General features: G+C 59.0%; 47 protein-coding genes and 1 tRNA gene. 28 read left to right on the top strand and 20 right to left on the bottom strand.

The window, feature by feature from the left end; translation table 11 throughout:
- The 5 genes from ybgF to nadA all read left to right on the top strand — a co-directional run.
- Positions 1-419 (top strand): tol-pal system protein YbgF (ybgF, locus tag PMI22_RS00620; RefSeq protein WP_007949413.1); only part of this gene is annotated, 419 nt, incomplete at its 5' end.
- 167 nt (positions 420-586) lie between these two features.
- Entirely contained in the window at positions 587-1,234 is a 648-nt protein-coding gene (gene queE / locus PMI22_RS00615; protein WP_007949414.1) for a 7-carboxy-7-deazaguanine synthase QueE, read from the top strand.
- Between the two features lies 1 nt (position 1,235).
- Positions 1,236-1,928, top strand: coding sequence for a 7-cyano-7-deazaguanine synthase QueC (gene queC / locus PMI22_RS00610; RefSeq protein ID WP_007949415.1), 693 nt, complete (start codon positions 1,236-1,238; stop codon positions 1,926-1,928).
- A gap of 63 nt (positions 1,929-1,991) precedes the next feature.
- Positions 1,992-2,067: transfer RNA gene (locus PMI22_RS00605), tRNA-Lys, on the top strand.
- A 277-nt stretch (positions 2,068-2,344) separates the two neighbouring features.
- Positions 2,345-3,403: a quinolinate synthase NadA gene (nadA, locus tag PMI22_RS00600; protein ID WP_007949416.1), complete on the top strand. Its 1,059-nt coding sequence runs from the start codon at positions 2,345-2,347 to the stop codon at positions 3,401-3,403.
- A 135-nt stretch (positions 3,404-3,538) separates the two neighbouring features.
- Here the strand turns inward: nadA and PMI22_RS00595 are convergent, their stop codons facing one another.
- The 12 genes from PMI22_RS00595 to arcD (PMI22_RS00540) form a co-directional block, all read right to left on the bottom strand.
- The gene (locus PMI22_RS00595) at positions 3,539-4,027 is read right to left on the bottom strand and encodes an RDD family protein (protein ID WP_007949417.1); all 489 of its coding nucleotides are present in this window, start codon (positions 4,025-4,027) and stop codon (positions 3,539-3,541) included.
- Between the two features lie 95 nt (positions 4,028-4,122).
- The gene (locus PMI22_RS00590) at positions 4,123-4,335 is read right to left on the bottom strand and encodes a cold-shock protein (protein ID WP_003175786.1); all 213 of its coding nucleotides are present in this window, start codon (positions 4,333-4,335) and stop codon (positions 4,123-4,125) included.
- A gap of 392 nt (positions 4,336-4,727) precedes the next feature.
- Positions 4,728-5,852 carry a glycine cleavage system aminomethyltransferase GcvT gene (gcvT, locus tag PMI22_RS00585; protein WP_007949420.1) on the bottom strand — a complete coding sequence of 375 codons (1,125 nt, stop codon included), beginning with the start codon at positions 5,850-5,852 and terminating at the stop codon, positions 4,728-4,730.
- A 38-nt stretch (positions 5,853-5,890) separates the two neighbouring features.
- Positions 5,891-7,267, bottom strand: coding sequence for an L-serine ammonia-lyase (locus PMI22_RS00580; protein ID WP_007949421.1), 1,377 nt, complete (start codon positions 7,265-7,267; stop codon positions 5,891-5,893).
- Between the two features lie 103 nt (positions 7,268-7,370).
- Positions 7,371-10,238: an aminomethyl-transferring glycine dehydrogenase gene (gene gcvP, locus PMI22_RS00575; protein WP_007949422.1), complete on the bottom strand. Its 2,868-nt coding sequence runs from the start codon at positions 10,236-10,238 to the stop codon at positions 7,371-7,373.
- Between the two features lie 11 nt (positions 10,239-10,249).
- Positions 10,250-10,633, bottom strand: a complete 384-nt coding sequence (gcvH, locus tag PMI22_RS00570; protein ID WP_007949423.1) for a glycine cleavage system protein GcvH — start codon at positions 10,631-10,633, stop codon at positions 10,250-10,252.
- 440 nt (positions 10,634-11,073) lie between these two features.
- A complete protein-coding gene (locus PMI22_RS00565) occupies positions 11,074-12,582 on the bottom strand; it encodes a sigma-54-dependent transcriptional regulator (RefSeq protein WP_007949424.1) in 1,509 nt (502 codons plus the stop codon).
- 201 nt (positions 12,583-12,783) lie between these two features.
- Entirely contained in the window at positions 12,784-13,146 is a 363-nt protein-coding gene (locus tag PMI22_RS00560; protein WP_007949426.1) for a DUF5064 family protein, read from the bottom strand.
- A 12-nt stretch (positions 13,147-13,158) separates the two neighbouring features.
- A complete protein-coding gene (gene arcC, locus PMI22_RS00555) occupies positions 13,159-14,088 on the bottom strand; it encodes a carbamate kinase (RefSeq protein WP_007949427.1) in 930 nt (309 codons plus the stop codon).
- A gap of 142 nt (positions 14,089-14,230) precedes the next feature.
- Entirely contained in the window at positions 14,231-15,241 is a 1,011-nt protein-coding gene (locus tag PMI22_RS00550) for an ornithine carbamoyltransferase (RefSeq protein ID WP_007949429.1), read from the bottom strand.
- Between the two features lie 81 nt (positions 15,242-15,322).
- Positions 15,323-16,579, bottom strand: a complete 1,257-nt coding sequence (arcA, locus tag PMI22_RS00545; protein ID WP_007949430.1) for an arginine deiminase — start codon at positions 16,577-16,579, stop codon at positions 15,323-15,325.
- A 35-nt stretch (positions 16,580-16,614) separates the two neighbouring features.
- A complete protein-coding gene (gene arcD, locus PMI22_RS00540) occupies positions 16,615-18,042 on the bottom strand; it encodes an arginine-ornithine antiporter (RefSeq protein WP_007949431.1) in 1,428 nt (475 codons plus the stop codon).
- A 462-nt stretch (positions 18,043-18,504) separates the two neighbouring features.
- Between arcD (PMI22_RS00540) and arcD (PMI22_RS00535) the strand changes: the two genes are divergently transcribed.
- Both arcD (PMI22_RS00535) and PMI22_RS00530 read left to right on the top strand, forming a co-directional pair.
- Positions 18,505-19,932: an arginine-ornithine antiporter gene (gene arcD, locus PMI22_RS00535; RefSeq protein WP_007949432.1), complete on the top strand. Its 1,428-nt coding sequence runs from the start codon at positions 18,505-18,507 to the stop codon at positions 19,930-19,932.
- On the top strand, positions 19,929-20,792 hold the full coding sequence (locus PMI22_RS00530; RefSeq protein WP_007949433.1) for a DNA-3-methyladenine glycosylase family protein: 864 nt from the start codon (positions 19,929-19,931) through the stop codon (positions 20,790-20,792). The genes arcD (PMI22_RS00535) and PMI22_RS00530 overlap by 4 nt, the downstream gene beginning before the upstream one ends.
- A gap of 76 nt (positions 20,793-20,868) precedes the next feature.
- Here the strand turns inward: PMI22_RS00530 and PMI22_RS00525 are convergent, their stop codons facing one another.
- A complete protein-coding gene (locus PMI22_RS00525) occupies positions 20,869-21,333 on the bottom strand; it encodes a methylglyoxal synthase (protein ID WP_007949434.1) in 465 nt (154 codons plus the stop codon).
- Positions 21,334-21,362: 29 nt separating this feature from the next.
- Positions 21,363-22,364, bottom strand: coding sequence for a type I glyceraldehyde-3-phosphate dehydrogenase (gene gap, locus PMI22_RS00520; protein ID WP_007949435.1), 1,002 nt, complete (start codon positions 22,362-22,364; stop codon positions 21,363-21,365).
- A gap of 218 nt (positions 22,365-22,582) precedes the next feature.
- On the opposite strand from gap, the gene edd reads away from it, so the two are divergent.
- The 11 genes from edd to PMI22_RS00465 all read left to right on the top strand — a co-directional run bounded on the left by edd (position 22,583) and on the right by PMI22_RS00465 (position 36,103).
- Positions 22,583-24,409, top strand: a complete 1,827-nt coding sequence (edd, locus tag PMI22_RS00515) for a phosphogluconate dehydratase (protein ID WP_007949436.1) — start codon at positions 22,583-22,585, stop codon at positions 24,407-24,409.
- Complete coding sequence (locus tag PMI22_RS00510) at positions 24,406-25,359, top strand: glucokinase (protein WP_007949437.1); 954 nt, start codon at positions 24,406-24,408, stop codon at positions 25,357-25,359. The genes edd and PMI22_RS00510 overlap by 4 nt, the downstream gene beginning before the upstream one ends.
- A 155-nt stretch (positions 25,360-25,514) precedes the next feature.
- Positions 25,515-26,246: a response regulator gene (locus tag PMI22_RS00505; protein WP_007949438.1), complete on the top strand. Its 732-nt coding sequence runs from the start codon at positions 25,515-25,517 to the stop codon at positions 26,244-26,246.
- On the top strand, positions 26,236-27,705 hold the full coding sequence (locus PMI22_RS00500) for an ATP-binding protein (RefSeq protein ID WP_007949439.1): 1,470 nt from the start codon (positions 26,236-26,238) through the stop codon (positions 27,703-27,705). The genes PMI22_RS00505 and PMI22_RS00500 overlap by 11 nt, the downstream gene beginning before the upstream one ends.
- Positions 27,706-27,916: 211 nt before the next feature.
- Positions 27,917-29,176: a D-mannose isomerase gene (locus PMI22_RS00495; RefSeq protein ID WP_007949440.1), complete on the top strand. Its 1,260-nt coding sequence runs from the start codon at positions 27,917-27,919 to the stop codon at positions 29,174-29,176.
- 117 nt (positions 29,177-29,293) lie between these two features.
- Positions 29,294-30,586, top strand: coding sequence for an ABC transporter substrate-binding protein (locus PMI22_RS00490; protein ID WP_007949441.1), 1,293 nt, complete (start codon positions 29,294-29,296; stop codon positions 30,584-30,586).
- Between the two features lie 163 nt (positions 30,587-30,749).
- Positions 30,750-31,658: a carbohydrate ABC transporter permease gene (locus PMI22_RS00485; protein ID WP_007949442.1), complete on the top strand. Its 909-nt coding sequence runs from the start codon at positions 30,750-30,752 to the stop codon at positions 31,656-31,658.
- A complete protein-coding gene (locus tag PMI22_RS00480) occupies positions 31,651-32,496 on the top strand; it encodes a carbohydrate ABC transporter permease (RefSeq protein WP_007949443.1) in 846 nt (281 codons plus the stop codon). Before PMI22_RS00485 ends, PMI22_RS00480 begins: the two co-directional genes overlap by 8 nt.
- A gap of 3 nt (positions 32,497-32,499) precedes the next feature.
- Complete coding sequence (locus PMI22_RS00475; protein WP_007949444.1) at positions 32,500-33,660, top strand: ABC transporter ATP-binding protein; 1,161 nt, start codon at positions 32,500-32,502, stop codon at positions 33,658-33,660.
- 127 nt (positions 33,661-33,787) lie between these two features.
- The gene (locus PMI22_RS00470; RefSeq protein ID WP_007949445.1) at positions 33,788-35,134 is read left to right on the top strand and encodes a carbohydrate porin; all 1,347 of its coding nucleotides are present in this window, start codon (positions 33,788-33,790) and stop codon (positions 35,132-35,134) included.
- Between the two features lie 114 nt (positions 35,135-35,248).
- Positions 35,249-36,103 carry a D-hexose-6-phosphate mutarotase gene (locus PMI22_RS00465; RefSeq protein WP_007949447.1) on the top strand — a complete coding sequence of 285 codons (855 nt, stop codon included), beginning with the start codon at positions 35,249-35,251 and terminating at the stop codon, positions 36,101-36,103.
- A 102-nt stretch (positions 36,104-36,205) separates the two neighbouring features.
- Here PMI22_RS00465 and PMI22_RS00460 read toward each other — a convergent pair whose 3' ends face one another.
- A complete protein-coding gene (locus PMI22_RS00460; protein WP_177318169.1) occupies positions 36,206-37,066 on the bottom strand; it encodes a MurR/RpiR family transcriptional regulator in 861 nt (286 codons plus the stop codon).
- Positions 37,067-37,292: 226 nt separating this feature from the next.
- On the opposite strand from PMI22_RS00460, the gene zwf reads away from it, so the two are divergent.
- The 4 genes from zwf (at position 37,293) to PMI22_RS00440 (ending at position 41,194) form a co-directional block, all read left to right on the top strand.
- A complete protein-coding gene (zwf, locus tag PMI22_RS00455) occupies positions 37,293-38,762 on the top strand; it encodes a glucose-6-phosphate dehydrogenase (protein ID WP_007949449.1) in 1,470 nt (489 codons plus the stop codon).
- Complete coding sequence (gene pgl / locus PMI22_RS00450) at positions 38,749-39,462, top strand: 6-phosphogluconolactonase (RefSeq protein WP_007949452.1); 714 nt, start codon at positions 38,749-38,751, stop codon at positions 39,460-39,462. Before zwf ends, pgl begins: the two co-directional genes overlap by 14 nt.
- 17 nt (positions 39,463-39,479) lie before the next feature.
- Positions 39,480-40,145 (top strand): bifunctional 4-hydroxy-2-oxoglutarate aldolase/2-dehydro-3-deoxy-phosphogluconate aldolase, encoded by a 666-nt coding sequence (locus PMI22_RS00445; RefSeq protein WP_007949453.1) that lies wholly within the window; start codon positions 39,480-39,482, stop codon positions 40,143-40,145.
- A gap of 323 nt (positions 40,146-40,468) precedes the next feature.
- The gene (locus PMI22_RS00440; protein WP_007949454.1) at positions 40,469-41,194 is read left to right on the top strand and encodes an intradiol ring-cleavage dioxygenase; all 726 of its coding nucleotides are present in this window, start codon (positions 40,469-40,471) and stop codon (positions 41,192-41,194) included.
- Positions 41,195-41,196: 2 nt separating this feature from the next.
- On the opposite strand, the gene PMI22_RS00435 is transcribed toward PMI22_RS00440, so the two are convergent.
- A complete protein-coding gene (locus tag PMI22_RS00435) occupies positions 41,197-42,378 on the bottom strand; it encodes an aminotransferase class V-fold PLP-dependent enzyme (RefSeq protein ID WP_007949455.1) in 1,182 nt (393 codons plus the stop codon).
- Positions 42,379-42,395: 17 nt separating this feature from the next.
- Entirely contained in the window at positions 42,396-42,632 is a 237-nt protein-coding gene (locus PMI22_RS00430) for a DUF3820 family protein (protein ID WP_007949456.1), read from the bottom strand.
- Positions 42,633-42,835: 203 nt separating this feature from the next.
- Between PMI22_RS00430 and PMI22_RS00425 the strand changes: the two genes are divergently transcribed.
- Positions 42,836-43,303 carry a ferritin-like domain-containing protein gene (locus tag PMI22_RS00425; protein ID WP_007949457.1) on the top strand — a complete coding sequence of 156 codons (468 nt, stop codon included), beginning with the start codon at positions 42,836-42,838 and terminating at the stop codon, positions 43,301-43,303.
- A gap of 58 nt (positions 43,304-43,361) precedes the next feature.
- Here the strand turns inward: PMI22_RS00425 and PMI22_RS00420 are convergent, their stop codons facing one another.
- The gene (locus PMI22_RS00420; protein ID WP_007949458.1) at positions 43,362-43,832 is read right to left on the bottom strand and encodes a MaoC family dehydratase; all 471 of its coding nucleotides are present in this window, start codon (positions 43,830-43,832) and stop codon (positions 43,362-43,364) included.
- 41 nt (positions 43,833-43,873) lie between these two features.
- Positions 43,874-44,818: an alpha/beta hydrolase gene (locus PMI22_RS00415; protein ID WP_007949459.1), complete on the bottom strand. Its 945-nt coding sequence runs from the start codon at positions 44,816-44,818 to the stop codon at positions 43,874-43,876.
- Between the two features lie 231 nt (positions 44,819-45,049).
- Here PMI22_RS00415 and fadD2 point away from each other — a divergent pair, with 231 nt between their 5' ends.
- The gene (fadD2, locus tag PMI22_RS00410) at positions 45,050-46,738 is read left to right on the top strand and encodes a long-chain-fatty-acid--CoA ligase FadD2 (protein WP_007949461.1); all 1,689 of its coding nucleotides are present in this window, start codon (positions 45,050-45,052) and stop codon (positions 46,736-46,738) included.
- A 378-nt stretch (positions 46,739-47,116) separates the two neighbouring features.
- Positions 47,117-48,817, top strand: a complete 1,701-nt coding sequence (fadD1, locus tag PMI22_RS00405; RefSeq protein ID WP_007949462.1) for a long-chain-fatty-acid--CoA ligase FadD1 — start codon at positions 47,117-47,119, stop codon at positions 48,815-48,817.
- 160 nt (positions 48,818-48,977) lie between these two features.
- On the opposite strand, the gene PMI22_RS00400 is transcribed toward fadD1, so the two are convergent.
- The gene (locus PMI22_RS00400; RefSeq protein ID WP_007949463.1) at positions 48,978-49,355 is read right to left on the bottom strand and encodes a hypothetical protein; all 378 of its coding nucleotides are present in this window, start codon (positions 49,353-49,355) and stop codon (positions 48,978-48,980) included.
- 200 nt (positions 49,356-49,555) lie between these two features.
- On the opposite strand from PMI22_RS00400, the gene PMI22_RS00395 reads away from it, so the two are divergent.
- From PMI22_RS00395 to def, 3 genes are all read left to right on the top strand, one after another.
- The gene (locus PMI22_RS00395) at positions 49,556-49,747 is read left to right on the top strand and encodes a CsbD family protein (protein ID WP_007949464.1); all 192 of its coding nucleotides are present in this window, start codon (positions 49,556-49,558) and stop codon (positions 49,745-49,747) included.
- A 168-nt stretch (positions 49,748-49,915) separates the two neighbouring features.
- Positions 49,916-50,875 (top strand): YihY/virulence factor BrkB family protein, encoded by a 960-nt coding sequence (locus PMI22_RS00390; RefSeq protein WP_007949465.1) that lies wholly within the window; start codon positions 49,916-49,918, stop codon positions 50,873-50,875.
- Positions 50,872-51,411, top strand: coding sequence for a peptide deformylase (gene def / locus PMI22_RS00385; RefSeq protein WP_007949466.1), 540 nt, complete (start codon positions 50,872-50,874; stop codon positions 51,409-51,411). The genes PMI22_RS00390 and def overlap by 4 nt, the downstream gene beginning before the upstream one ends.
- Positions 51,412-51,505 lie beyond the last annotated feature (94 nt).

Genomic DNA, 51,505 nt, shown 5'->3' on the forward strand with positions numbered 1-51,505 from the left:
CGGCTGCCGCTCATGCGCCTGCCGCAGGTAGCGAACCGGCTGATCCGGCGAAGGAAAAGCTGTATTACGACGCAGCCTTCGACCTGATCAAAGCCAAGGATTTCGACAAGGCCAGCCAGGCTTTTGCTGCCTTCCTGCGCAAATACCCGAACAGCCAATACTCGGGCAATGCCCAGTACTGGTTGGGTGAAGTGAACCTGGCCAAAGGCGATCTGCAAGGTGCAGGTCAGGCGTTCGCCAAGGTTTCACAGCTGTACCCGAAGCACGCCAAAGTGCCTGATTCGTTGTACAAGCTGGCTGATGTGGAACGCCGCCTCGGTCACACAGACAAGGTAAAAGGCATTCTGCAGCAGGTTGTGTCGCAATACCCGGGCACTTCCGCCGCTCAGTTGGCCCAGCGAGACTTGCAGCGCATGTAAGGCTGTCAGATCCCGTTTTGAAGAAACCCGCGCTTGTCGCGGGTTTTTTCGTTAGAATTCACCCCCTTTTTATGAAACACGCTTTTTGGGATCTGCGCGGTGGCGGGGTTCCTTTAAGTGCCTGACGGAGGCGGACAGCCTGTTTAGCTGTTATGCCCGTGGCGACTATGCAAGACACATTGAGAATTACCGAAGTTTTTTACTCGTTGCAGGGTGAAACGCGGACTGCCGGGCTGCCCACAGTATTTGTGCGCCTGACCGGTTGCCCGCTGCGTTGCCAATACTGCGACAGCGCCTACGCGTTCACTGGCGGCACCATTCGCCCGCTCGACGACATCCTCGAGCAAGTGGCCGGTTTCCGCCCACGTTATGTGTGTGTCACCGGTGGCGAACCGCTGGCCCAACCTAACGCCATCCCATTGCTCAAGCAGTTGTGCGACGCCGGTTACGAAGTGTCACTGGAAACCAGTGGTTCGATCGATATCTCGGCAGTAGATGCTCGGGTCAGTCGCGTTGTCGACCTGAAAACCCCGGGTTCGAAGGAGGCACACCGCAACCGCTACGAAAATATCGAGCTGCTCACACCTAACGACCAGGTTAAGTTTGTCATCTGCTCGCGGGAAGACTACGACTGGGCCGTGTCCAAGTTGATCCAGTACGGTCTTGATCGTCGCGCCGGCGAAGTCCTGTTCTCGCCTAGTCACCATGACCTGAATGCTCGGGACCTGGCGGATTGGGTGGTGGCGGACAACCTGCCAGTGCGTTTGCAATTGCAGCTGCATAAATATCTTTGGAATGACGAGCCGGGGCGCTGAAATGACGGAACAACTGAACACAGCTGAAAAACGTGCGGTCATCCTGCTCTCCGGCGGTCTGGATTCGGCGACCGTCGTGGCCATGGCTCGTGCCGAGGGTTACAGCTGCTACACCATGAGCTTCGATTACGGTCAGCGCTCTCATGCCGAGTTGTACGCTGCCGAACGCGTCGCGCGAGACCTTGGTGTAATCGAGCACAAAGTCATCGGCCTGAATCTGAATGGTATGGGCGGTTCGGCGCTGACTGACCGCAACATCGACATTCCGGAGGCGCTGGGGGAGGGCATTCCAGTCACTTACGTGCCAGCGCGCAACACGGTGTTCCTGTCGCTGGCATTGGGCTGGGCCGAAGTGCTGGGTGCGCGCGACATCTTTATTGGTGTCAACGCGGTGGATTACTCCGGCTACCCGGACTGCCGGCCCGAGTTCATCGAGTCCTTCGAGCGCATGGCCAATCTGGCCACCAAGGCTGGTGTAGAGGGCAATGGATTCCGTATCCAGGCGCCTCTGCAGAACCTGAGCAAAGCGCAGATCGTCGAGGCGGGCGTGAAGCTTGGGGTCAATTACGGGCTGACCGTTTCCTGCTATCAGGCGGACGATAATGGCCATGCGTGCGGCAAATGCGACAGCTGCCGACTGCGTGCAGAAGGCTTCGCGGCGGCCGGAATCAGTGACCCAACACCTTATTTTTGATTTATTTCAAATTAGGTGTTGAATAGTCCTTAAAAATCAGTATTATACGCGCCACCACACAGCGGGTCGTTAGCTCAGTTGGTAGAGCAGTTGGCTTTTAACCAATTGGTCGTAGGTTCGAATCCCACACGACCCACCATTTTTGTAGCAGTTTTAAAAGTCTGGAAGGCCCACGCAAGTGAGGATTTCCGGATTTTTTTTTGCCTGCGATTTAAGGTCGGCCAGGTTCCGGGCTGCACCGTATGGCGCAGGCAGGTCAGAATCATCTTTTGCATCCACGGGATATTCTGTAGCCTTGCGCAGCTTCAACGCTGTCCGTGCCTGATGAATACTCACTCTCCCGGCGGTACCCTGATGGGTCCGGAGCCGGGTGTATACTCGACTTTCGCGCAAATGCGCCTGCAGGTCTTGCGAACATGACGCAGATTTCCGAACGCCTTCTGGTTCAGGCTCACCTCGACGCCAAGCAGCCCAAGCCGCTGACCGCCGAGGAAGAAGCCTATTACCGTGCCGCCATCGCCGCCGAGCTCAAGGCTCAGGACGCGGTGCTGGTTGCCCACTTCTATTGCGATCCGGTGATTCAGGCCCTGGCCGAAGAAACCGGTGGTTGCGTCTCCGACTCGCTGGAGATGGCCCGCTTCGGCAATGCACACCCGGCCAAGACCGTAGTGGTCGCCGGGGTGAAATTCATGGGCGAAACCGCAAAAATCCTCAACCCTGAAAAACGTGTGCTGATGCCAACCCTCGAAGCGACCTGCTCGCTGGACCTGGGTTGCCCGGTGGATGAGTTTTCGGCGTTTTGCGATCAGCACCCGGAACGTACCGTCGTGGTCTATGCCAATACCTCGGCGGCGGTCAAAGCGCGAGCGGATTGGGTGGTGACGTCCAGTTGTGCGCTGGAGATTGTCGAAAGCCTGATGGATAACGGCGAGACCATTATCTGGGGCCCGGACAAACACCTGGGCACCTACATTCAGCGCCAGACCGGTGCGGACATGTTGTTGTGGGACGGTGCCTGCATCGTCCACGAAGAGTTCAAGTCCAAGCAGCTGGAAGACATGAAGGCGCTGTACCCGGATGCGGCGATTCTGGTGCACCCAGAGTCGCCAACCGCGGTGATCGAACTGGCGGATGCCGTCGGCTCCACCAGTCAGCTGATCGCAGCGGCCCAGAGCCTGCCGAACAAAACGCTGATCGTCGCCACTGATCGCGGCATTTTCTACAAAATGCAGCAGCTGTGCCCGGACAAGGTCTTCATCGAAGCGCCAACGGCCGGTAACGGCGCTGCGTGCCGCAGTTGCGCGCACTGCCCGTGGATGGCGATGAACACCCTTGAGCGCACGCTCAAGAGCTTGAAAGAGGGGACGAACGAGATCTTTGTTGATCCGGCGTTGATCCCTCAAGCGATTCGGCCGTTGAAGCGCATGCTCGACTTCACGCAGGCTGCGCGGATGAAACTGGCCGGCAACGCCTGAGTTCTTTCAGGTAAGTCGCCAAACCCTGTGGGAGCGAGCTTGCTCGCGAAAGCGGCCTGTCAGTCATATCAATGTTGACTGATGCACCGCCATCGCGAGCAGGCTCGCTCCCACAGTGGTTTTCGTACGGCTGAATTACTTGGTTTTCTTCGGAATCCGCACCAGCTGCGTATTGGAGTAGATGTCATGCCAGCTGCGCTTCTGCTTGTCGAACAGCGACCAGAAGAATCCCAGCCCACCGCATAGCCAGGACGCTATCGACACCACAAACCGCAACAGAGCCTGCCACAGGCTGATGGACGAGCCATCGGCATTCTGTACGCGGATGCACCACACTTGCATGCCGAGGGTCTGGCCTGACCAGGTCCAGAACTTGGCGAAGAAGCCGAACAATACAAACAGCAGCACGGTCGAGAGCAATGGATCACCGTCCAGTGCGCCTGCTTCGGTCAGGGTGCGCATTTTCTCTTCGCCGAGGATCGCCATCTGGATCATCTTGTAAATGCCGCTGGTGACGATCAGCAGGGCGGTACACAACAGGAAGTCATAGAACATCGCTGCCAGGCGACGACCCAGGGTGACGGCGGGAAACTCGCCCTGGGGGTTGAGCAGGTGTTTCGACATGGCAGCCTCTGGACAGAAAAAAAAGCCATTTTACGGATTTACGCGCACAAAAAAGCCCCTGATGTCAGCATCAGGGGCTTTTTCGTTACAGGAGATTAAGCTTCTGCTTGTACTTCGTCAGCCTGCATGCCTTTCTGGCCTTGCACAGCAACGAAAGTCACTTTCTGGCCTTCTTTCAGGCTCTTGAAGCCATTGCCCTGGATGGCGCGGAAATGCACGAACAGATCCGGACCGCTTTCAGGAGTGATAAAACCAAAACCTTTCTCGTCGTTAAACCACTTGACGGTACCGCTCTGACGTTGGGACATTTCTTATTTCCTTTGACGCTAAAATTAATGACAGTCGCTTTCTCATGAAAGAGTACTGGGGCTGGTTGCAGGAGAGTAAGAAGACGTCGAACGGGATGTAGCTAACTTGTAGGCTACTGCCCAGGTCACGATTCCAAGCGACCCATGCAAACACAGTGGACAAACTCTACGCCAACTACGGGAGAAAAAACAAGCCCCGTCAGAGGCCCGGTTTTCCTCAGGTTGAGCACACTAGTCGATCCACTAGTGCGGTCTTATTCTTTGTTGTCGTTCACTTGTTTTCGAACGTTATAAGCAGCGTTCAAAAACGAATGATGCGCACTGTTTTATGGCGGTTGCGTTACACATTAGTGCACTGTTAACGCAACCGCGTTACTTATAGAAACAGTCAATCAACCGCGATAGTAGCGTTGAGCAACAAATGGCATTTTGCTTACAAGCAAAGGCACCTTTTTCCCACGGACAATTGCCCATACGGGTGTGTCGATGGCGATATAGGCGCTGTCGACGTAACCCATGGCCAACGGACCGCCCAGGGTTGGACCGAAGCCCCCACTGCACACAGTACCGATGATATCGCCGGCTTCGTTGACGATTTCCGCGCCTTCACGCACTGGCGTGCGTTCCTGGGGCAGCAGACCGACGCGCTTGCGGCTGACACCGCCTTGTTGTTGTGCGAACACGGTTTCAGCGCCAGGGAAGCCGCCAGCCCGCGCGCCATCGGCACGACGAGGCTTGGAGATGGCCCACAGCAGGCTGGCTTCGATGGGGGTGGTGTCGGTGTTCATGTCATGGCCATAGAGGCACAGGCCGGCTTCCAGGCGCAGCGAGTCGCGAGCACCGAGGCCGATGGCCTCTACTTCAACTTCAGCCAGCAGCGAGCGGGCAAGGGCTTCGGCGTTGGCGGCCGGTACCGAGATTTCGAAACCGTCTTCACCGGTGTACCCCGAACGGCTGACAAAGCAGTCAACGCCCAGCAGTTTCACGCGGGCGAACTGCATGAAGGTCATTTTCGTCACTTCGGGTGCCAGGCGCGCGAGCACGGTGACCGCGGCCGGACCTTGCAGGGCCAGCAGGGCGCGTTCTTCGAACAAAGGCTCGATGGTGCACTGCTCGCCAATGTGCTTGCGCAGGTGCGCCAGGTCCTGATCCTTGCAGGCCGCGTTGACCACCAGGAACAGTTCGTCGTTACCGAGGTTGGCGACCATCAGGTCGTCGAGGATGCCACCGGTTTCGTTGGTGAACATCGCGTAACGCTGCATGCCCACTGGCAGGTCGATGATGTCCACCGGCACCAGGGTTTCCAGAGCCTTGGCGGCATTGGCGCCGGTCAGGCGGATCTGGCCCATGTGCGAAACATCGAACAACCCGGCCTGATCACGGGTGTGCTGGTGTTCTTTCATCACGCCGAGCGGGTATTGCACCGGCATGTCATAGCCGGCGAAGGGCACCATGCGCGCACCGAGTTCGATGTGCAGGGCGTGCAATGGGGTTTTCAGCAATTGTTCGGTGGACATATTCAGCTCCTGAAAAAGTGTGCGAATGCGCGTGAGCATCAGCACTCGATAATGTTGACCGCCAAACCGCCACGGGCGGTTTCCTTGTATTTGCTTTTCATGTCGGCGCCGGTCTGGCGCATGGTGCGGATGACCTTGTCGAGGGAGACGAAGTGCTGACCGTCGCCGCGCAGGGCCATGCGTACCGCGTTGATCGCTTTCACCGAGCCCATGGCGTTGCGCTCGATGCAAGGCACTTGCACCAGCCCGCCAATCGGGTCGCAGGTCAGGCCGAGGTTGTGTTCCATGCCGATTTCGGCGGCGTTTTCCACTTGCTGTACGGTGCCGCCAAGAACCTCGCACAGGGCGCCGGCGGCCATCGAACAAGCCACGCCGACCTCGCCCTGGCAACCGACTTCGGCGCCAGAGATCGAGGCGTTTTCTTTATAGAGAATGCCAATGGCCGCCGCAGTCAGCAGAAAGCGCACGACGCCATCTTCGGTAGCCCCAGGAATAAAGCGCATGTAGTAATGCAACACTGCCGGGACAATGCCTGCCGCACCGTTTGTGGGTGCGGTCACGACGCGTCCGCCGTTGGCGTTTTCTTCGTTGACCGCCAGTGCGTACAAGTTGACCCAATCCAGCACCGACAGCGGATCGCGCAACGACGATTCCGGGTTTTTGCAAAGTTGTCGATGCAGGGCTGCGGCGCGACGTTTGACCTTCAACCCTCCGGGCAGAATGCCTTCGTTGCGGCAACCGGCATCGACGCAGTCTTGCATCACTTGCCAGATCTTCAGCAGGCCGGAGCGGGTCTCCGCTTCCGGGCGCCAGGCGCTTTCGTTGGTCAGCATCACCTGGCTGATGGACAGGCCGTAGGTGGTGCAATGACCGAGCAGATCCTTGGCGCTTTTGAACGGGAAGGTCAGGGGTGTGGCGTCTTCGACGATGCGGTCGGCACCGGCGGCGTCTTCATCGACCACAAAACCGCCGCCGACCGAGTAGTACTCGCGGCTGCGGATCTGCAGGCCGGCAGCATCGAAGGCACGAAAGATCATGCCGTTGGGGTGATAGGCCAACGGTTTGCGAATCATCGCCAGGTGTTCTTTCTCGTTGAACGCAATACTGTGTTCGCCGAGCAGGTTCAAGCGACCGTTGTCACGGATGTTTTGCAGACGAGCGGCGACGGTTTCGGTATTCACGGTGTCCGGGTGTTCACCTTCCAGGCCGAGCAACACAGCCTTGTCGCTGCCGTGCCCCTTGCCGGTAGCGCCGAGCGAGCCGTAGAGCTCGACTTTGACACAGTTGGTGGCTGCCAACAGCCCTTCACGGCGCAAACCTTCGGCGAACCGCGCGGCTGCGCGCATCGGACCGACGGTGTGGGAGCTGGAGGGGCCGATGCCAATCTTGAACAGGTCGAACACGCTTAACGACATGGTTGGGCTCCGGAGTCGCAGATGTCAGCAGCAAGCTACAAGCTGCAAGTAAGAGCCCGCAGGCTTTTAACTTGTAGCTTGAAGCTTAGAGCTTGCAGCTGCTTTAGGCGTAAAGCTCGATCGATGGGCAGGCGCAGATCAGGTTGCGATCGCCAAACACGTTGTCGACGCGACCGACCGGTGGCCAGTATTTGCCTTCGATCAACGATGCAACCGGGTAAACCGCTTGCTCACGGCTGTAAGGATGCGTCCACTCGCCGACGATTTCCGCCGCGGTGTGCGGAGCGTTCTTCAGCGGGTTGTCGTCCTTGTCCAGCGTGCCGTTTTCCACGGCGCGGATCTCTTCGCGGATGCGGATCATGGCGTCGCAGAAGCGATCCAGTTCTTCCTTGGATTCGCTTTCGGTCGGCTCGATCATCAGCGTGCCGGCAACCGGGAACGACATGGTCGGTGCGTGGAAGCCGAAATCGATCAGGCGCTTGGCGACGTCATCGACACTGATGCCGCTGCTGTCTTTCAGTGGACGCAGGTCGAGGATGCATTCGTGCGCCACCAAGCCGTTGCTGCCGGTGTACAGCACTGGGTAATGCTCTTCAAGGCGACGGGAAATGTAGTTGGCATTGAGGATCGCCAACTGCGAAGCGCGTTTGAGACCTGCGCCGCCCATCATTCGAATGTACATCCAGGTGATCGGCAGAATGCTCGCGCTGCCGAACGGTGCTGCGCAAACGGCGCCTTCCTTGCGTTCCATCTGGGCGTGGCCCGGCAGGAACGGCGTCAGGTGCGATTTCACGCCAATCGGGCCGACGCCCGGGCCGCCACCGCCGTGTGGAATGCAGAAGGTTTTGTGCAGGTTCAGGTGCGACACGTCGCCGCCGAACTTGCCCGGTGCGCAGAGGCCTACCATCGCGTTCATGTTGGCGCCGTCGATGTACACCTGGCCGCCGTTGTCATGAATGATGCCGCAGATTTCGCGGATGCCTTCTTCGAACACACCATGGGTCGACGGGTAGGTGATCATCAACGCGGCGAGGTGCTCGCGGTGCTCGATGGCTTTGGCGCGCAGGTCTTCGATGTCGACGTTGCCGCGTGCATCGCAAGCGGTCACGACCACACGCATGCCAGCCATGTTGGCGGTGGCCGGGTTGGTGCCGTGGGCCGACGACGGGATCAGGCAGATGTCGCGGCGGTCTTCGCCACGGCTCTGGTGATAGGCGCGAATCGCCAGCAGACCGGCGTATTCACCTTGCGAACCGGCGTTCGGTTGCAGCGAGATCGAGTCGTAGCCAGTCGCGGCGCACAGCATCGCTTCCAGTTCGTCGGTCAGCTGCTGGTAGCCGGCGCTTTGCTCGGCCGGGGCGAATGGGTGCAGGGCACCGAATTCAGCCCAGGTCACCGGGATCATTTCGCTGGCGGCGTTGAGTTTCATGGTGCACGAACCCAGCGGGATCATGGTGCGGTCCAGTGCCAGGTCCTTGTCGGCCAGCTTGCGCAGGTAGCGCATCAGCTCGGTTTCCGAGTGATAACGGTTGAACACCGGGTGGCTGAGGATCGGCGATTGACGAACCAGTGCGGCCGGAATGGCGCTGACCACCGAAGCGGCAAGGGCAGCGAAATCTGGCAGGGCTTTGCCGTCAGCCAGCACGCTCCACAGGGTTTCGACGTCGGCCTGGGTGGTGGTTTCGTCGAGGGACAGACCCAGGCGTTCAGCGTCGACTACACGCAGGTTGATGCGCTGTGCGCGCGCCTGATCGTGCAGCTTGGCGGTGTTGGCGCCGGTGTTCAGGGTCAGGGTGTCGAAGAAAGCGGCTTGTTCGACGGTCAGGCCCAGTGCGCTCAAGCCTTTGGCCAGAATGGCGGTCAGGTGATGTACGCGGTTGGCGATCTGGGTCAGGCCTTTCGGACCGTGGTACACGGCGAACATGCTGGCGATGTTGGCCAGCAATACTTGGGCAGTGCAGATGTTGCTGGTGGCCTTCTCGCGACGGATGTGTTGCTCACGGGTCTGCATGGCCAGGCGCAGGGCCGGCTTGCCGAAACGGTCCACCGAGACACCGACCAGACGGCCCGGCATGTCGCGCTTGAACGCATCTTTGGTGGAGAAGTACGCCGCGTGCGGACCACCGAAGCCCAGCGGCACACCGAAACGTTGGGCGCTGCCGATGGCCACGTCGGCACCGAATTCACCCGGCGGCGTCAGCACGGTCAGGGACAGCAGGTCAGCGGCCACGGCGACCAGAGCGTTGGCGGCGTGGAAGCGTTCGGTCAGTTCGCGGTAATCGAACACGTCACCGTTGCTGGCCGGGTATTGCAGCAGGGCGCCGAAGAACGGCGTCACGTCAGTCAGTTCGAGCTCGTCGCCGACCACAACGTCGATGCCCAACGGCTCGGCACGGGTGCGCAGCACGTCGAGGGTTTGCGGGTGGCAATGCACGGAGGCGAAGAAGGCGTGGCTGCCCTTGTTCTTGCTCAGGCGTTTGCAGAAGGTCATGGCTTCGGCAGCGGCGGTGGCTTCGTCGAGCAAGGAAGCGTTGGCAATCGGCAGGCCGGTCAGGTCGCTGATCAGGGTCTGGAAGTTCAGCAGCGCTTCGAGACGGCCCTGGGAGATTTCCGGCTGGTACGGGGTGTACGCGGTGTACCAGGCCGGGTTTTCCAGCAGGTTACGCAGGATCGGCGACGGCGTGTGGGTGCCGTAGTAGCCCTGGCCAATGAAGGTCTTGAACAGCTGGTTTTTACCGGCGATGGCTTTGATCGAGGCCAGGGCCTCGGCTTCGCTCAAACCGTCTTCCAGGCCCAGGACGCTGGTGCCTTTGATGCTGTCCGGGATGACGCTGGCGCTCAGGGCTTCCAGCGAGTCGAAGCCGAGGCTGTTGAGCATCGCTTGCTCGTCGCCGGCACGCGGGCCGATGTGACGGGCGATGAATTCGTTGGCGGTAGTCAGGCTTACAGAAACAGAAGGTACTTGGGTCATGTCAGCGCTCCTCAGGCTTCGGCGTTGGCTTTGATCAGACGGTCGTAGGCGTCTTGATCCAGCAGTTTGGCGACAGCCGATGCATCGGTTGGCTGGAAGCGGAAGAACCAGCCTTCGCCCAGTGGATCTTCATTGACCAGCTCCGGGCTGCTGTCGAGTGCCGGGTTGACTTCCAGCACTTCACCGTCCAGTGGCATGTAGACGCCGCTGGCGGCTTTTACCGATTCCACGGTGGCGGCTTCAGCGCCTTTGTCGTAGGACTGCAGCTCAGGCAGTTGTACGAAAACCACGTCGCCCAAGGCGTTCTGTGCGAAAGCGGTGATGCCGACGGTAACGGTGCCGTCAGCTTCGGTGCGCAGCCATTCGTGATCTTCAGTAAAACGCAACTCGCTCATGGGAACTCCTAAGGGGGCCAGACTCGTCTGGTGGACGCTATTGAATGCGTGGGCAACAAGCCCTGTTATGACGGACTACATAGCAAGAACGCGGCCAATGTTGGTTTTGTCCTTATTAATCAATGTTTTATTGATTTTTTTGGGCGGGTGAAACGTGTGCGCTGTAGCGAAATCGATACGGGCAGGGGCAGGGAAGAAAGCCGAGGTGGATCAAAGCCTTGTACAGCCGTGATTGAAGAGGGGTGTAGCGATATCGTTCCGCTGTAGCGCTTTCAGTACGGGTGGGGGTCGTTTTTGAGCAGGATTTCCCGGCACAACACAAAACCTGTGGGAGCCAGCCTGCTGGCGATTGCGGTATTACAGGCGATAAAGATGTCGACTGACATGGCCCCATCGCCAGCAGGCTGGCTCCCACAGGGGTACTGTGGTGTCTGGGGATTTCAGGGCTTGTTAGGTATGCCGTACTTGCGCAACCGATGGGCAATCGCCGTGTGGGACGTTTGCAGGCGGCTGGCCAGTTGGCGGGTCGAGGGGTAGCTGACGTAGAGTTTTTCCAGCAGGGTTTTCTCGAACTCCTCCATCGCCTGCTCCAGGCTGTCGACGTCTGCGTCACTCTGGCGCGCCACGGAGGTGCCGGCGATGTCGAGGTCGCCAATATCAACCAGTGTGCTTTCGCAAATCGCTGCCGCGCGGAAGATCACGTTCTGCAATTGCCGCACATTGCCCGGCCAGCGATTGCCCAGCAGCGCCGGGTAGGTGCCCGGTGCCAGGCGACAGACCGGACGCTGGATTTGCGCGCAGGCCTGCTGCATGAAGTAGCGGGCGAGCAACAGAATGTCCTGGCCACGTTCGCGCAGCGGCGGGACTTCAACGTTGAGCACATTGAGGCGATAAAACAGGTCCTCGCGGAAGCTGCCTTCGCTGACCATTTTTTCCAGATCGCGGTGGGTGGCGCTGAGAATCCGCACATTGACCTTCACTTCACGATCGCCGCCGACTCGCCGGAAGCTGCCGTCATTGAGAAACCGTAGCAGTTTCGCCTGCAAATACGGCGACATCTCACCGATCTCATCGAGAAACACGGTGCCTTGGTTGGCCAGTTCCATCAGCCCCGGTTTGCCGCCGCGTTGCGCCCCGGTGAAGGCGCCGGGGGCGTAGCCGAACAGTTCGCTTTCGGCGAGGTTCTCTGGCAATGCCGCGCAGTTCAAGGCAAGAAATGGCGAACTGTGCCGAGCGCTGATGGCATGGCAGGCCCGCGCCACCAGTTCTTTCCCGGTGCCGGTTTCGCCCTGAATCAGCAGCGGCGCATCAAGGGCTGCGACCCGTTGGGCGCGAGCCTTGAGGGTGCGGATGACCGGTGACTCGCCGAGCAGCGCATCGAATCCTTCGGCGTGGTCATGGTGCAGCGCCGAGAGGCGTTCACCGATGCGGTTGGGTTGGTACAAGGTCAGCAGGGCGCCCGCATCGGTGATCGGCGTGGCGTCCAGCAGCAACGTCTGACCGTTGACCGTGATTTCCCGCAGCGGCAAGCGAAAGCCGTGTTCAAGCAGGGCGTCGAGTAGCGCCGGGTCGGCAAACAGCTCGGCGATGCTTTCACCGGCCGGTTCACGGCCGTACAACGCAATCAGTGCCGGGTTGGCCAGCAACACTTTGCCGGCACTGTCCAGCGCGAGTACCGGGTCGGTCATGGCCGCGAGCAATGCGTCGAGTTGCAGGTGTCGGCGCTGGCCGGGAAGGATGTCGACCACCGTCACCGCTTGCACGCCACGCACGCTGAACAGCGCATCGCGCAGCTCTTCGAGGACTTGCGGGCTCAGGGTCGGGGCGTCGATGTAAACGTTGGGCGGGACCATTTCCACCGCATCCAGATTGAGATTGCGCCCACCGAGCAAGGCCAGGACTTCCTGGGTAATGCCGACGCGGTCGATGAAGCTGACGTGGATACGCATGGGGCGGTTTTTGATTCTGAGGTGCGGAGGGGCGCAAGTATGCCTTGGGGCGGGCGAATGTTGAAATCCTGCACAGGAATACAGGACTACACCGAACCCCTGTAGGAGCTGGCTTGCCTGCGAAGGCGGCGTGTCAGTCGCTAGCGATGTCGACTGTCAGACCGCTTTCGCGAGCAAGCCCGCTCCCACAGGGTCCGTGGGTTATTCGAAGTGTTCGATATTCACCGGGTCACCGGACTTCATATCCAGTTTCTCCCGGATATCTTTAAACATCAGATCGTAATGCTTGTGGACCGAGCCGATCTGGCTGTGTGTCTTTGGAATGCCGTACTTCTCGGCGATTTTTGTCACGTTGTTGGCAAAGTTGTAGGCCTCTTCCTTGGGCAGGAAGAAGGTCTCTTTCACGTCCTTTCCCTGCATGCTGCCATGCAGGGTGAACTCGATCCCTTTGCCTTTCTTGGGATCCTGCGCGACCTTGTAGTCGAGGTGCACGTTGTAGCTAACATCATCCTTGGTCAACGCATGACGCTCGATGTGCAAGTGACCAGGCTCAAACTGTGCCATAGACGTCTTTCCTTATAAGTAAGTAATGCCAGGTGCTGCCGTGCTGATGCGCGTACCGGCCGTGCCCTGGACGATCGCTTCGATGTCTGAGAGTGAACCGATTACCGCGACTTTTCCAGTGTGGCGAGCGAACTCGCAGGCGGCCTGAACCTTCGGTCCCATGGAGCCTGCGGCGAAGCCGAGTTTTTCCATTTCATCCGGGTGAGCCTGGCCGATGGCTTTCTGAGTCGGCTTGCCGTAATCGATGAAGGCGGCACTGACGTCGGTGGCGATCACCAGCAGATCGGCTTCAAGTTGTTCGGCCAGCAGCGCCGAGCACAGGTCTTTATCGATGACCGCTTCGACACCTTCCAGTACGCCTGGAGACGTGTACATGGTCGGGATGCCGCCACCGCCGGCGCAGATCACGATGCTGCTTTTTTCCAGCAACCATTTGATTGGGCGGATTTCGAAAATGCGTTTCGGTTTGGGGCTGGCTACCACGCGACGATATTTGTCCCCGTCCGGTGCAATCGCCCAGCCTTTCTCGGCGGCAAGTTTTTCCGCTTCGTCCTTGGTGTACACCGGGCCGATCGGTTTGGTGGGGTTCTGGAACGCCGGGTCGTTGGGGTCGACTTCAACTTGGGTGAGCAGGGTGGCGAAGGGTACTTCGAAGTCCAGCAGGTTACCCAGTTCCTGTTCGATGATGTAGCCGATCATGCCTTCGGTTTCGGCACCAAGCACGTCCAGCGGGTAAGGGGAAACCGAGGTGTAGGCCGCGGCTTGCAGCGACAACAGGCCGACCTGCGGACCATTGCCGTGGGCGATCACCAGTTGGTTACCGGCATGGACCTTGGCAATTTGTTCGGTGGCGATCCGGATGTTGGCGCGCTGATTGTCCGCAGTCATGGGTTCACCACGGCGGAGCAGGGCGTTACCGCCCAAAGCGACGACGATACGCATAATGCAGTCCTTTCAAAATGATCGTTCCCACGGTCCCCGTGGGAATGCATCCCGTGACGTTTTTGCGTCACATCGGACGCGGAGCGTCCGTGGCGGCATTCCCACGCAGAGCGTGGGAACGATCGGGTGGAGAGGGGAGCCGTTAAAGGTCAGCCAGGGTCGACACCAGGATCGCCTTGATGGTGTGCATGCGGTTTTCCGCTTGCTCGAAGGCGATGCAGGCCGGCGACTCGAACACGTCATCAGTCACTTCGATGCCGTTCTTCAGGTTCGGGTACTGCTCGGCAATCTGCTTGCCGATCTTGGTGTCACTGTTGTGGAAGGCCGGCAGGCAGTGCATGAACTTGGTGCGCGGGTTGCCGGTGGCTTTCATCAATTCGGCGTTGACCTGATAAGGCAGCAGTTGCTGGATACGTTCGGCCCAGGCTTCGACCGGTTCGCCCATCGAGACCCAGACGTCGGTGTGGATGAAGTCCACGCCTTTGACTGCGGCTTTCGGGTCTTCAGTCAGGGTGATGCGCGCACCGCTTTCTTCTGCGTATTGCTTGCAGCGTGCGACCAGATCGTCAAGCGGCCACAGGGCTTTCGGCGCGCAGATGCGTACGTCCATGCCCAGCTTGGCGCCGATCAGCAGCAGCGAGTTGCCCATGTTGTTACGGGCATCGCCCAGGTAGACGTAGCTGATTTCGTGGATTGGCTTGTCGGCGTTCTCACGCATGGTCAGCACGTCAGCGATCATTTGGGTCGGGTGATATTCATCGGTCAGGCCGTTGAACACGGGCACACCGGCAAACTTGGCCAGTTCCTCGACGATTTCCTGCTTGAAACCACGGTATTCGATAGCGTCGTACATGCGCCCCAGTACGCGGGCGGTGTCCTTCATGCTTTCCTTGTGACCGATTTGCGAGGAATTCGGGTCGATGTAGGTGACGTTGGCACCTTGGTCATAGGCGGCGACTTCGAAGGCGCAACGGGTGCGGGTCGAGGTTTTTTCGAAGATCAGCGCGATGTTGTTGCCTTTGAGGTGTTGCTGCTCGGTACCGGTGTACTTGGCGCGCTTGAGGTCGCGGGACAGATCGAGCAGATAGCGCAATTCGCGAGGAGTGTGGTGTTCCAGGCTCAGCAAATTACGGTTGTGAATGTTAAAAGCCATGATGGATCTCCTTAGGTGTCGGTTATCCCCCTGGCCGTGCATACCGTCGGTGAGACGGCAGCGGCGGCCAGGGCTCAAAGGTTAGTAGTCGATAGGGTCGCGAATGATCGGGCAGGTCATGCAGTGGCCGCCCCCGCGTCCACGCCCCAGTTCGCCGGCGCTGATGGTGATGACCTCGATACCCGCCTTGCGCAGCAAGGTGTTGGTGTAGGTGTTGCGGTCATAACCGATGACCACGCCTGGCTCCACGGCCACCACGTTGTTGCCGTCGTCCCATTGCTCGCGCTCGGCGGCGAAGCTGTTGCCGCCGGTTTCCACCACCCGCAACGCTTTCAGGTTGAGGGCCTTGGCCACCGTGTCGAGGAAGCTGGTTTCTTCGCGTCGGATGTCGATGCCTCCCGGTTTCTTCTCGTCCGGACGCAGGGTGAAGGCGACGATCTGGTTGACGACTTCAGGGAAAACGGTGACCAGATCGCGGTCACAGAAGCTGAAGACGGTATCCAGGTGCATCGCCGCTCGGGATTTCGGCAGGCCGGCGACGATGACTTTTTCCACCGCTTTGTTTTTGAACAGGTTTTGCGCCAGCAGGCCAATGGCCTGACGGGACGAGCGCTCGCCCATGCCGATCAGCACGACGCCGTTACCGATTGGCATCACGTCGCCACCTTCGAGGGTGGAGCTGCCGTGATCCTGGTCCGGGTCGCCGTACCAGATCTCGAATTCGGCGTTGGTGAATTGCGGATGGAATTTGTAAATGGCGGTGGTCAGCAGGGTTTCCTGACGGCGTGCCGGCCAGTACATCGGGTTCAGGGTCACGCCACCGTAGATCCAGCAAGTGGTGTCACGGGTGAACTGGGTGTTGGGCAGTGGCGGCAGAATGAAGCTGGAGTGGCCGAGGAAGTCGCGGAACATCTCGATGGTTTTGCCGCCGAAACTGTCCGGCAGGTCATCGGCGGAGACACCGCCGATCAGGAACTCGGCGATTTGGCGCGGCTCCAGGCTGCGCAGCCACGAGCCGGTTTCATTGATCAGCCCCAGGCCCACAGAGTTGGGGGTGATCTTGCGCTCCAGAATCCAGTCGAGCGCTTCCGGGATGGCGACGATGTCGGTCAGCAGGTTGTGCATTTCCAGCACGTCGATGTTGCGTTCGCGCATCTTGGTGACGAAGTCGAAGTGGTCGCGCTTGGCTTGGGCGACCCACAGCACATCATCAAACAGCAGTTCGTCACAGTTGTTCGGGGTCAGCCGCTGGTGGGCCAGGCCGGGGGAGCAAACCATGACTTTGCGCAGTTTGCCGGCTTCGGAATGTACACCGAGCTTAACTTTTTCCGTGGTCATTACAGTGATCCTCCAGATGACAAATTATTCAGGTGTTACAGGGTCAGGAAACCGTCATATAGGCCGTAGGCCGCCACCACGGCGCCCACGATTACGGCTGCAAAAATCAGTTTCTCGACGTTGGTGAAAACAGGTTTGCCGAGTTCTCGCTTGGCCTTGGCGAACAGGATCACGCCAGGCGCATAGAGCAAGGCAGACAGCAGCAGGTATTTGGTACCCCCCGCGTAGACCAGCCAGACCGCGTAGATCACCGCGATGGCGCCGATGAGCAGGTCTTTGGTGCGGTCGCGGCCATCGTTCTCGTAAGTTTCACCGCGCACCGCCAGCAGCAGGGCGTAAGCCGCCGACCACAGGTAGGGCACCAGAATCATCGAGGTGGCGAGGTAGATCAGCGACAGGTAAGTACTGGCCGAAAACAGGGTGATGATCAGGAACAGCTGCACCATCGCGTTGGTCAGCCACAGTGCGTTGACCGGCACATGGTTGGCGTTTTCCTTGCGCAGGAACTCCGGCATGGTGTGGTCCTTGGCGGCGGCGAACATGATTTCCGCACACAGCAGCACCCACGACAGCAAGGCCCCCAGCAGCGAGATGATCAAGCCGACGCTGATCAGCACCGCGCCCCACTCACCGACTACATGCTTGAGCACCGCCGCCATCGACGGGTTCTGCAACTTGGCCAGTTCCGGTTGGGTCATGATCCCCAGGGACAGCACGTTCACCAGCACCAGGAACAGCAGCACGGTGATGAAACCGATGACGGTCGCTTTACCCACGTCGCTGCGTTTTTCGGCGCGGGCCGAGAAAATGCTCGCACCCTCGATGCCGATGAACACCCAGACGGTGACCAGCATCATTTTGCGCACCTGGTTCATCACGCTGCCCAGATCCGGGTTTTTCAAACCCCAGATGTCGGCGGTGAAGATGTCCAGTTTGAAGGCGAATATCGCGATCAACACGAACAGCAACAGCGGCACGATCTTGGCGACCGTGGTCACCATGTTGATGAACGCCGCTTCCTTGATCCCGCGCAACACGAGGAAATGCACACCCCAGAGCAGTACCGATGCGCCGATGATGGCTGCCACCGTATTCCCCTCGCCAAAAATGGGGAAGAAGTAGCCGAGGGTGCTGAACAAGAGCACGAAGTAGCCGACGTTGCCCAGCCAGGCACTGATCCAGTACCCCCAGGCGGAAGAGAAACCCATGTAGTCGCCGAATCCGGCCTTGGCGTAGGCGTAAACCCCGCCATCCAGATCAGGCTTGCGGTTGGCGAGGGTCTGGAAGACGAACGCCAGGGTCAGCATGCCGACGGCAGTGATGGCCCAACCGATCAGTACAGCGCCAACATCGGCACTGGCGGCCATGTTTTGTGGCAACGAGAAGATCCCGCCACCAATCATTGAGCCGACTACCAACGCAACCAATGCGCCAAGTTTCAGTTTTCCGGGGGATTCAGACATCGCATGACTCCAGTGCAGGAGAAGAGAGACAACAGAGTAGTTCTGCCAACTGTTCGAACATCTGACTTAGATCATTGGATGGGCACATTCCATTGTTTATTAAAGGGTTACAAATCTTTTCCGTCCATGGCGATGCTGCCGGAAAAGCCCTATCCAGAGGCCTCGGTCAGAACAAACAGGAATAAGGAACCCCCTGCTTCGATTTTTAAGCTAGTTGGTTTTTTCGTTTCCGCAACTATTTGGCGCCGGTTTCATGAACGGAGTGAATTTGCCAGGATTGGTTCACATAAATGCTCTTGACCATGACGCTCATAGAATGATCGGTTATAAATAGCGAGGCTGGGCATGGCGTCATCTAATAAACGTTATTACGCTGTATCTATTTAGTTAAAACCAAGCGTGTGACGGTTTTATTAACAAGGGTCACCCCGGCCGCATCAGGAAAACAGTGGAGACGCAGGAATGTCACAACCGACGCAAAAGCTACGCCTGAGCGCGCTGATCGCCCTGGTGGTGGGATCGATGATTGGTGGCGGGATTTTCTCGTTGCCGCAGAACATGGCGGCACGGGCCGATGCGGGGGCAGTGCTGATCGGCTGGGCCATCACCGCCGTGGGGATGTTGACGCTGGCGTTCGTCTTCCAGACCCTGGCCAATCGCAAACCCGAACTGGATTCCGGGGTGTACGCCTACGCCAAGGCCGGCTTCGGTGATTACATGGGATTCTCGTCAGCCTGGGGATACTGGATCAGCGCCTGGCTGGGCAACGTCGGTTATTTCGTGTTGCTGTTCAGCACCCTCGGTTACTTCTTTCCGGTCTTTGGCCAGGGCAACACGCCCATTGCTATCGGATGCGCCTCGGTGTTGCTGTGGGCCGTGCATTTTCTGGTGATGCGCGGGATCAAGGAGGCGGCGTTCATCAACCAGGTGACTACCGTGGCCAAGATCGTGCCGCTGATCATGTTCATCGTCATCGCCGCCGTCGCCTTCAAGGCCGACATTTTTACCCGGGATATCTGGGGGCACAGCAACCCGGAATTCGGCGGGGTGATGGACCAGGTGCGCAACATGATGCTGGTGACGGTGTTCGTCTTCATCGGCATCGAGGGCGCCAGCGTGTATTCGGCGAGAGCGGAGAAACGCTCGGATGTAGGGCGGGCGACGGTCATCGGTTTCATCGGGGTGCTGGCGCTGTTGGTGCTGGTCAACGTGCTGTCGCTGGGAATCATGAGTCAGCCGGAACTGGCCAACTTGCAAAACCCGTCGCTGGCGGCGGTGCTCGAACATATTGTCGGGCCTTGGGGCGCGTTGCTGATCAGCGTTGGACTGGCGATTTCGCTGTTGGGGGCATTGCTGTCCTGGGCGCTGCTGTGTGCCGAGATTTTGTTCGCCACGGCCAAAGACAAGACCATGCCCGCCTTCCTGAAAAAGGAAAATGCCAACCATGTACCGGTAAACGCGTTGTGGCTGACCAACGTGATGATCCAGATTTTTCTGCTGATCACGCTGTTTTCCGCCGGCACTTACACCAGCCTGATCTACCTCGCCTCGTCGATGATTCTGGTGCCGTACCTGTGGTCGGCGGCGTATGCGGTGTTGTTGAGCGGGCGTGGCGAAACCTACGAACACGCCAGCGCCGAGCGTACCAAAGACCTGATGATCGGTGGTATCGCGCTGGGATATGCGGTGTGGTTGCTGTACGCCGGCGGCGTCAAATATCTGCTGTTGTCGGCGTTGCTGTATGCGCCGGGGGTAATTCTGTTTGCCAAGGCCAAGCATGAGCAGGGCGAGCCACTATTCACCACTATTGAGAAGGGCATTTTTATCGTTGTCCTGGTGGGTGCCGGGGTCGCCGCGTATGGGTTGTACAGCGGCTTGTTGTCGTTGTGAGAGCGTTGCTGGCGTATCAACCGCCCTATGACTGGTCGGCGATGTTGCAGTTTTTATCGACGCGGGCGGTGGCCGGTATGGAAGTCGTGGCCGATGGGGTGTATTCGCGCAGCATCGGGCTGAACGGCGTTCACGGTACGTTTTCGATAGGGTCGGCGCAGGGTGATGCGCTTGAGCTGGTGCTGGATTTTCCGGATGTGTCGGCGGTGCCTGAGATCCTGGTGCGACTGCGGCGGATGTTTGACCTGGATGCGGATCTGCCGTCGATTCACCGACAGTTGGTGTTGGACCCCTTGATGAAACGCTTGATTGCCCAGCGTCCTGGCTTGCGGGTGCCGGGGGCATGGGACGGGCTGGAATTGGCGATTCGCGCCGTGCTGGGGCAGCAGATTACCGTGAGCGCGGCGATCCGGCTGGCGAGCAAACTGGTGGCGCAATATGGCGCGCCGGTGCAGTCGCCGCTGGCGGGGTTGATCCATGTGTTTCCTGAGGCGTCCGTGTTAGCGAAGGCGGATCTGGCGACGTTGGGCATGCCGAAAAGCCGGGGGCGAACCTTGTCTGGCGTGGCGCAGGCATTGCTGGAGGATCCGCTGTTGTTTGAGCCCGGTAGGGAGGATGGCGTGACGCGCTTACTCGCCTTGCACGGGATTGGTGAGTGGACGGCGCAGTACATTGCCTTGCGCCAGTTGCGCGAGCCGGATGCGTTTCCGTCAGGGGATGTGGGGTTGATCAACGCGCTAGCCGCGCTTGAAAGCGGGCCGATGACGGCGCGGGAGTTGCTGCTGCGAGCCGAGGCGTGGCGACCTCATCGAGGGTATGCGGCGCAGTTGCTTTGGACTTCGCTGAGCCGGCCGGACTGAGTGTCTGTTAGGACCTCATCGCCAGCAGGCTGGCTCCCACAGGGGACAGCGGCAACCTTACACCCGAAATGTGGCCTCAGGCGCGGCCGAGCAGATAGGTCGCGTAATCAGGGATTCGATGTGGGTGCGCTTGATCCATCAAGGGGCTGCTCAGCAGGTAGTCGGCACTGCATTCGTTGCAGGCCACCGGAATGTTCCAGACCGCCGCAACCCGTAATAAGGCCTTGATATCCGGGTCGTGAGGCTGTGGTTCGAACGGGTCCCAGAAGAACACCAGCATGTCGACCCGCTGCTCGGCGATTTGCGCACCCAGTTGCTGGTCACCGCCCAACGGACCGCTGATCATGGTCTTCACTGGCACGTCCAGGCGTTGTTGCAACAACAACCCGGTGGTGCCGGTGGCGACCAGTTCATGCTGTGCGAGCCTGTCTTTCTGCCGCTCGGCCCAGTCCAGCAAAAACACCTTGCAGTGGTCATGGGCGACCAAGGCAATACGCTTGCGCGCTGCCATGGTCTTTTGCGTAAAGCTGATACCGATCATCGGTGCTGCTCCTGCTTTTTCACGGCGGGTTATTCAGCGTTACAAAGCGCCAGGCAGTTATCGAGCATGCGGTTGGAGAAACCCCATTCGTTGTCGTACCAGGCCAGCACCTTGAGCAGCTTGCCGCTGGATTTGGTGTGGTTGGCATCGAAAATCGACGACAGCGGGTTGTGGTTGAAGTCGCTGGAAACCAGCGGCAGGGTGTTGTAACCGAGAATTTTCGAGTGCTGGCTGGCTTCCTTGAGCAGCGCATTCACTTCATCGGCTGACGCTTCACGCTTAAGTTGCACGGTCAGGTCCACCAGCGACACATTGATCACGGGGACGCGCACCGCCATGCCGGTCAGTTTGCCCGCCAGTTCCGGCAGCACCAGGCCGACGGCTTCAGCCGCACCGGTCTTGCTCGGGATCATGTTCTGGGTGGCGGAACGGGCGCGGTACGGGTCGGTGTGGTAGACATCGGTGAGGTTTTGATCGTTGGTGTAGGCGTGGATCGTGGTCATCAGACCGCTCTCGATCCCCAGTTCGCGGTGCAGCACCTGCGCGACCGGGGCCAGGCAGTTGGTGGTGCACGACGCGTTGGAAATGATTTGATGGTGCTGGCGCAAAATGTCGTGGTTAACCCCATACACCACCGTGGCGTCGGCGCCTTGGGCCGGGGCCGAGATGATCACTTTACGTGCGCCGGCCGTAATATGCGCGGCGGCCTTGGCGCGGTCGGTGAACAGGCCGGTGCATTCGAATACCACATCAATTTTTTCCGCAGCCCAGGGCAAGTCGGCCGGGTTGCGAATGGCGCTGACGGCAATGCGGTCGCCGTTGACGGTCAGGCTTTCGCGGTCATGCTGAACATCGGCATCGAACGTGCCGTGAACAGTGTCAAACTTGAGCAGATGAGCGTTGATTGCGCTGTCACCCAGATCATTGATGGCAACGATCTGAAGATCCTGACGATAGCCTTGGGTATACAGTGCGCGAAGGACGTTGCGGCCAATCCGGCCAAAACCATTGATTGCGATTCGAAGAGTCATTTACAGCGCCGCCGTCGTTTTGTTGTTGGAATTACAAGATTATTCGCATAAAAATAGAAAACAAGCGTTTTTAATGGCAATATTTTGTTCAATCTACAACGAGTGACCTGATCAACTGGTCCGACCGATCAAGAAAACCGTCTGTCATCCCAATCACAACGGTCCTTGCTCAGCATAGACAATCAGGTCGCCACATCCGTTAGCCTGGAGTTCTACACATGCATCCCCGCGTCCTAGAGGTCACCGAACGGCTTATCGCCCGTAGCCGCGCCACGCGTGAGGCCTACCTTGCACTGATTCGCGGTGCCGCCAGCGACGGTCCGATGCGCGGCAAGCTGCAATGCGCCAACTTCGCCCATGGCGTGGCAGGTTGCGGCACCGAAGACAAGAACAGCCTGCGGATGATGAACTCCGCCAACATCGCAATTGTTTCGTCATATAACGACATGCTCTCGGCGCATCAGCCGTACGAAGTCTTCCCGGAGCAGATCAAACGAGCGCTGCGCGAGATCGGTTCGGTCGGCCAGTTCGCTGGCGGTACGCCGGCCATGTGCGATGGCGTGACCCAGGGCGAGCCGGGCATGGAACTGAGCTTGCCGAGTCGCGAAGTGATCGCGATGTCGACCGCCGTGGCGTTGTCCCACAACATGTTCGACGGCGCGCTGATGCTCGGCATTTGCGACAAGATCGTGCCGGGCCTGATGATGGGCGCATTGCGTTTCGGTCATCTGCCGACGATCTTTGTGCCGGGCGGGCCGATGGTCTCGGGCATTTCCAACAAGCAGAAAGCCGACGTGCGTCAGCGCTACGCCGAAGGCAAGGCCAGTCGCGAAGAGCTGCTGGAATCGGAAATGAAGTCCTACCACAGCCCTGGCACCTGCACGTTCTATGGCACCGCCAACACCAACCAGTTGCTGATGGAAGTCATGGGCCTGCACTTGCCGGGTGCTTCTTTCGTCAACCCGAACACACCTTTGCGCGATGCCCTGACCCGCGAAGCGGCGCACCAGGTCACACGTCTGACCAAGCAGAGCGGCGACTTCATGCCCATCGGCGAAATCGTCGACGAGCGCTCGCTGGTCAATTCCATCGTGGCGCTGCACGCCACCGGCGGTTCGACCAACCACACCTTGCACATGCCGGCCATCGCCATGGCGGCGGGCATTCAATTGACCTGGCAGGACATGGCCGATCTCTCCGAAGTCGTGCCGACCCTGAGCCACGTCTACCCGAACGGCAAAGCCGACATCAACCACTTCCAGGCGGCGGGCGGCATGTCGTTCCTGATTCGTGAACTGCTGGACGCCGGGCTGCTCCACGAGAACGTCAACACCGTGCTGGGTCACGGCCTGCGCCGTTACACCATGGAGCCGTTCCTCGATAACGGCGAACTGGTCTGGCGCGAAGGCGTGACCGACAGCCTCGACGAAAGCATCCTGCGCCCGGTCGCTCGTGCGTTCTCACCAGAAGGCGGCTTGCGTGTGATGGAAGGCAATCTCGGTCGCGGCGTGATGAAAGTCTCGGCCGTAGCGCTGGAAAACCAGATCGTCGAAGCACCAGCCATGGTGTTCCAGGATCAGCAGGACCTGGCAGACGCCTTCAAGGCCGGTCTGCTGGAGAAGGATTTTGTCGCGGTGATGCGCTTCCAGGGCCCGCGTTCCAACGGTATGCCGGAACTGCACAAGATGACGCCGTTCCTTGGTGTGCTGCAGGATCGCGGCTTCAAAGTGGCACTGGTGACGGACGGGCGCATGTCCGGGGCTTCGGGGAAAATCCCGGCGGCGATTCACGTCAGTCCCGAAGCTTATGTCGGTGGCGCTTTGGCGCGGGTGCAAGAGGGCGATATCATCCGCGTCGATGGCGTCAAAGGCACCCTGGAGCTTAAGGTGGACGTCGAAGAATTTGCAGCGCGTGAACCTGCCAAGGGCCTGTTGGGCAATAACATTGGCAGCGGACGCGAACTGTTTGGTTTCATGCGCTTGGCCTTCAGCTCCGCAGAGCAGGGCGCCAGCGCCTTTACTTCTGCCCTGGAGACGCTTAATTGAAACTGGCTTTGGTCGGTGACATCGGTGGGACCAACGCACGTTTCGCGTTGTGGAAAAACCAGCAATTGGAAAGCGTCCAGGTGCTGGCGACGGCCGACCACGCCAGCCCGGAAGAGGCGATCAGCCTCTACCTGAGCGGACTCGGCTTGGCGCCGGGTTCGATCGGCTCGGTGTGCCTGTCCGTGGCAGGCCCGGTGAGTGGCGATGAATTTAAATTCACCAACAATCACTGGCGGCTGAGCCGCAAGGGTTTCTGCAAGACCTTGCAGGTCGAGCAACTGTTGCTGGTCAACGATTTCTCGGCAATGGCGCTGGGCATGACCCGTTTGCAGCCGGGCGAGTTTCGGGTGGTCTGCGAAGGCACCCCGGAACCGTTGCGACCGGCGGTGGTGATTGGTCCGGGCACTGGCTTGGGCGTAGGGACCTTGCTGGACCTTGGCGACGGGCGTTTTGCCGCGTTGCCGGGGGAGGGCGGTCACGTTGATTTACCGCTGAGCAGCCCGCGCGAAACGCAACTGTGGCAACACATCTTCAATGAAATCGGGCATGTCAGCGCTGAAACCGCGTTGAGCGGCGGCGGGTTGCCACGGGTTTACCGGGCGATTTGCGCGGTGGACGGCCACACGCCCGTGCTCGAAACGCCGGAAGCGATCACCGCTGCCGGGCTGGCGGGCGATCCGATTGCGCTGGAAGTGCTGGAGCAGTTCTGCTGCTGGCTCGGCCGCGTGGCCGGCAACAACGTGCTGACCACCGGTGGGCGCGGCGGCGTGTTCATCGTCGGTGGCGTGATCCCGCGGTTTGCCGATTTCTTCCTTGAAAGCGGATTTGCCCGGTGTTTTGCCGACAAGGGCTGCATGAGCGATTACTTCAAAGGCATTCCGGTGTGGCTGGTGACGGCGCCATATTCCGGCCTGATGGGCGCGGGCGTGGCGCTGGAGCAGGCACAGTAATGATCGTTCCCATGCTCCGCGTGGGAATGCAGCCCGTGACGCTCCGCGTCACTGGACGCGGAGCGTCCCTTGAAGCATTCCCATGCAGAGCGTGGGAACGATCGGCGCACGATCAGGCATAATCCGCCCAATTCAAACAACAAGGACGCCGCCCCGTGAGCTCAGTCAACAAGTCGATTTTATTGGTCGATGACGATCAAGAGATACGCGAGTTGCTGGATACCTACCTGACTCGCGCCGGTTTCCAGGTCCGCACCACGCCCGATGGCGCCGGTTTCCGCCAGGCGTTGAACGAGGCGCCGAGCGATCTGGTTATCCTCGATGTGATGCTCCCGGACGAAGACGGCTTCAGCCTCTGCCGCTGGGTTCGCCAGCACCCGCGTCAGGCCCAGGTGCCGATCATCATGCTCACCGCCAGTTCCGACGAGGCCGACCGCGTCATTGGCCTGGAGCTCGGCGCCGACGATTACCTTGGCAAACCTTTCAGCCCGCGTGAATTGCAGGCACGCATCAAAGCCCTGTTGCGCCGCGCGCAGTTCGGTCAGGAGCGAAACGGCGGCGAAGTGCTGGCCTTTGACGACTGGCGACTGGACATGGTCAGCCACCGGCTGTTCCACACCGATGGTGAAGAAGTGATTCTGTCCGGCGCCGACTTCGCACTGCTGAAACTGTTCCTCGATCATCCGCAACAAATCCTCGACCGCGACACCATCGGCAATGCCACCCGTGGCCGCGATCTGATGCCGCTGGATCGCATCGTCGACATGGCCGTCAGCCGCTTGCGCCAGCGCCTGCGTGACACCGAAAAACCGCCACGATTGATCCGCACGGTGCGCGGTAGCGGCTACCAACTGGCCGCCAATGTGGTTGCCAGCAATGGCCATTGAGTTTCTGCGCAAACTCGCCGACCGCGTGCCGGTGCCCCGTTCGCTGCTCGGGCGGATGTTGCTGCTGACGTTGCTGGCGGTGCTGTTTGCGCAGACGTTGTCGAGTGTGATCTGGGTATCGCAACTGCGCGCTACGCAGCTTCAAGGCCTGGTCACCAGTGCGCGCAGCCTGGCGCACTCGATGACGGCCAGCGTCAGTTATTTCCGTTCTTTGCCGGTGGCCTTCAGGCCGTTGGTGCTGGACCAGTTGCGCAGTATGGGCGGCACCCGATTTGTGGTGACGCTCAACGATAAACCCTTGGGCATGGACGTGCTGCCGATCACCCCGCGCAAGGAAGCTGTGCTCAAGGCGGTGGACGAAGTGTTGCGCCAGTCGCTGGGCCAGGACACCGACATTTCGGTGACTTTCGTCAGCCCCGACGACCTGCGAATTTTTAACGGCGGCTTGAAACTCGATGAATTGCCGCGCTCCTGGGCGCACTACGCCTTGACGCTGGAACCTGTGAACCCGCCCGTGCTGGTCACGCAAATCCAGATGGCGCCGGGCGAATGGCTGTACATCGCCTCGCTGTTGCCCGAGCCCTACACCAGCCTTGAAGAACAAGGGCTGCCCGCACAGCAGGTCTGGTTCATCGTCCTCACCAGCGGTTTTTTGCTGTTGTTCATCGGCCTGCTGGTGCACTGGCAGAGCCGACCGCTCAAGCGCCTGGCGCGGGCTGCGCGGGACATGTCGCTGGGGGCGGAAGTGGAGCCGGTGGCCGAAGGTGGCGGCAGTGAAGTGGTCGAGGTGGGGCGCGCGTTCAATGCCATGCGCGAACGCATCAGTCGCTACCTGACCGAGCGCAGCCAGTTGTTCAGCGCGATTTCCCATGACCTGCGCACGCCAATTACCCGGCTGCGATTGCGCGTGGAATTGCTGGAAGACGAGCAGCTGCAAGCCAAGTTCGGCCGTGATCTGGATGAACTGGAGTTGCTGGTCAAAGGCGCACTGCAATGTGTGAAAGACACCGACATTCACGAAAACATCGAGCCGGTGGACCTCAATCATGTGCTCGATTGCCTGGTGGAACCGTATCTGGCGCCCTCCGGCAATGGTCGCGTGACTCAGCAGGGGCGGGCGTTGGCGGCGTACCCCGGCAAGCCGTTGGCCCTTAAACGCTGCATTGGCAACCTGATCGACAATGCCCTCAAGTATGGGCAGAACGCGCACTTGCACATCGATGACGATGACAGCGCGTTCGTCCTGCACGTCGATGACGAAGGGCCGGGTGTGCCGGAGCAACGATTGGAGCAGGTGTTCGAACCGCACTTCCGCCTGGCCGGGCAACAGCAGGGATATGGGTTGGGGCTGGGGATTGCGCGCAATATTGCGCATAGCCATGGTGGCGAGGTCAGCTTGCAAAACCTGCGTGAGGGTGGGTTGCGGGTGACGTTGCAGTTGCCGCGCAGTGTTGACTAGTTAGACCGCGTTATCGTTCATCGCGAGCAGGCTCGCTCCCACATCTATGGTTACCCCCTGTGCGAGCCTGCTCGCGATGGCATCAGAAGATTCAACACATCCTTCAAAGCAAATGTAACAAGTCAGTGACATAACTCGCCCCCTTCGTTACAAGCCCGTCACCGCCCGTTGTTTAGACTGCCTGCAGTCAAAACAACAAAAAAGGCACCCCATGAACACCTTTCAACCAGACTTCAGCAGTTGGCTGAACGCGCCTGCTCATCAGCAATGGCTCGCCGCTGAAGGCCTGCGCCTGCTGGCGTTTGCCAAGGCTTCAAAGCTTGCCGACGGTTTTGGCAATCTGGATGAAAAAGGCCGACTTCCGGCCAATGCCTACGCCGAAACCATGAACACCGCGCGCATGACCCACAGTTTTGCCATGGCCCACATTCAGGGCTTGCCGGGGTTTGCCGAGTGGGTGGATCACGGGGTCAAAGCGCTCAGTGGTCCGTTGCGCGATGCCGAGTCCGGTGGCTGGTTTGCAGTGGCCCATGCGCAGGATGACAACACCGGCAAGGCAGCATATCTGCACGCATTCGTTGCCCTGGCCGCCAGCTCTGCCGTGGTCGCCAAACGTCCCGGTGCACAAACCTTGCTCGATGACGCGATCAACATCATCGACAGGCATTTCTGGAGTGAGGAGGAAGGCGCGATGCGCGAATCCTTCAATCGCGACTGGAGCGAAGAAGAAGCCTACCGTGGCGCCAACAGCAACATGCACGCCACCGAAGCCTTCCTCGCCCTGGCCGATGTCACGGCAGACAACCGCTGGTTGTGCCGCGCCCAGCGCATTGTCGAGCGGGTGATCCATGGTCATGCGGCCGCCAACCAATACTTGGTGATCGAGCATTTCGACCAGGCCTGGCAACCGCTGCGCGACTACAACCACGACAACCCGGCCGACGGTTTCCGCCCCTACGGCACCACGCCCGGTCACGGTTTTGAGTGGGCGCGGTTGTTGCTGCACCTCGAAGCGGCCCGGGTTCAGGCCGGGATGCTCACGCCGGGCTGGCTGGCCACCGACGCGCAGAAACTCTTCGAGCACAACTGCCGACACGGCTGGAATGTCGATGGTGCACCGGGGATTGTCTACACCTTGGATTGGGACAACCGCGCGGTGGTTCGCCATCGCTTGCACTGGACCCATTGCGAAGCCAGCGCCGCCGCCAGCGCGTTGCTTAAACGCACGGGCGAGGAGCAATACGAGCACTGGTACCGACAATTCTGGGAATTCTGTGACCATCATTTCATTGACCGTTGCGACGGCAGTTGGCACCACGAACTCGATCCGCAAAACAGCCCAAGCGCCGATATCTGGGCCGGAAAACCCGATCTGTATCACGCCTGGCAAGCCGTACTGATTCCGCGATTGCCCTTGGCACCGAGCATGGCCACGGCTCTGGCGCAGTTGTCCCAAAGCGCTCCTGTGTAACCATGCAGTGACATTCAAGCGTCCCTTCGTTACCTGCGAGGGGATAACTCCTGTTTAAAATCTTATGCAGCGCAAGCACCAGACTTGCATGCATAACAACAAGAAAGGTACTTCTAGATGAATGCGATTTCTCGCCTCGCTACTGTCATTTCTCTCGCCTCCCTGTCTGCGCTCCCTCTCAGTGTGCTTGCCGCCGAATCCAAAGGTTCCGTGGAAGTCGTTCACTGGTGGACGTCGGGTGGTGAAAAAGCAGCGGTCGATGTACTCAAGGCTCAAGTCGAAAAAGACGGCTTCACCTGGAAGGACGGCGCCGTTGCCGGTGGTGGTGGTGCCACGGCCATGACCGTACTCAAAAGTCGCGCCGTGGCAGGTAACCCGCCGGGTGTTGCGCAGATCAAGGGGCCGGACATCCAGGAGTGGGGCAGCATTGGCTTGCTCGCTCCAGACACCTTGAAAGACGTCGCCAAGTCCGAAGGCTGGGATGGCCTGCTGTCGAAGAAAGTCTCCGACACCGTGAAGTTCGAAGGTGATTACGTGGCCGTTCCGGTGAACATTCACCGTGTGAACTGGCTGTGGATCAACCCGGAAGTCTTCAAGAAAGCCGGCATCGACAAAGCCCCGACCACCCTCGAAGAATTCTATGCCGCTGGCGACAAGCTGAAGGCCGCAGGCTTCATCGCGCTCGCCCACGGTGGCCAGCCTTGGCAGGACAGCACCGTGTTTGAAGACGTGGTGCTCTCGGTCATGGGCGCCGACGGTTACAAAAAAGCCCTGGTGGACCTTGATCAGAAAACCCTCTCCGGGCCTGAGATGACCAAGGCGTTCACCGAGCTGAAAAAACTCACCGGCTACATGGACCCGAACCGCGCCGGTCGTGACTGGAACATCGCGGCTGCCGAGGTGATCAACGGCAAGGCCGGCATGCAGATGATGGGCGACTGGGCCAAAAGCGAATGGACTGCGGCCAAGAAAGTAGCTGGCACGGATTACCTGTGCGTACCGTTCCCGGGCACCGAAAAAGCCTTCACCTACAACATCGACTCCCTGGCCGTGTTCAACGTCAAGGACAAGGGAACTATCGCTGCTCAGCAAGACCTGGCCAAAGTGGCTTTGGGTGAAAACTTCCAGAAAGTATTCAGCATCAACAAAGGTTCGATCCCTGTGCGGACCGACATGCTGAACAACATGGAAAAACTGGGCTTCGATTCCTGCGCTCAAGCATCGGCCAAGGATTTCCTGGCAGACGACAAGACCGGCGGCCTGCAACCGAGCATGGCGCACAACATGGCCACTTCCCTGGCTGTACAAGGCGCGATCTTCGACGTGGTCACCAACTTCATGAACGACAAAAACGCTGACCCGGCCAAGGCCAGCGCCCAACTGGCATCGGCTATCAAAGCGGCCCAGTAATCCCTTGGCATTTACCTGAGTGAGTTCCCCTTGTGGGAGCGAGCCTGCTCGCGATAGCTAACTGACATTCAACAACAATGTCGACTGATACATCGCTATCGCGAGCAGGCTCGCTCCCACACGGGATCCCTCTGATCCTCACTTCTTCACCTGGATTATCCCGATGAGCTCTGTGGCGGTTTTCAGCAAAGCCTCACCGTTCGATGCGCTGCAACGCTGGTTACCCAAGTTGGTACTCGCGCCGAGCATGCTGATCGTGTTGGTTGGTTTCTACGGTTACATCATCTGGACATTCGTACTGTCCTTTACCAGTTCCAGCTTCATGCCGAGCTACAAGTGGGTCGGCCTGCAGCAGTACACCCGCTTGCTGGACAACGATCGCTGGTGGGTCGCGAGCAAAAACCTCGCGGTCTTCGGTGGCATGTTCATCGGCATCAGCCTGGTGCTCGGCGTGTTCCTCGCCGTGTTGCTGGACCAACGAATTCGCAAGGAAGGCTTCATTCGCACCGTTTACCTGTACCCGATGGCGCTCTCGATGATCGTCACCGGTACGGCATGGAAATGGCTGCTCAACCCGGGCCTGGGCCTGGACAAGATGATGCGCGACTGGGGCTGGGAAGGCTTCCGTCTCGACTGGCTGGTGGATCAGGATCGCGTGGTGTATTGCCTGGTGATCGCCGCCGTGTGGCAAGCCTCCGGGTTTGTGATGGCGATGTTCCTGGCCGGCCTGCGGGGTGTCGATCAATCGATCATCCGTGCCGCGCAAGTCGACGGCGCGAATCTGCCGACCATCTATATGAAGATCGTGCTGCCGAGCCTGCGCCCGGTGTTCTTCAGTGCCTTCATGATCCTCGCGCACATCGCGATCAAGAGCTTCGACCTGGTGGCGGCGATGACGGCCGGCGGTCCTGGCTACTCGTCCGACCTGCCGGCGATGTTCATGTATTCCTTCACCTTCAGCCGTGGCCAGATGGGCATTGGTTCGGCCAGCGCCATGATGATGCTCGGCGCGATCCTGGCGATTCTGGTGCCGTACCTGTACTCCGAACTGCGAGGCAAGCGCCATGAGTAATCAACTTGGCAAACCGGCCTTGAGCTTCAGCCGTATCGCGATCTACGCAACGCTGTTGCTGGCGGCGGCGGTCTATCTGATCCCGTTGGTGGTGATGCTGCTGACCAGTTTCAAATCCCCGGAAGACATCCGTACCGGCAACCTGCTGAGCTGGCCGACCGTGATTGACGGAATCGGCTGGATCAAGGCCTGGGACGTCGTCGGCGGGTATTTCTGGAACTCGGTGAAAATCACTGTGCCCGCCGTTCTGATCTCCACCTTCATCGGTGCCATGAACGGTTATGTGCTGTCGATGTGGCGCTTCCGTGGTTCGCAACTGTTCTTCGGCCTGCTGCTGTTCGGCTGCTTCCTGCCGTTCCAGACCGTGCTGCTGCCAGCTTCGTTCACCCTCGGCAAGATGGGCCTGGCCAACACCACCACTGGCTTGGTGCTGGTGCATGTGGTCTACGGCCTGGCATTCACCACGCTGTTCTTCCGCAACTACTACGTGAGCATCCCGGATGCGCTGGTCAAGGCAGCACGCCTGGATGGCGCGGGCTTCTTCACGATTTTCTGGAAGATCCTGCTGCCGATGTCGATCCCGATCGTGATGGTCTGCCTGATCTGGCAGTTCACCCAGATCTGGAATGACTTCCTGTTCGGCGTGGTCTTCGCCAGTGGCGATGCCCAGCCAATTACCGTGGCCCTGAACAACCTGGTCAACACCAGCACCGGGGCCAAGGAATACAACGTTGATATGGCTGCCGCGATGATCGCCGGGCTGCCGACACTGCTGGTCTACATATTCGCTGGCAAGTATTTCCTGCGTGGGCTGACGTCCGGCGCGGTCAAGGGGTAGAACATGGCAACTCTCGAATTACGCAACGTTAACAAGACCTACGGTGCCGGTTTGCCGGACACCCTGAAAAACATCGAACTGAAGATCAATGACGGTGAGTTCCTGATCCTGGTCGGTCCGTCAGGCTGCGGTAAATCCACGCTGATGAACTGCATCGCCGGTCTGGAAAACATCAGCGGCGGCGCCATTCTGGTGGACGACGCCGACATCAGCGGCATGAGCCCGAAAGATCGCGACATCGCCATGGTGTTCCAGTCCTATGCGCTCTACCCGACCATGAGCGTGCGCGACAACATCGCCTTCGGCCTGAAAATTCGCAAAATGCCGACCGCCGAAATCGACGAAGAAGTCGCTCGCGTCGCCAAATTGCTGCAGATCGAACACCTGCTGAACCGCAAGCCAGGTCAGCTCTCCGGTGGTCAGCAACAGCGGGTGGCCATGGGCCGTGCCCTGGCGCGTCGGCCGAAGATTTACCTGTTCGACGAACCGCTATCCAACCTCGACGCCAAGCTGCGGGTCGAGATGCGCACCGAAATGAAACTGATGCACCAGCGCCTGAAAACCACCACGGTCTACGTGACTCACGACCAGATCGAAGCGATGACGCTGGGTGACAAAGTGGCGGTGATGAAGGACGGGATCATTCAGCAGTTCGGCACGCCCAAAGACATCTACAACAACCCGGCCAACCTGTTCGTGGCGAGCTTCATCGGTTCGCCGCCGATGAACTTCATCCCGCTGCGCTTGCAGCGCAAGGACGGTCGTCTGGTCGCACTGCTCGACAGCGGTCAGGCACGTTGTGAATTGCCTTTGGGTATGCAGGACGCCGGTCTCGAAGACCGCGAAGTGATCCTCGGCATGCGCCCTGAGCAAATCGTGCTGGCGAACGGCGAGCCGAACGGGTTGCCGACCATTCGCGCTGAAGTTCAGGTCACCGAGCCGACCGGTCCGGACACCCTGGTGTTCGTCAATCTCAACGACACCAAAGTCTGCTGCCGTCTGGCACCGGACGTCGCACCGGCGCCGGGTGAAACACTGACCCTGCAATTCGATCCGTCGAAAGTGCTGCTATTCGATGCCAAGACCGGGGAGCGTCTTGGTGTTGCCGCTCAGCCTGAAACCGAGGCGCACAGCGCCAACGTGGCCCAATTCAAGGGGCGCTAAGAACACATATGTGGGAGTGAGCCTGCTTCCACAGGGGGATACGCAGCGGGTGGCCTGTTGCTCGCTGTAACCGATGTCACCGCGTTAATAAAAGAAAAGTTAATAACAATAAAACGAGGAAGTAGGGATGAAGAAGACCAACAACGCTCAGCTTATCTGCCAGTTGTCAGCAGTTGCAGCAATGATGCTGGCCGGTAGTGTGCATGCAGCTGACGCGTTCAGCGCCGATTCCGAATGGATGACCGGCGATTGGGGTGGCGAGCGGACCAGGCTGATCGAGCAAGGCATCGACCTCAAGATGGACTACGTCGGTGAAGTCGGCAGCAACCTCAACGGTGGCTTTAACGACGACACAACGGCTCGCTACGCCGACCAGTTCGGCCTGGGGGCCGCGCTGGACCTGGAGAAACTGTTTGGTTGGGACAACACCCAGGCCAAGATCCAGCTCACCAACCGTAATGGTGAGAACATCTCCAATGACCGTATCGGCGACCCGCGTGCGGGCACCTTGAGTTCTTCCCAGGAAGTCTACGGTCGTGGCCACATGGTCCGTCTGACCCAACTGTGGATCAAGCACCAGTTCCTCGACAATAAACTGGACATCAAGGCCGGTTACTTCGGCGAAGGCGAAGACTTCAACACCTTCCCGTGCGAGTTCCAGAACCTGGCGTTCTGCGGTTCCCAAGTGGGTAACTGGGCCACCAACATCTGGTACAACTGGCCGGTCATGCAGGCCGCGATCCGCGTGAAGTACAACATCTCGCCTGAGTTCTATGCGCAGATCGGCGCGTACAACCAGAACCCGTCGCAACTGGAGCACGGTAACGGCTTCAAGCTGAGCGGCAGTGGTACCGCGGGTACTGTGTTGCCCGTCGAACTGGTCTGGTTGCCTAACCCTAACAGCCTGCCGGGCGAATACCGTGTCGGTTACTACAAGAGCACGGCAGAGGCCAATGACGTCCTCAAAGACGACAACGGCAATGATGCAGCCACGACCGGCCAACCCTATCGTGAACACAGCAGCAAGCACGGCTACTGGTTCGTCGCACAACAACAACTCACCAGCCACAACGGTGACAAGACTCGCGGTCTGAACATTGCGGCCAACGCCACGTTCCACGACAAGGAAACCAACTTCGTCGACAACTACCAGTCGCTGATGTTTGTGTACAAGGGCCCGTTCGATGCGCGTCCAAAAGATGACATGGGCATCGGTTTCGCCCGTACCCACGTCAACGATGACGTGAAGAAAAACTCCGAGCTGACCAACGAAGCCAATGGCGTCACCGACTACGAAAACCCGTTGTTCCAGCCGCTGCGTACCACCGAGTACAACTATGAAATCAACTACGGCTTCCACGTGACCAACTGGCTGACCGTGCGTCCCAACCTGCAATACGTCACTCATCCAGGCGGTGTGGATGAGGTTGATGATGCGCTGGTGGCCGGCCTGAAAATTCAGTCGGTGTTCTAACGTTGTTGCGATAAGCTTCCCTCAATGTGCGCATATTTGCGGACAGCCCAGGCTGTCCGCTTTTTTTTGGGGTAGCGCACCCCGGGTGACAGATGATTTTCAGGACCGTGGCACATGCATGAGCATCCGCTACAACGCTTCTTCAAATCCTTGCGCCAACGACCAGTGTTTGCGTGGGAGCGCTATCAGAAGCGCGACGTGTTGGTGATCGATCATCCGCTATGTCAGGCCGTGTTCAGTCGCCAGGGTGCACAGTTGCTGCACTTCCAGCCAACGGGTCAAAAGCCCTGGCTCTGGTGTGCGGCGAGGTGGCCGCAGGTCGGCGCGATTCGTGGCGGTGTACCCGTGTGTTGGCCGTGGTACGGCCGTCATCCGAGCGAAAACGCCTGGCCTTCCCATGGTTGGGCACGGTTGCTCGACTGGAAGTTGCTCGACAGCAGCCATGGCGACGATGGCGTGCGATTGCACTGGCAACTCCAGTTGTGCGACTGGCAAGTGGACCTGCATGCCCACCTTGGCGAGCGCATGGATTTGCGCCTGAGCACCGAGCATCAGGACAGCCTGCCGTGCCAATTGAGCCAGGCTTTGCACGCTTACTGGCGTATTGGTGATGTGGGTGAGGTAGCGCTGTCCTGGCTGGAAGGCGCGCAGGGTTATGACCACTTGAATCGCGAGACGTGTCAGCAGGAAGGCGAATTGCGGGTCGATGGCGGGTGCCAGCGAGTGTTCCAGCACGACGGCGAATTGCAGCTCAAGGACCACGCCTGGCAGCGTGAATTATGCATCGATACCGGTGAACAAGCGGACACGGTGGTCTGGCATCCGGGCTCGCGGCCATTGTTGGGCGTGAGCTGGAATGAGATTTCGGAGTTTGTCTGTGTAGAAGCGGCCAGCGGTGGTACCGACAGTTTGAGCCTGGCACCGGGGGAGAGGGCGCATTTGAGTTTGCAGGCGCGGGTGGGAATTTAAGGGAGGCTCAAAAGATCGCAGCCTCGTTTCACTCGACAGCTCCTACAGGTGTGGCGATCTCCTGTAGGAGCTGTCGAGTGAAACGAGGCTGCGAATCTTCAATTAATTAAATTCATCCCCGATCGGATACCGGCTCGCATTCAGGCTTTCTTTGATCTTGCGCAAATGTGGCTGGAAATCCACGCCGCGTCGCAAGGTCATGCCGGTCGCCAGCACGTCCAGCACGGTCAGTTGGATGATGCGCGAGGTCATCGGCATGTAGATGTCGGTGTCTTCTGGCAGTGGAATGTTCAGGCTCAGCGTACTGGCCTTGGCCAATGGCGAACCCTCGGCCGTCAGGCCCAGTACCGATGCACCGTTTTCACGGGCAATGCGTGCCACTTCCACCAGTTCGCGGGTGCGGCCGGTGTAGGAAATGATCACGAACAGCTCGCCAGTGTGGGCCACCGACGCAATCATGCGTTGCATCAGCACGTCGGCATGGGCGGTGACGGCCAGGTTGAAACGGAAGAATTTGTGCTGTGCGTCCAGTGCCACCGGGGCCGAGGCGCCGAGGCCGAAGAAGTGGATCTGCCGGGCCTGGATCAACAGATCGACGGCGCGACTGATCAGGTTCGGGTCCAACGCCTGCAAGGCACTGTCCAGAGAGGCGATGGCGCTGCCGAAGATTTTTTTTGTATAGGCTTCAGGATTGTCATCGGCCTCGACTGCACGGCTGACATACGCCGCGCCACTGGCCAGGCTTTGGGCCAACTGAAGTTTGAGTTCCGGGTAGCCGCTGACGCCGAACGAACGGCAGAAGCGGTTGACCGTCGGCTCGCTGACCTTTGAGGCCTGGGCGAGCGCAGCGATGCTGAACCGGGTGGCCTGCTGTGGGTTGAGCAGGATCACTTCGGCGACTTTACGTTCAGCCTTGTTCAGGTCTTCAAGGCGGTTCTGGATCTGTTCCAGTAAATTTCGCACGCGGTCCATATATGTTCCTTGGGTCAGCTGCGCAAATTAGAGTTCGGCTATGCCAAAAGGGCCTTGGATGCGGCCCCAAACGGTGGCCTATCCTACTGATGGCTCCGACCGGCTACCACTCGGAATCTGTATTTTGCGAAAATGTTGTGGTTATTACTACATTTTCTCTTGAGCGATGCCTTGAAAAAAGGTATTTGTAGCTTAACTTGATAAAAGAACAAACATCATGCCTTCGATTACGGTTGAACCGTGCACCTTTGCCTTGTTCGGCGCCCTCGGCGACCTGGCCTTGCGCAAGCTGTTTCCTGCCCTCTATCAACTCGATGGCGCAGGCCTCTTGCACGAGGATACGCGCGTTATCGCGCTGGCCCGAGAGCCCGGCACCGAACAGCAGCACCTGGCCTATATCGCCTCGGAGTTGCGTCGTTATGTGGGTGCCAAAGAGCTGGACGAAGCGGTAGTCGAGCGCTTTCTGGCTCGACTGAGCTATCTGCACGTCGACTTCCTCAACGCTGACGATTACATCGCCCTGGCGGATATGGCCGGCAGTGCTCATCGAGTGATTGCCTACTTTGCGACACCAGCCGCCGTTTACGGCGCGATTTGCGAGAACCTGGCCAAGGTCGGTCTGGCTGAAAACACCCGCGTGGTGCTGGAAAAACCCATTGGTTCGGACCTGGAATCCTCGCGCAAGGTCAACGATGCCGTGGCGCAGTTCTTCCCGGAAAACCGTACTTACCGCATCGACCATTATCTGGGCAAAGAGACGGTTCAAAACCTCATCGCTCTGCGTTTCGCCAACAGCCTGTTCGAAACCCAGTGGAACCAGAACTACATCTCCCACGTGGAAATCACCGTGGCCGAGAAGGTCGGGATCGAAGGTCGTTGGGGTTACTTCGACAAGGCCGGGCAGCTGCGGGACATGATCCAGAATCACCTGCTGCAACTGCTTTGCCTGATCGCCATGGACCCGCCGGCCGACCTGTCCGCCGACAGCATCCGCGACGAAAAAGTCAAAGTCCTCAAGGCGCTGGCGCCGATCAGCCCGGAAGGTCTGACCACTCAGGTGGTGCGCGGTCAATACATCGCCGGCTACAGCGAAGGCAAACCAGTCCCGGGTTACCTGGAAGAGCCGAATTCGAACACCCAGAGCGACACCGAAACCTTCGTCGCCTTGCGTGCCGACATCCGCAACTGGCGTTGGGCCGGTGTGCCGTTTTATTTGCGGACCGGCAAGCGCATGCCACAGAAACTGTCGCAGATCGTCATCCACTTCAAGGAACCGTCGCATTACATCTTCGCCCCTGAACAGCGCCTGCAAATCAGCAACAAGCTGATTATCCGCCTGCAACCGGACGAAGGCATTTCCTTGCGCGTGATGACCAAAGAACAAGGCCTGGACAAGGGCATGCAGCTGCGCAGTGGGCCGTTGCAGCTGAACTTTTCCGACACCTGGCGCAGCGCGCGGATTCCCGATGCCTACGAGCGGTTACTGCTGGAAGTGATGCGTGGCAATCAGAACCTGTTTGTCCGTAAAGATGAAATCGAAGCCGCGTGGAAGTGGTGTGACCAGTTGATCGCCGGGTGGAAAAAATCCGGTGATGCGCCCAAGCCGTACGCGGCCGGGTCCTGGGGACCGATGAGCTCCATTGTTCTGATCACGCGGGACGGGAGGTCGTGGTATGGCGATATCTGAATTGAAACTGCCTCAGGGCGTCAGCGCCCATGAGTTCAAGAGCCCGGTGCTGTTGGCTGAAGCGCTGGCACTGACGGTCGCCAAGCACCTGAGTGAAGCGATCGAGGCCCAAGGCACCGCCACGCTGGTAGTGTCCGGTGGTCGCAGTCCGGTGGCGTTTTTCCAGCACCTGGCCAAACAGGCGCTGGACTGGTCGAACGTGGTGATCAGCCTGGCCGACGAGCGTTGGGTGCCGGTGGAACACGCCGACAGCAATGCCGGTTTGCTCAAGCGTTATCTGTTGCAGGGCCCGGCGGCCAAGGCTCAGTTTCTGAGCTTGTACAGCGCCAGCACCAACCTTGAACAGGCCGCCGAGCAAGCCGACCGATTGCTGTCCGAACTGCCGGTGATCGACGTGCTGGTATTGGGCATGGGCGATGACGGCCACACCGCGTCGCTGTTCCCGAACAGCCCGAACCTGACCGACGCCTTGAAAGCCGACGGCACACGTCGTTGCTACCCGATGCTGGCACCCACCGTGCCATATCAGCGCTTGACCATGAGCCGGGCGCTGTTGGCTTCGGCCAAACACAAAGTTCTATCAATTTGCGGTCAGTCCAAACTGACCACACTGAGTGCTGCTTTGGCCGGTGACGATGTCGCCGCCTTGCCGATTCGCGCGTTTTTGCAACCTACGTTAGAGATTTACTGGTGCCCATGAGCCAAGGAACAGCCGCTATGACAACCCCATCCCCGACCGTTTCCATGGCGGACAAAGTTGCCCTGATCGACAGCCTCTGCGCCAAGGCGCGGATTCTGCCAGTGATCACCATCGCTCGCGAACAGGACGTGCTGCCGCTGGCCGACGCCCTGGCCGCCGGTGGCCTGACCGCTTTGGAAGTGACCCTGCGTTCGCAGTTCGGCCTCAAGGCCATCCAGATCCTGCGCGAACAGCGCCCGGAACTGATGACCGGTGCTGGCACCGTGCTGGATCGCCACATGCTCGCCGCTGCCGAAGCGGCCGGTTCGCAGTTCATTGTCACACCGGGCATCACCCGTGATCTGCTCGAAGCCAGCGTCAACAGCCCGATCCCGTTGTTGCCGGGGATCAGCAACGCCTCCGGCATCATGGAAGGCTATGGCCTGGGCTATCGCCGCTTCAAGTTGTTCCCGGCGGAAGTGAGTGGCGGTGTCGCCGCTATCAAGGCACTGGGTGGTCCGTTCGGCGAAGTGAAATTCTGCCCGACGGGCGGTGTCGGCCCGGCCAACATCAAGAGCTACATGGCGTTGAAAAACGTCATGTGCGTGGGCGGTAGCTGGATGCTTGATCCGGAGTGGATCAAGAACGGCGACTGGGCCCGCATTCAGGAATGCACCGCCGAGGCATTGGCGCTGCTGGACTGATCAGCTTTACCTGACACCTCGTTGTGTGTTCTACGGCTTTACGGTGCGCTTGGTCGGCGCACCGTTTTTTTTGCCCGCAAAAAAACAACTTGCAGCCCAGATTCCTTGTAGCAGCTGCCAAAGGCTGCGTCCGGCAGCGCAGCAGTCGTAAATCCAGCGCGCATGGTCTGTCTGATACACCGAGGTGAATGGTTCCACGACTGCTGCGCAGCCGGACGCAGGCTTCGCCAGCTGCTACAGATGGCCTCATGCGATACATAGTTACCGCATACCGACTTTCGCCCAATGCTAGCCTGCGTTCATCTTATGGAAGAGCGAACGTCATGGACGACACCCCCTCAGTTGCACCCTCACAAGCGGTTTACCTGCTGTCTCCCGAACAGATCGCCGGCCCGTATTTCCGCAATCCGAAACTGATCAGGCGCAACATCAGTGAAGGCGCCGATGGCGTTCCCTTGGTGTTGCGCCTGGCAATCGTCGATGCCATGACCGCACAGCCCGTCGGCGGCGCGTTGGTCGATATCTGGCATTGCAATGCGCGTGGTGCCTATTCGGGCTGGAGCAAGGTCAATCCGGACAAGGAAGTCGATGTCGATGAAATCGGCTCGATACCGCGCACCGACGACGACACTTACCTGCGCGGCGGGCAATTCACGGACAAGAAAGGTGTCGTGCGGTTTACCACGATCTATCCGGGGTTCTACGCGGGCCGCGCGCTGCACATTCATGTCGCTGTGCGCATCACGGCCGGCAACAATTACCTGGAAGAACGGCATGTTGCCTGGGTCGGTCAGCTTTACTTTCCGCAGGTGGCTTCGCGATCAGTGCTGAACAGCCGTGAATACAGCGGTCGAAAGGCCTTGGCGTTGACCAACGATGAAGACGTTTACTACAAGCAGCATGGCGGCGAAGCTTCAACCTTAAACATTCACACCCTCGGTCGGGATTCGAATGAAGATGGCTTTTTCGGTTTCACCACCATCGGTATCGACACCTTCGCGGTCTCATCGCACATCAAACCCGAGGACTTCGACAAGTACACGGTGTGACCTCAGCGCAGTTCGGTCAGCGCCCGGGCCAGCAGTTCCATGTGCGCGGCGGTGGTGGTCAGGCCCGGTGTGATACGAATGCACGGCCCACTCGCGGCGCCGCTGCGCATCACGGTAAACAGGTTGTAGTCGCGAAGCAGCCGCTCGACCATGGGCTGTTGATCGGCCTGCCGCGTGAAGCGCATCGACGTGATGCCGCAATACAGGCGCGGATCATCCGGCGTCATGACTTCGATCCCCGGGAGTTCGCGCACCGCGCGCACCCACAGATTTCGCAAGTAGTTGAGCCGGGCACCCTTGGCGGCGGACCCACCCATGGTGCGATGCTCCTCGAATACCAGTGGCAGGGTCAGCAGCGCCGGGATATTGGGTGTGCTGTGCGGTGTGCGTGCGCGAATGTCGGTGGCCGGGAAACTCATCTCGCCCATGTCCGGGTCGATATCGGCCAGACGCTCGGGCGCGATGTAGATGAACCCCAGCGTCAGCGGGGCACCGATCCATTTGTGCAGGTTGTAGCCGGCAAAGGAGATTCCCAGTTCATCGAGATTGAAGTCGATTTGCCCCAACGCATGGGCGCCGTCGAGGATCACATCGATCCCGTGTTCTTTGGCCGCGGCTGCAATCGCTTGCACCGGCATGACCAGACCGGTGCGGTGGGTGACGTGAGTCAGGGCCATCAGTTTGAGCTTGGGGTGACGCACAAACGCTTCGCGATAGCTGGCCAGCAAACTGTCGAAAGTGGCGGGGTGCGCATGGTTGATTTCGATCACTTCGACACCGCGGTAGCGCGCCAGCCAACGCATTGCGCCTTTGACGGTGTCGTATTCCAGATCGCAGATCAGCACCTGATCGCCCGGCTGGAGGCGGTTGTAGTTACGGATCAACGATTGCAAGCCGTCCGAGGCATTGCGGGTCAGGACCACAGAGTCGGCAGGCACGCCCACCAACTCGGCCAACTGTGCGTTGATCTTCTGCATCTCGCCCTGTTCGAATCGCTGGCGCACATGCACTGAGTTACTGCGGTTGATGAACTCGATATGACGCTGGTATTCCTCGACCACCGTTCGCGACATTCGCCCGAAGTAACCGTTCTCCAGATTGATCGGGCCGGGTTCGACAGCATAGCGATCAGCAAAAGTCTGCCAGAACGTTTCATCACGGGCGCGGAGGGTGTTATCGGGCATGGGCTACTCGGTCTGGATCAATGGCGGGGGGCAGGTTTGCCATGCTTGGCGCGAAGGGGTTCAAGTAACTCCGACAAGCCGTTGTGATCGATTTCCTGCATCAGGGCCAACAAACCACCCAGTTCGCCATGAGGAAATCCTTCCCGGGCGAACCAGTTCAGGTACTGGCCGGGCAGGTCGGCAATGATCCGGCCTTTGTATTTGCCGAAGGGCATTTCGCGGGTGATCAGCAATTCGAGTTTTTCAGGGTTCATCAGGCAGTCGTCTGGATTCTATCGATCTGGAAAATACAGGCATTCTGCATGCAGGCCAATTGACAGATCATGCAAAAAAAACGGATACAGATTTCGTCGTTTAATTTAACTATTTGAAATTTAAAGGATTGTTGGTCGATTCGAAGCTGGCATGCAGGGTGCAATAGTTATTACATCTTTCATCAACCCGCGAGGAATTGAAAATGACCGACATGAATAAAGAAGCGATCTCTGTACTCAACGACCTGATTGAAACCAGCAAAGACGGTCAAGAAGGGTTCAAGACTTGCGCTGAAGACATTAAACACCCTGAGCTAAAAACCCTGTTCGTGCAGCGTGCTGCCGATTGCGCCACCGCGGCTTCGGAACTGCAAGCCGCCGTGCGTTCGATGGGCGGTGATCCGGAAACTTCCACCAGTGTCAGCGGTGACTTGCACCGTCGTTGGGTGGACGTGAAATCGATGTTCACCGGCAAGGACGAAGAGGCTGTGCTGAACGAAGCCGAACGCGGTGAAGACCATGCGCTGAAGGCTTACCGGGAAGCCATGGAGAAAATCAACAAACACAACCTGGTGGGCATTCGTGATCTGGTTGAACGTCAGTACCACGGCGTGCAACGCAATCACGATCAGGTAAAAGCCCTGCGTAACCAGGCTCGCGCACGCTCGTAAGCGTTCGTTGCCTGCTAAAAAACGCCAGCCAGTCTGGCGTTTTTTTGTGGCCGGTCGATTAGCCGATGCTGATCGCCGGCAATGTTGGCAACGTCACGGTCAGTTGCTTGCGCGGCGCCAGGATCTCCGCTTCGCCGTCCACGACCAACTCGTCACGCTGATTGAACACGCGCGTGGCAATGCGCACCCGAAACTTCGGCATTTTCTCGAGGATTTCCAGACGCACGGTCAGGGTGTCGCCGATCTTCACCGGCTTCTGAAAGCTCATCTGCTGGCCAATATAGATAGTCCCCGGCCCAGGCAGCTCACAGGCAACGGCGGCACTGATCAGCGCGCCACTGAACATGCCATGCGCGATGCGCTCCTTGAACATGGTGCCTGCCGCGAATTCTGCGTCCAGGTGTACCGGGTTGTGGTCGCCGGACATGGCGGCGAACAACTGAATGTCGCGCTCTTCGACTGTCTTGCTGTAGCTGGCGGTCTGGCCGACTTCGAGGGCATCGTAAGGCGTGTTGGTAACCTGGGTCATCTGTCTCGGTTCCTATGACGAATTAAATAATCCACAAATAACTATTCCGACCGGGGTGGTCGGCGGTGGCTGAGCGCCTCCGCGATCCAGTGCAACACGTCGTTGACCACTTCATCGCGGTTGCTCTCATTGAACAATTCATGTCGCGCCTGAGGGTAAATCGTCAGGTGCAGGTTCTGGCTGCCTGCCGCGCGCAACGCGTCGGCCAGATCTTTCAGACGTTTGCCTTCGCTCACCGGATCACATTCGCCGCCAATCACCAGCAGCGGCAGGCCCGGATCGATCTGCGCGAGATTGGACGCTTTGCTGATTTGCTGCAACCCACCCAGCAAATCGATCCACATCTGGTTGGTGCAACGAAAGCCGCAGAGCGGGTCGTTGGCGTACAAATCCACTTCCACCGGGTCGCGGCTGAGCCAGTCGAATCGGGTGCGTGCCGGTTTGAACTGTTTGTTGAATGAACCGAAGGACAGCCATTCGATCAGCGCACTACGCCCCTTGGGCCCTTGGCGTAATTTTTCTAGACGGGCGATCTGCCGCGCCGCGCGATAGAGCGCCACTGGCTGGAAATTGGAGCCACTGAGCACCGCGCCGTGCAGGCTGGCGCTGTGATGCAGCAAATAGGCCTGGGCGATGTAACTGCCCATGCTGTGCCCGAGCAATATGATCGGTACGCCAGGATGCTGTTGGCCAATGTGTTGGTTGAGACAGGCCAGGTCGCCGACGACTTTGCACCAGCCGTCGTTGTCGGCGAAATGACCCAGTGTTCCGTTTTCGGCAGTTTTGCCATGTCCACGCAAATCCGGTGCGTACACGCCATAACCTTGCGCGCAGAACTTTTCCGCCAGACGGGCGTAGCGAGCGCTGTGCTCGGCCATGCCATGGGCCAGCAGGATCACGGCTTTTAAAGGCGGGGCGGGTAGCCACTGGTTGACGAACAGTTGGCTGTGGTCCATTGCGGTCAGCCAGAACGTGTCGTGGATCATGGCGATTCCTTTGCATGGGGCTGCATGTGGCATGGGCGTGGTTGCATTGTATAGCGCATCCCGTGCGCGCCGTCTGATCAGGCCACGCCACGGCAGGAAGATTCACACGGTCAATGAGGGCGTTGGCTGTATTTGCCTGAATCGCCATAACTGCTAGTGTCCGTGAAGCCCGCTTTTTTCAGAAGTGACAGAAAGCGGCCCGGATAGGCTCAGGTAAAGAGGACAAGAATAATGCAACCTGAATTCTGGAATGACAAACGCCCGGCCGGCGTGCCCCTGAACATTGACCTTGGGGCCTATAAGTCGGTGATTGAGGTGTTCGAACGTTCCTGCAAGAAATTTGCTGACCGCCCGGCATTCAGCAACATGGGCGTGACCCTGACCTACGCCGATCTGGAACGCCAGAGCCTGGCATTCGCCGCTTACCTGCAAGCCCACACCGACCTGGTACCGGGGGATCGGATCGCGGTGCAGATGCCCAATGTCCTGCATTATCCGATTGCCGTCTTCGGTGCCTTGCGCGCCGGGCTGATCGTGGTCAACACCAACCCGTTGTACACCGCGCGGGAGATGCGTCACCAGTTCAAGGATTCCGGCGCCCGGGCGCTGGTGTACCTGAACATGTTCGGGCAGAAAGTCCAGGAAGTGCTGCCCGACACCGACATCCAGTACCTGATCGAAGCGAAAATGGGCGACCTGATGCCGACCGCCAAGGGCTGGCTGGTCAATACCATGGTCAGCAAGGTCAAGAAGATGGTCCCGGCGTATTCGTTGCCGCAGGCCATTTCGTTCAAGCACGCGCTGGGCAAGGGGCGTGGCCTGGGGATCAAACCGCTGAAAGTCGGCCTCGACGACATCGCCGTGCTGCAATACACCGGCGGCACCACCGGTTTGGCCAAGGGCGCGATGCTGACCCACGGCAACCTGGTGGCGAACATGCAACAGGCGCGGGCGTGTCTTGGGCAGTTCGGCGCTGACGGCCAGTCACTGCTGCGTGAAGGGCAGGAGGTGATGATTGCGCCGCTGCCGCTGTACCACATCTATGCCTTCACGGCGAATTGCATGTGCATGATGGTGACCGGCAACCACAACGTGTTGATCACCAATCCGCGAGACATTGGCGGCTTCATCAAGGAACTGAAGAACTGGCGTTTCTCGGCGTTGCTGGGGCTCAACACGCTGTTCGTTGCGTTGATGGATCACCCGGACTTCAAGACCCTGGATTTCACCAGTCTCAAGCTCACCAACTCCGGTGGCACTGCGCTGGTCAAGGCCACCGCCGAGCGCTGGGAGCAGATGACCGGCTGCCGCATCACCGAAGGTTACGGCCTGACCGAAACGTCGCCGGTGGCATGCACCAACCCGTACGGTGACCAATCGCGGATCGGCACGGTCGGCCTGCCGGTGCCAGGCACCACGCTGAAAGTGATCAACGATGAAGGCGTCGAGCAACCGTTGGGCGAGCGCGGCGAACTGTGCATCAAAGGCCCACAGATCATGAAGGGCTACTGGAACAAGCCCGAGGCCACCGCTGAAGTGCTGAATGCCGAGGGCTGGTTCAAGTCCGGTGACATCGCGGTGATCGACCCGGACGGTTTTGTGCGCATCGTCGATCGCAAGAAGGACATGATCATCGTGTCGGGTTTCAACGTGTACCCGAACGAGATCGAAGACGTGGTGATGGCGCACCCGAACGTCGCCAATTGCGCGGTCATCGGTGTGCCGGACGAGCGTTCGGGCGAGGCGGTGAAGTTGTTTGTGGTGGCTCGTGAAGCCGGGGTCAGCCTTGAAGAATTGAAGGCCTACTGCAAGGAAAACTTCACGGCGTACAAAGTGCCCAAGCACATCGTGTTGCGCGAGTCGTTGCCGATGACGCCGGTCGGGAAGATTTTGCGGCGGGAGTTGCGTGATATCGCTTGATCGTTGAATGGCCGCGCGTTGCGCGGATCGTCGGAACGCCGCCCGGGGCAAGCCACGCTCCCACAAGGTTATCGCTAATCAATGTGGGAGCGGGCTTGCCCGCGATGCTTTTGAAGAGGGTGAAAGCCCCCGGATTCAGGCGGTTTTGAGGTTATATAGAATCTTTGCTCTAAAATGACCACCAGAAGTTCTTGAGTCATATTTGTGACCATCGAGGCCTCTTTTGGCTCTAGTCGACCCTTGGCAAAGCTGCTACTCTCGGCGCGCTTTGTGACTTCTCGGCCTAGTAAACAGCCAGACTCACCAAAAAAAAACACACACCAATAATAATCGCATCAAATGCGGTAATGAATTCGCGTTGCTGAGGAGTGGGCTTCCATGATTGAAGACTTTTGGAAGGATAAGTACCCAGCTGGGATTTCTGCCGAGATCAACCCAGACGAGTACCCGAATATTCAGGCAGTGTTGAAGCAATCCTGCCAACGCTTCGCCAACAAGCCGGCGTTCAGCAACCTGGGCAAGACAATCACCTACGGTGAACTGTACGAGTTGTCCGGTGCGTTTGCCGCTTACCTGCAACAGCATACCGACTTGCAGCCAGGCGATCGAATCGCCGTGCAATTGCCTAACGTGCTGCAGTACCCGGTTGCCGTCTTCGGCGCCATCCGTGCCGGGCTGATCGTGGTCAACACCAACCCGCTGTACACCGCGCGGGAAATGGAACACCAGTTCAACGACTCCGGAGCCAAAGCGCTGGTCTGCCTGGCCAACATGGCCCATCTGGCCGAAACCGTTGTGCCGAAAACCGGCGTCAAGCACGTGATTATCACTGAAGTGGCCGACCTGCTGCCGCCGCTCAAGCGTCTGCTGATCAACAGCGTCATCAAGTACGTGAAGAAGATGGTCCCGGCATATCACTTGCCCAAAGCCATCAAGTTCAACGACGTGCTGAGCAAGGGCCATGGCCAGCCAGTGGCTGAAGCCAACCCGGCCAGCAGCGATGTCGCGGTGTTGCAATACACCGGCGGCACCACCGGCGTGGCGAAAGGGGCGATGCTGACCCACCGCAACCTCGTGGCGAACATGCTGCAATGCAAGGCGCTGATGGGCTCCAACCTCAATGAAGGTTGTGAGATTCTGATCGCTCCGCTGCCGCTGTACCACATCTATGCGTTCACCTTTCATTGCATGGCGATGATGCTGATCGGCAACCACAACATCCTGATCAGCAACCCGCGCGACCTGCCGGCGATGGTCAAGGAACTGTCGAAGTGGAAGTTCAGCGGTTTCGTCGGCCTCAACACCTTGTTTGTGGCGCTGTGCAATAACGAAGGTTTCCGCAAGCTCGACTTCTCGGCACTGAAAGTCACCCTGTCCGGTGGCATGGCCCTGCAACTGGCCGCCGCCGAACGCTGGAAAGCGGTCACCGGTTGCGCTATCTGCGAAGGTTACGGCATGACCGAAACCAGCCCGGTGGCCACCGTCAACCCGATCCAGCACATCCAGATCGGCACCATCGGTATCCCGGTTCCATCGACTCACTGCAAAATCGTTGACGATGCCGGCGTCGAGCAGCCGCTGGGCGAAATCGGCGAACTGTGCGTGAAAGGCCCGCAGGTCATGAAGGGCTACTGGCAGCGCCAGGACGCCACCGATGAAATGCTCGACAGCGAAGGCTGGTTGAAGACCGGTGACATCGCGCTGATCCAGCCGGATGGCTACCTGCGCATTGTCGATCGCAAGAAAGACATGATCCTGGTCTCCGGTTTCAACGTTTACCCGAACGAACTGGAAGACGTGCTCGCGACCCTGCCGGGCGTGCTGCAATGCGCGGCCATTGGCGTGCCGGACGAGAAATCGGGTGAGGCGATCAAGCTCTTCATCGTTGCCAAACCCGGCGTGACGCTGACCAAAGAGCAAGTGATGGAGCACATGCGTGCGAACGTCACCGGCTACAAGGTGCCGCGTGCCGTCGAGTTCCGCGATGCGCTGCCGACCACCAACGTCGGCAAGATCCTGCGCCGCGAACTGCGCGACGAAGAACTGAAGAAAATCGCCGCGAAAAAGGTCGGCGCGTAACACACAAGAAGCCCCGCAGATGCGGGGCTTTTTGTTGGATGACCGTGAGATCGTTCCCACGCTCCGCGTGGGAATGTCGCCCCGGACGCTCCGCGTCCTATGCTGCAGGGACGCAGAGCGTCCCGGGATGCATTACCACGCGGAGCGTGGGAACGATCAGTTAAAGGCGAAACGGCGCGAAGTTGACGTTGGTGCCCGCCGGGCGCATGTCTTGCAGGTACGAGTCCTTGTCGGCACTCAGCTCCAGGCTCAACGTAGCCTTGCGCTTGCCTTCATTGCGCACCACCAGACCTTCAAGCTTTTCACGCAGGAACACGGTCGGCACTTTGAGGTGCAGCAGCTCGTCGGTGTCCGGCGTGTGCATCAGCAAGTGAATCCATTCGTACTGACCAACGGCCAGGCGCGCGACCGGGATATCGAACCACCAGATGTTGCGGTTGCGGTTCAATTCGGTGAAATGGCAGTTGTTGACGCCAAGCACGGCACCGCCAAGTTCCTGGTTTCTGCGGGCAATGGCCTGCTTTTTATCGAGTTTCATAACATTCCTACGGGATTGGATCTTCAGCGCCATGGCCTGAATACGTTGCGCATTCTCGGGGGTTGGTCGTTAAACATAAAGCCCAACCTGCCGAGATCGACGAAATGGGCAGTACAAAATAAATGAAACTCCGTGCAAACGCCTCCGGTCAATCCTTGTGTAACTACTTTTCTCATTGAAATGTTCACAGGAGAAACACCATGAGCAGCACTGGCGATAAAGTAAAAGGCATGGCAAACGAAGCGGTCGGCAACGTCAAGCAAGGTGTCGGCAAAGCCACTGACAACCCCAAGCTGCAGACCGAAGGCAAAGCTCAGGAAAGGAAAGGCGAAGCTCAGCAAGCCGTGGGTAAAGCCAAAGATGCCATCAAGAAAGGCGTCGACAACGCCTGATTCGGCCTTTTTCGATGATCAGGAACGGCCATCCATGGATGGCCGTTTTTGTATCAGCCTGAACTTGATCACGGAAATTGTTTCAAAGTCGCCAAGTAGGCTACTTTGATGTAGAAAACGGCCCTTGAGTCGCCATGACTCCCGATCTTGCGGCGAAAGGAGACGCTAATGATTTTCCCGGACATGAAAAATCTGCCCCTGCACCGTGTGATCATGCGCACGGTCACCGAGTTCGTCGACGATGAGATGTCGACCTATGCCTCGGCGCTGGCTTATCAGATGTTGTTCTCGCTGTTCCCCTTCATTCTGTTCCTGATTGCCCTGATCGGTTTCCTGCACCTGCCGGATTTTTTCTCCTGGCTGCGCCTGCAATCGGAACTGGTCTTGCCGCCCCAAGCGCTGGAACAGGTTAATCCGGTGATTGACCAGCTACAGCAATCCAAGGGTGGCTTGCTCTCGGTGGGTATCGTGATTGCCCTGTATACCGCCTCCGCCGGTGTGCGGCTGATGATGAGTGCCATGAACGCGGCCTACGATGTGGTCGAAGGCCGACCGGCCTGGAAGCGTTTTCCGTTGTCGATCATCTATACCATCGGCATCGCCGGGATGCTGTTGATCGCCGCCGCGCTGATGGTGCTCGGCCCGCAGGTGATGGGCTGGATCGCCTCGCAAGTCGGTCTGGAAGATTTCATCGTCATCGTGTGGACCATCCTTCGATGGCCTGTCGTTGTGATTTTGTTGATGGTCGCGGTGGCGTTGATTTATTACGTCATGCCGGACGTCAAACAAGAGTTTCGTTTCATCACGCCCGGTTCAGTGTTGGCGGTGGTGGTGTGGATCCTCGCCTCCGTGGGTTTCGGCCTGTACGTCAAGACTTTCGCCGATTACAACGCCATGTATGGCAGTATCGGTGCGATCATCGTGCTCTTGTTGTACTTCTACATTTCTTCCGCGGTGCTGTTGCTCGGCGCGGAGATGAACGCGGTAATCGAACACATGTCGAGGGAGGGCAAGGACCCCGGCGAAAAATACCCGGGCGAGCCCGGCCATGACCATCAAAAACACCATGTTTCGGGATTGGGGCGCGATCACTCGGTCCATCCCTCCACTGACGAAGTCATCAAATGATCCGTGAAATTCTGAAAATGGGCGATGAGCGCCTGCTGCGCATTGCTCCGCCGGTTCCGGCCGAGATGTTCGATAGCCCCGAGTTGTGGCAGTTGATCGACGACATGTTCCAGACCATGGAAAGCGTCGGTGGCGTGGGCCTGGCGGCGCCGCAGATTGGTGTCGACCTGCAACTGGTGATCTTCGGTTTCGAGCACAGCGAACGGTATCCGGACGCCGAAGCGGTACCACAAACCATTCTGATCAATCCGCTGATCACGCCGTTGCGTCCGACGCTCGAAGAAGGGTTTGAAGGTTGCCTGTCCGTGCCGGGTCTGCGCGGCGCCGTGGAGCGTTACCAGCAGATTCGCTACGAAGGCTTCGACCCCAAGGGTCAGCCTGTCGTGCGCATCGCTTCAGGGTTCCATGCGCGTGTGGTGCAGCATGAATGCGATCACCTGATCGGCCGTTTGTACCCGTCGCGGATTACCGATTTCAGCAAGTTCGGGTTTACCGAGGTCATGTTTCCGGATCTTGATCCCAACGCTGACGACTGATTCAAAATTACATTGACCCCCTGTGGGAGCGAGCCTGCTCGCGATAGCGGTGTGTCAGTCAGCAAAGTTGTGTCTGACACACCGCTATCGCGAG

The sequence above is a fragment of the Pseudomonas sp. GM21 genome, assembly GCF_000282215.1.
GTDB lineage: Bacteria > Pseudomonadota > Gammaproteobacteria > Pseudomonadales > Pseudomonadaceae > Aquipseudomonas.

Coding starts and splice junctions, on each gene's coding strand:
- arcD (WP_007949432.1), top strand. CDS start 18,505: ATGTCACAACCGACGCAAAAGCTACGCCTGAGCGCGCTGATCGCCCTG.
- PMI22_RS00440 (WP_007949454.1), top strand. CDS start 40,469: ATGGACGACACCCCCTCAGTTGCACCCTCACAAGCGGTTTACCTGCTG.
- nadA (WP_007949416.1), top strand. CDS start 2,345: ATGACGCAGATTTCCGAACGCCTTCTGGTTCAGGCTCACCTCGACGCC.
- edd (WP_007949436.1), top strand. CDS start 22,583: ATGCATCCCCGCGTCCTAGAGGTCACCGAACGGCTTATCGCCCGTAGC.
- arcD (WP_007949431.1), bottom strand. CDS start 18,042: ATGTCTGAATCCCCCGGAAAACTGAAACTTGGCGCATTGGTTGCGTTG.
- PMI22_RS00560 (WP_007949426.1), bottom strand. CDS start 13,146: ATGGCACAGTTTGAGCCTGGTCACTTGCACATCGAGCGTCATGCGTTG.
- PMI22_RS00595 (WP_007949417.1), bottom strand. CDS start 4,027: ATGTCGAAACACCTGCTCAACCCCCAGGGCGAGTTTCCCGCCGTCACC.
- PMI22_RS00420 (WP_007949458.1), bottom strand. CDS start 43,832: ATGACCCAGGTTACCAACACGCCTTACGATGCCCTCGAAGTCGGCCAG.
- gcvP (WP_007949422.1), bottom strand. CDS start 10,238: ATGACCCAAGTACCTTCTGTTTCTGTAAGCCTGACTACCGCCAACGAA.
- PMI22_RS00550 (WP_007949429.1), bottom strand. CDS start 15,241: ATGGCTTTTAACATTCACAACCGTAATTTGCTGAGCCTGGAACACCAC.
- arcA (WP_007949430.1), bottom strand. CDS start 16,579: ATGACCACGGAAAAAGTTAAGCTCGGTGTACATTCCGAAGCCGGCAAA.
- PMI22_RS00490 (WP_007949441.1), top strand. CDS start 29,294: ATGAATGCGATTTCTCGCCTCGCTACTGTCATTTCTCTCGCCTCCCTG.
- queC (WP_007949415.1), top strand. CDS start 1,236: ATGACGGAACAACTGAACACAGCTGAAAAACGTGCGGTCATCCTGCTC.
- PMI22_RS00525 (WP_007949434.1), bottom strand. CDS start 21,333: ATGATCGGTATCAGCTTTACGCAAAAGACCATGGCAGCGCGCAAGCGT.
- PMI22_RS00500 (WP_007949439.1), top strand. CDS start 26,236: ATGGCCATTGAGTTTCTGCGCAAACTCGCCGACCGCGTGCCGGTGCCC.
- fadD1 (WP_007949462.1), top strand. CDS start 47,117: ATGATTGAAGACTTTTGGAAGGATAAGTACCCAGCTGGGATTTCTGCC.
- PMI22_RS00430 (WP_007949456.1), bottom strand. CDS start 42,632: ATGAACCCTGAAAAACTCGAATTGCTGATCACCCGCGAAATGCCCTTC.
- PMI22_RS00470 (WP_007949445.1), top strand. CDS start 33,788: ATGAAGAAGACCAACAACGCTCAGCTTATCTGCCAGTTGTCAGCAGTT.
- PMI22_RS00480 (WP_007949443.1), top strand. CDS start 31,651: ATGAGTAATCAACTTGGCAAACCGGCCTTGAGCTTCAGCCGTATCGCG.
- PMI22_RS00580 (WP_007949421.1), bottom strand. CDS start 7,267: ATGTCGTTAAGCGTGTTCGACCTGTTCAAGATTGGCATCGGCCCCTCC.
- PMI22_RS00465 (WP_007949447.1), top strand. CDS start 35,249: ATGCATGAGCATCCGCTACAACGCTTCTTCAAATCCTTGCGCCAACGA.
- PMI22_RS00590 (WP_003175786.1), bottom strand. CDS start 4,335: ATGTCCCAACGTCAGAGCGGTACCGTCAAGTGGTTTAACGACGAGAAA.
- queE (WP_007949414.1), top strand. CDS start 587: ATGCAAGACACATTGAGAATTACCGAAGTTTTTTACTCGTTGCAGGGT.
- pgl (WP_007949452.1), top strand. CDS start 38,749: ATGGCGATATCTGAATTGAAACTGCCTCAGGGCGTCAGCGCCCATGAG.
- gap (WP_007949435.1), bottom strand. CDS start 22,364: ATGACTCTTCGAATCGCAATCAATGGTTTTGGCCGGATTGGCCGCAAC.
- PMI22_RS00495 (WP_007949440.1), top strand. CDS start 27,917: ATGAACACCTTTCAACCAGACTTCAGCAGTTGGCTGAACGCGCCTGCT.
- PMI22_RS00425 (WP_007949457.1), top strand. CDS start 42,836: ATGACCGACATGAATAAAGAAGCGATCTCTGTACTCAACGACCTGATT.
- PMI22_RS00485 (WP_007949442.1), top strand. CDS start 30,750: ATGAGCTCTGTGGCGGTTTTCAGCAAAGCCTCACCGTTCGATGCGCTG.
- PMI22_RS00390 (WP_007949465.1), top strand. CDS start 49,916: ATGATTTTCCCGGACATGAAAAATCTGCCCCTGCACCGTGTGATCATG.
- PMI22_RS00395 (WP_007949464.1), top strand. CDS start 49,556: ATGAGCAGCACTGGCGATAAAGTAAAAGGCATGGCAAACGAAGCGGTC.
- fadD2 (WP_007949461.1), top strand. CDS start 45,050: ATGCAACCTGAATTCTGGAATGACAAACGCCCGGCCGGCGTGCCCCTG.
- arcC (WP_007949427.1), bottom strand. CDS start 14,088: ATGCGTATCGTCGTCGCTTTGGGCGGTAACGCCCTGCTCCGCCGTGGT.
- PMI22_RS00475 (WP_007949444.1), top strand. CDS start 32,500: ATGGCAACTCTCGAATTACGCAACGTTAACAAGACCTACGGTGCCGGT.
- gcvH (WP_007949423.1), bottom strand. CDS start 10,633: ATGAGCGAGTTGCGTTTTACTGAAGATCACGAATGGCTGCGCACCGAA.
- gcvT (WP_007949420.1), bottom strand. CDS start 5,852: ATGTCCACCGAACAATTGCTGAAAACCCCATTGCACGCCCTGCACATC.
- PMI22_RS00400 (WP_007949463.1), bottom strand. CDS start 49,355: ATGAAACTCGATAAAAAGCAGGCCATTGCCCGCAGAAACCAGGAACTT.
- def (WP_007949466.1), top strand. CDS start 50,872: ATGATCCGTGAAATTCTGAAAATGGGCGATGAGCGCCTGCTGCGCATT.
- PMI22_RS00415 (WP_007949459.1), bottom strand. CDS start 44,818: ATGATCCACGACACGTTCTGGCTGACCGCAATGGACCACAGCCAACTG.
- zwf (WP_007949449.1), top strand. CDS start 37,293: ATGCCTTCGATTACGGTTGAACCGTGCACCTTTGCCTTGTTCGGCGCC.
- PMI22_RS00445 (WP_007949453.1), top strand. CDS start 39,480: ATGACAACCCCATCCCCGACCGTTTCCATGGCGGACAAAGTTGCCCTG.
- PMI22_RS00435 (WP_007949455.1), bottom strand. CDS start 42,378: ATGCCCGATAACACCCTCCGCGCCCGTGATGAAACGTTCTGGCAGACT.
- PMI22_RS00565 (WP_007949424.1), bottom strand. CDS start 12,582: ATGCGTATCCACGTCAGCTTCATCGACCGCGTCGGCATTACCCAGGAA.